The organism is Devosia limi DSM 17137 (assembly GCF_900128975.1).
In the GTDB taxonomy this organism is placed as follows: domain Bacteria; phylum Pseudomonadota; class Alphaproteobacteria; order Rhizobiales; family Devosiaceae; genus Devosia; species Devosia limi.
This window is the reverse complement of record NZ_FQVC01000009.1, coordinates 111,548-153,789: the sequence shown is the minus strand read 5'-3', so window position 1 is coordinate 153,789 and position 42,242 is coordinate 111,548. Positions and strand designations below refer to the sequence as shown.

The window sequence follows — 42,242 nt, the reverse complement described above, 5'->3', positions numbered from 1 at the left end:
TCTTGACCGCAAGCGCACCCAGATCGATATCGACCTTGGCGGCGCCGTCGACGCTCTTGACCGCCCGTTCGACGGTAGCCACGCAATGGGCACAGGTCATGTCGCTGACTTGAAAATTGTAAATCTCATCGTCCTTCTTCGTTGGGATGCATCCAATCTGGACCTTCCAACAGTGGGAAGGTCAAGGACATTCAGAAATTTCGGGCCCGTCAATCCGGTGACCCGAGCGCGTCGATCGTCAATGCCACCAACCGGGCGACGGTGGCATCGGATTGGCTATCGCGAGCTCCCGACATCGCGGCGAGGCAGAACGTCGCCAATTCCTGCGGCGGCACATCGCTACGCACCGTGCCGGCCCGCGCGCCTTCGGCGATCAGTGCGGATACAAACGCGGTGAGGTGACCGCGGGCGTGGACGGCGTGGCCCCCCGAGTGCAGCACCTCGGCTAGCTCGCCGTCATGCCGACCATGCGCCATGCCGGCGTAAGCCCGCAGCACCATGCCCAGGCGCTCGATGGGCGGTTCTCCGCCATGGGCAATCGACGCCAGGGCTGCCAGGTGCCGACCGATCTGACGTTCGTGCCAAGCCTCAAGAAGGGACTGAACCTCGGGGAAGTACTTATAGAGCGTCGCGCGGCCGATGCCGGTCTCTTGGGCGATCTCGGACATCGTCACAGAGGACAGACCCCGGCGCATGACCAGGGACGCAGCCGCGTCGAGCGCCGCGTCTCTGACGGTCTGCTTGTGGGCCTCGATCGTGTCGGTCCAGAGTTTCGGCATACACCTTCTAATACTAGGCGATGCGCCGCGCGTCCATACACCGTGCATTTGACATAGACACTGTGTATCGATAAAATTCGAACGTCGCATCGGGAGGTTGGCATGGCACGATCCGTGAACAAGTCGGGAGCCGAGGTCTACGGCACGCCGACCTGGGTCAAGATCATCGGTGCCATTGCTCTGCTAGTAGTGGTGCTGGTCGCTATCGTTATGGCCGCCGGACTGGGTGGCACTCATGGCCCGGGTCGCCATGTCTCCCAAGAGACGGTTGAGCTCGTCCCGCAATGACGGCCGGGGCCTCTCTGCGCAGACTGCTGCTGACGCTCCATATCACCAGTTCGGTCGGTCTATTGGGCGCTGTCGCCGCATTTCTGTTGCTCGCCGCCGTCGGTGTTGCGGCCGAGGAGCCCGGCATCTATTTGGCCATGAACCTCATCACGGTTTACCTGATCGTCCCGCTGGCCTGGGCGAGCCTGTTAATCGGCACGCTGCAGTCGCTGGTAACGCCTTGGGGGCTGATCCGGCATTATTGGGTCGTGATAAAGCTCGGGCTCACGGCATTGGCGCTGGTGGTCCTGCTCCTGCAGACCGAAACCATTAGGTTGCTTTCCGACCTTCCGGCCGCCACGTTGGCCTCCCCCGCCTGGACACCGGCCCGTTCGTCCATGGTCCTTCACGCGGGCGGCGGCCTTTTGGTCTTGCTCTTGGCCACCGTTCTTTCGGTCTATAAGCCACGAGGCCTCACGCCCTATGGATGGAACCGACGCAGCGCTTGAGCCAGACCGCTGCGGGCTTTTGAGCGGCCTCTGATCAATTAGAAGATCGGCGTCTCCAGGACCTGAGCGCAGAATCTGCGATACCGCTTGACCTTACAGTCGTTGGAAGGACTATTTATATCGGCAGTTAGATGAAGGACTGCAGAATGCGCTCTGAAACGGCTCAGATCGAGCCAGTCGCGCCCGGAACGGACACCGCTTTCACCATCGACTTTGCCGTCGAAGGAATGACTTGTGCCTCGTGCGTCGCGCGGGTGGAAAAGTCCATCCGCGCCGTCCCGGGCGTCATATCCGCAGACGTCAACCTGGCAACGGAAAAAGCGACCGTTGCATTCTCGGGTAAGCCGAACCCGCAGGGGAAGCCAGAACGCGGGCTTTTGCCCGAACGTTGATGGCCGAAGGCTATCACGGCCTGCTGGTCCCAAGCTTTGCGACGGGCGCAACCAGCGAGGACCTCAATCTCGTGCTTTGGACGTGGGGTAATGCGGCGCCGGTCCGAGTCACACTCATCGATGATGAAAGTCGGCTATCGCGATGAATATCGCCTTTGGCCGAGCGCGCATCCACAAGGAGCGAAGCCATTATGAGCAAGGCGGCAAACCGGTTCCGACCTTTGCCACGGAGGCCGAGGGCGGCTTCGGTATCGACGACATTGAGCACGCGCTTTTCGCTGTCGCCGTCCTTGATCGTGTCGAATAGGCGGGTCTGGAATAAGAGCGGGGAACGGTGCCCTGCCCTGGGAGCCAGGTCACAGGCAGAGTAGCGTTCTCCCCAGAGCCACATCTGTAATCTTGCGTGTGAACCGGCCTTGGGGTTCAACTCCGATCGGCGGAGGTGTCACGATCATGAGGCCAGCAATTCCAAAGTCTTGGACGACTGCGAACGTCGCCTGGGGGGCAAACTTGGATCAGTATTCACCGATCCTGTTCTAGTCAGCAGCATGAACTGAGGATCCAAATCCAGGCTGCATCCACGCGACGTGGCAACCTTCTCGCCAAGCGGGCCGCATCGGTCGGGCCTGTATTCGAGTTTGCTTAAGGTGTCGCTAGCTCCATAAATCCATCCGACTCCCAATGTTCACTCGATCCTGGCGCTCCGCAGTCGCAGTGAATTTGCGATGACGCTGACCGAGGACAATGCCATGGCAGCAGCGGCGATGGCGGGGGATAGGGTCAATCCGAAGAACGGATACAGCACCCCTGCGGCGACCGGAACACCGGCAGCATTGTAAGCAAAAGCGAAGAACAGGTTCTGGCGGATGTTGCCCATCGTCGCCCGCGACAGGGTCCGCGCCCGGACAATGCCCATCAGATCCCCGCCTAGCAAAGTCACACCGGCGCTCTCGATCGCGACGTCCGTCCCGGTCCCCATGGCAATCCCGACATCGGCGGCGGCCAGCGCGGGCGCGTCATTGACGCCATCGCCGGCCATGGCCACGATCCCGCCGCCGGCCCGCAAGCGGCTGACCACCTCGCTTTTGCGCTCGGGCAGCACGTCGGCCTCGACCGACTGGATGCCCAGCGTACGCGCTACCGCGTCTGCCGTGACCTTGTTGTCGCCAGTCATCATTACGACCTTGATATCGAGTTCGGCCAGGGCCTTCAGCGCGGCCGGCGTTGTCTTGCGAATCGGATCGGAGATACCGATGACGCCGGCTATCCGCTGCGCCACACCCACCAGAACCGCGGTGGCGCCGTCGGCCCGGAGCTTGTCGGCGCGAGCAGTCCAATCAGCGGCATCAATTCCCACCGAGGCGAGATATTTCGTGCTGCCGATATATACAGTCTCTCCATCGACGGTGCCGGTAAGGCCCTTGCCGACCGGCGAATCCACGTCAGCCGGGTCGGACAATGTCAGTCCCCGATCCGTGGCTGCGGTGACGATAGCCAGACCCAGCGGATGTTCGCTAGCCCGCTCGAGGCTCGCTGCCAGGCGCAGCAACCGCTCCTCGTCGAAGTCGTCGGCCGGAACAATGGCTGTGACGGCCGGCTTGCCTTCGGTAAGGGTGCCGGTCTTGTCCACAACCAGGGTATCGATCTTTTCAAGGCGCTCCAGTGCCTCGGCATTCTTGATCAACAGGCCAAGGCTCGCACCCTTGCCGACCCCCACCATGATCGACATAGGTGTTGCCAGCCCCAGCGCGCAGGGACAGGCGATGATGAGCACTGAGACGGCCGCCACCAGGCCATAAGCAAAACGAGGCTCGGGTCCCCAGATGCCCCAAGCGGCAAAAGCCAGGATGGCGATGCCGATCACTAGCGGGACGAACCACCCGGACACCTGATCGGCAAGTTTCTGGATCGGCGCGCGTGACCGCTGCGCCGCCGCAACCATCTGCACGATGCGCGCCAGCATGGTGTCGTGGCCGATCTGGGTTGCTTCCATCACCAGACCACCCGATTGGTTGATGGTGCCGCCAATCAGCCGAGCACCGGCCTCCTTGGTGACGGGCATGGATTCACCGGTGACCATGGATTCATCCAATGCACTCCGCCCCTCGATGACCGTTCCGTCGACGGGGACCTTTTCGCCGGGCCGGACGCGCAGCCTGTCGCCGACGACGATCTGATCGACGTTCACCTCTTCATCAGAACCATCAGCGTGGATGCGCCGCGCCGTCTTGGGCGTCAGGTCGAGAAGCGCCCTGATAGCGCCCGACGTGCTTTCCCGGGCCCGCAACTCCAGTACCTGCCCGAGCAACGCCAACGCGGTGATGACCGCCGCCGCTTCGAAATAGACCGGAACGGCGCCGCCCATGCCTCGCATGTCAGCAGGAAAAATTCCCGGCAATACCGTGGCAACGACCGAATAGAGCCATGCCACCCCGATCCCCATGGCGATCAGGGTGAACATGTTGAGGCTACGATTGGTGATGGAAGCGACGCCGCGCGTGAAGAATGGCCATCCGGCCCACAGCACCACCGGCGTGGCCAGAACGAGCTGGATCCAGTTCAGGTTTTGTGGCGCCACAATGGCGTGAAAATCAAAGAGGTGGCTGCCCATTTCGATCAGGAATACGGGCAGCGCTAGCGCGGTTCCGATCCAGAAGCGGCGGGTCATATCGACAAGTTCGGCACTGGGCCCCGTCTCGGCAGTCGGCATCTCCGGCTCCAGGCTCATGCCGCAGATCGGGCAATTGCCGGGATGATCCTGCCGGATCTGGGGGTGCATGGGACAGGTATAGATAGTTCCGGCAGCGACCGGTGCCGCTGGAACCAGCGCCTTGGTGAGATAGGAAGAGGGGCTCGCGACGAACTTGTCGTGGCATTTTGCAGAGCAGAAGTAGTAGGTCTGCCCTTCGTAATTTTCCTGGTACTTGGCGGTCGCCGGGTCGACCGTCATCCCACAAACCGGGTCTTTGACCGAGTGCGCATCTGCAGCCCCGCTATGGACGTGATGCTGATGGTGGTGATCCGTCGCCGTTCCGCTCATGGCACTGTCCTCAACTTTGGATTCGAAGAATGTGCACCTTCCCACCGTAGCAAGGTCAAGCCCAAATGCAGGAAGGCTAGCTAAATAGATTGGCGGCGCGTGCGCCACCAATCGATGTGGGTTCAGGGGCTAACGGCTTGCCGCCCGCACTCGCATGGCAGGTGTTGCAACACGCCCTCGCCGCCAGACCAAAAAAACGGCCGACCACCGCAGCATCTGCACGCACACAACCAGCGCGGCCATAGGCAGCTGCACAGGATTGGGCGGCGTGGGCAACCGATGGAAATGCTCGAAATGCATGAACAGAAAATAGGCCGCGTGGACGACGGCAAAGAGCCAGGCGATACCTGCTGCCTGTTGCAGATGCTTCCAAGTGCGCGCGCCGAACAACCGCATCGACCAGTTGTTGGACAAGGCGGCGAGCCAGAGGGCGACCACCATGGCAACGAAGCCGAGCCAGTTTCCCAAGCCCAGGCCGTGTTCTGCAAGGACCTGCCGCTGCAATTGGGGATGGAACGCGAACCCCATCAACTGCCAAATGCTCAAATTGACCCAGCCGACAAAAACGACCCCAGCATGGGCGGTGGCAAGCACGGCCGCGGCAATGCCGAGCTCGCGCCGATACGCTAGGACTCTGGTCAGCCTGGGGAAGAATACGACCAGCGGGCCAAGTGCCATGGCTGCCGCAAGGGCCACAAAGGATGCGTCAGCTAAGGCACGGTTCCACAGGTGCATCGGATCCCATTGGAACCGCAGCCACGCGAAATAGGCTACCGCCACGGCGGAAAGCAGCCAGACCAAGAGGTGTCGTTTCAAGGTGGCCATGGGCTAAACGACCACGACTGGCGTGTTGATCGGCACCCGAGTATAGAGGTCGATGACGTCCTGATTGAGTAATCGAACACATCCACTGGAGACCGCCATGCCGATCGAGCTTGCATCGGCGGTGCCATGGATGCGGTACAACGTGTCCCGCCCGCCCTCGAACAGATAGAGGGCCCGAGCGCCCAGCGGATTGTCCAGCCCAGGCGCCATCCCGTTCCGGTAGGGTTCGAGTTCCGGCTGGCGTGCAATCATTTCGCTCGGAGGCGTCCAGGTCGGCCATTCGCGCTTCATTTTGATCAGTGCGCGCCCTGACCAGGAAAACCCGTCGCGGCCAATCCCAACGCCATACCGAACCGCCATACCCTCTTCTCCTACCAGGTAGAGAATGCGGTTTTGCGTATCAACAATGATGGTGCCGGGCTGCTCGGAGGTGGGATGGCGAACGACCTGCCGCTGATATTCCGGCGGAAGCAATGAAGTGTCGACTGCCGGTATGTCGAACTGTTCGCCGTGGATACCGGCATATCGCTGCGCGGCCGTCCCGACCGGCCCGGGAGGCATTTCCTGAGCCAGGAGGAGGCTCGGTGCGAACGGTGTCAGCAGACCAATCGTCAAAAATGCGCGTCGTTTCATCACAATTTTGCTCCAGATATCTCGATTGTTCATGGGACACTGACGGGGAGCTTGAGCTGCTCGCCTTTGGCCTCGACAGTGACGATCCACTCCCCCGGCATACTGCCGGTGAGGTCCGCGCGAAACGCGGTGGCGCCATCGGGGGCCGTTGGGGCCGAAATCGTCATGTTGTGGCTGACCATCGCAGCGCTGACCTGGGGCCGTGGCGGTTGCTCATTACCGGCGACATCGGTGCCGATAAAATCGACCAGTACCGTTATGCGACCAGCGGCGCCGGCCGCGGCCGAAGCCACCATTTGCCAGCCACCAACGGTGAGGGATGCCTGCTGGAACGATGCGCTGACGTTGGGCGATAGCATCCTTACGACCGGGGCGGCCCCTAGCCCCAACAGGATCAAGACAAAAATGGCCAGAGGCAGCCAGCGCAGCCGCAAAGCTGCCTGTGAGCTGGCGCCCGACGTTTTGTTCCGCGTCATGGCAAACCTCCTCCATCGTGACGAGGAGAAGCATGAACATGCGCAATCGGCACGTGCGGCAGCGGGCAGCCGCGAGGGTGCAGGGTGAAAGTCATGGAAGGGAAAGACCTTTGAATTGAGAATGCGTGTAAAGCGCTCAAAGGCGTCGCAAGCGACGCTGTCTCACAAAGGTCTAGGTGGTTGCTCGGGGCGCGAGGGGCCGACGCTTCCATAGGCGGGGGACGGCAGGAGCGACCAGATCGGTCTGTTCCGGGGCGTCGGAACCCAACTTGCCAAGCGGACGATTGGCAGTTCGTGCGCATGGTCGGCCGACTTGTGGTGACCGGTACTGTGGGCGGAGGGTGGTGCTAGCTGGTCATGTACGCCGGCGGGATCGGCCTGTTCGGCGGCAATAGCGATGGAGAGGCCGGTTTGCGCATGCCCAATCGCCTGCCAGATGGGCACCAGCACGATGGCCAGAACCGCCAACGTGGCGAGCCAATTTTTTAACGAACGCACGTCCATCGCAAAACAGATTTCAACCTTAGTTCCGCCAACCAATCTGGCGCTAAATCCAGCAAGCGTCCATTGGCAAGCCTGTCGCTAACCCATTTTGCGGCTTTGGCGCGATCACGATCGTGACATCGGACGCCCATGGACCAGATGAACAGCGACATGATGACCGCCGCCATGGCTGAGGATATCGACGTCGCCTTTGTCTGCGGCATGATCCCTCACCACCAGGGTACCATCGCCATGGCCAAGGCTGAACTCCTGTATGGCGACAACGAAATGGGCCAAGGAGATGGCGCAAGGTCATCGACGCGCAGGAGCAGGAAACCGCTGAGATGCTGACTTGGCTGGAAGAACAGGCCCATAATAAAACAAGGGGCGCCGATGGCGCCCCCTTCACTTCTTTGCACCAGCGCTACGTCGTGTAGATCAACTCGGACATCATGCCTGTCGCCATGTGGTAAAGGTTGTGGCAGTGATAGAGCCAGCGCCCCGGATTGTCGGCGTCAAAGGCGATGGTCACCGTGCCCATGGACGGGACCAGAATGGTGTCCCGCATCGCCCCCGCAAATCGTTTGCCGTTGAGCGCCACCACCTGGAAATGGTGTCCGTGCAGGTGCATCGGATGGGCCATCATGGTGTGGTTCATGAACTCGATTTCCACGCGTTGGCCGAGAGAAACCTCCGGCGTCCGCCGGTTCGACCAAGGGCGATCATCGAGTGACCAGGCATAAGGCGACATTGAACCAGTCAACATGACCGCATGCTGTATGTCTGTCGCTCTTTCACTTAGCCCTGAAACCGCGCGCAGCAGCGTCTCTAGAGACATGTCCACCGGACCGATCGCCGTATCCGCGAGCGAGGCAAACTTTTCGATTTGCGCGCCGGGCGCGGCCAGGATTACGCCGGTGCGCGCCCGGTCTCCTTCGCGCTGGGCAAATACGGGCACAACACCGCCCGCGGGAACATCGATCATCAAATCGATGCGCTGCGCCTGCGCCAGCGGAAACCGGGAGGCCGTAATCGGCTGCACCGGATTGCCGTCCACCGCCACCACGGTGGCTACGGCACTGCCCAGATCCAGCCAGAAAGCCGTCGATGCACCACCATTGATGATGCGGAGTCGCACCCGTCCCTGACGTTCCGTGCGAACGACCATTGGGTCGTCCAGAGTCCGATCATTGGCGAGATAGGCATCAAACTCTACATCGTTGAGATCCATGGTTCCCATGGAGTCCATCGACATCATCGAGTGGTCCATCGGGCTGGCCATAGCACCCTGGCCCGATGACATGCTGCCATGATCCATGCCAGCGCCGTCGGTCAGCTCGGCGAGAATCTCGTCCGGATCGCGGAAGGTAAAGTCGTGCAGCAAAACGACGACTTCCTGCACGTCGGCTGCCACGTCTTCCGCGTCATGCACGATCAAGGGCGCCGCCAGCAGGCGCTGCTCCTGCAACCCATGGTGGGAATGCATCCAGTGCGTCCCCGATCGCGGGGCAAAGTCGAACGCTCGATCCGTGCCATCGGCAATCTCGGTGACGTAGCCGGTCTCCGACACGCCATCGAGCTCTGGAGCGGGAACCTGCCCGTGCCAATGGATGCTGGTTGCGGCCCCCGACCGGTTCTCGAGCACCAGATCAAAGCGCTCGTTTGGCGCCAGTATCAGCCCGGAATTGCCGGCCGAATTCGTCAGCCCATAGACGGTCGCGGCGCGGCCATTGACTTCAATGGTGCGTGTTGCGGCGACAAGACGCTGTTGAGGCTGGGCAGCGCGAGCCCAATTGGGCAAGAGGAAGCCGCTCGCGCCAAGCGCGGCAGCCGCCCCCAAAAAGGTACGGCGGGATACTGATTTTTGCATTTTATCTCTCTGTCTTGCGGTGGCGCGTTGCGCCGGGGTTCAGCTCGCAAAGAGGGAGAGGATGGGAGGTCGATGATCCGGTGAGCGTGACAGGCCCGCCAAAGCGGGCATCGCTATGGATTTGACACTATCGTCCGTGGGGGCCGAACGATCGGGTGCGGCCGATACCGCCAGGGAACTGCAGATCGGACAGACGACGCACCCCTGATGGCCGCCTCCGGTCATGCCGTGGACGAGACCCGTGGCGCACATGCTCTCGCAATGCGCATCTGCGGCGATCGCTTGATGGTGCGTGGACACCTTGACGGTCGGCTCCGAGGCGAAAGTGGGCGTCATCATGAAAAGGGTTGACCAAGCCACAATCAACGCCAGCATAATCCGCCACGTCGCAACTTTGGCAGCTTTGATCAGTCGTGGCAGCTCCAAGCTCAACATAGGCTGCAGTTTCCCGGCTTAGTCATTGCGGTCCCCGTCGGTCCGAGCCTGTTGATAGGCCCGCTCGCGCTCGGGCCAAGTGCTTTTGATGTAGTCGATGATTGCGGCGATTTCAGCGTCGACCAGGGTTTCGCCGAAGGCTGGCATGTCGGTCTGATAGCCTGGAACGATCGCTGCCAGACCATCTCGGGTGATGCGCAGCAATTGTGCGTCTGAATGGTGCCAAGTGTGGCCAGTTGCGTCATGCGGTGGCGCTGGCAGGCGACCGCTCGGCAGCTGGTTCATCCAGTCTGGCTGGCCCTCTAGATTTGCTCCGTGGCACGCGGCGCAGTTCTCCACATAGAGCGTTCTCCCGTCTGCGGCAGTTTCCTGCCCCACGACCGAAAAAGTGCCCGCTCCCATGATCACCAAGATCATGGCCAGCGACGGGCGTCGGTAAACACGCAGCTTTGGTGAAGCAACAGCCTGGAACATCTATCTCACAATCGAACGCCATTCGGACTGGGGGCGCGCCAACCCTGGCACGATCATACCCTACGTCTCTACTAGGATTAACGCGCTTTGCTGCGACTAAATTGCGTCTGCCTATCTCAATGTGACAGGCGGGCGACGGCGCCGGGGCGCCCCCTGACCGACAGATCTTCGTCCTCCGGATCGCTCTCGAGGCTTTGCAGGATCGGGCAATGGGGGCGATGATCCCCCTGGCAGGCATTGACCAGAGTGGTGAGCGCGTGGGCCATGTCCTGCAAGCCTTTGATCTTCTGTTCCAGCGCATCGATATGGCCCCGCGCCAAACGCTTGACCTCGGCGCTCTGCCGGGTCTCATCGCGCCACAGGCCGAGAAGATCGCTGATCTCGGCAACTGCGAAGCCGAGATCGCGCGCCCGGCGAATGAAGCGCAGCATGTGCACGTCGGTATCGGAATAGTCGCGGTATCCGGACGCCGTCCGGTCGGCAGCCGGAATGAGGCCGGTCTGCTCGTAGTAGCGGATCATCTTGGCCGAAACACCCGATGCTTTAGATGCCTGTCCAATGTTCATCGACATTCTCCTAGTTGGCGCAGAGCCGACCCAGATATGGGGCCGACTGCTGCGTTTTGTCAGTTCGCGACCTTGAACGTGCGCAGGCGCAGCGCATTGCCGAGCACGAAAACACTGGACAGGGCCATGGCGCCGGCGGCAAAGACGGGCGACAGCAAGATGCCGTAAGCTGGATAGAGCAGGCCAGCAGCGACCGGGATCAGCGCCGTGTTATAGGCAAAGGCCCAGAACAGGTTCTGCCGGATATTGCCGATTGTCGCCTTTGACAGGGCGATCGCGTTCGATACGCCCTGTAGGCTCCCCGACATCAACACAACGTCCGCCGCTTCGATCGCGATGTCCGTACCGGTGCCGATGGCGAGCCCCACATCCGCCTCGGCCAATGCCGGGGCGTCGTTGATGCCGTCACCGACAAAGGCGACCTTGCCGTATTGAGCCCGCAGGCGACGCACTGCTTCGACCTTGCCGTCTGGCAGCACTTCGGCCACCACTTCATCGATCCCCAGCCGGGCCGCGATGGCTTTGGCCGTACGGGCATTGTCGCCGGTGATCATCGCGACCTTGAGGCCCAGATTGTGCAGGGCCTTGATCGCCGCAGGCGTGGTGGCCTTGATTGGGTCGGCCACGGCGATGATCGCCGCAAGTTGGCCGTCGATCGCGGCATAGAGCGGCGACTTGCCCTCGTCGCCCAGACGCTCGGCAACCTTGGAGAAGGCCGCCACGTCATGGCCGAGTTCGACCATATAGCGGTCGGCGCCGATCTCGATGCGCTTGCCGTTGGCCCTAGCCTTGACGCCAAAGCCCGTCACCGATTCAAAGTCCGACACGGCGGGCAGGACGATGCCTTCCCCGGCAGCGGCTTCCACGATTGCGCTGGCAATCGGGTGTTCCGATTTGACTTCGACCGCGGCAACCAGAGCCAGAACGGTCGACCGGTCGAAACCCGCTGCCAGTTCCAGATCGGTCAGGGCCGGCTTGCCTTCGGTCAGCGTACCGGTCTTGTCGAGCGCCACGACCTTAGCGTCCTTTAGCAATTGGAGCGCTTCACCCTTGCGGAACAGCACGCCGAGTTCGGCGCCGCGGCCAGTGCCCACCATGATGGAGGTCGGCGTCGCTAGACCCATGGCGCATGGGCAAGCGATGATCAGCACGGCGACGGCATTGACCAGCGCAAAGGTGAGCGCGGGCGACGGGCCGAAAGTGAGCCAGGCGGCAAAGGTCAGCGCCGCCACGGCGAACACCGCTGGCACGAACCACATGGTCACCTTGTCGACCAGTGCCTGGATGGGCAGCTTGGAGCCCTGGGCCTCTTCGACCATGCGGATGATCTGCGACAGCACGGTGTTGCCGCCAACCGCCGTGGCGCGGAACGCGAACGCGCCCTTCTGGTTGACCGTGCCGCCGACAATCTCGCTGCCTACCGACTTGGCAACCGGGATCGGCTCGCCGGTGATCATTGACTCGTCGACATAGCTGGTGCCTTCGACCACTTCGCCATCGACGGGTAGGCGTTCGCCGGGACGCACCTCGACGATATCGCCTGATACCACCGAGCCAATCGGCAGATCGAGCGTCGTGCCATCCCTGCGGACGCGCGCCGTCTTGGCTTGCAGGCCGGCCAGGCGCTTGATCGCTTCGGAGGTCCGACCCTTGGCACGAGCCTCGAGCAGGCGACCGAGCAGGATGAGCGTCACGATAACCGCGGCGGCTTCGTAGTAGACGTTGATCGTTCCGGGCGGCAGGAAGCCGGGCGCGAAGGTGGCGACTAGCGAATAGCCATAGGCGGCAAGCGAGCCGACGGCCACCAGCGAGTTCATGTCGGGGGCCAGACGCCAAAGCGCCGGCAGGCCCTTGTCATAAAAGCGAATGCCCGGAATGAAGAGCACCAGCGTGGTCAGCGCGAACTGGATGTACCAGCTCATCTGCATGCCAATCGTCGCTTCGATGAGGGCGTGCGCGCCCGGAATGAGGTGCGATCCCATTTCCATGAGAAAGACCGGCGCGGTCAGCACCGCCGCGATGGTGAAATCACGGGTCAGTTCGCGGCGCTCCACGTCCTTCTTTTCGGCGCGCTCTGTGTTCTCGTCGCCTTCATTGCTGGCGGTCGCGCCGATCAGCTTTGCGTCGTAACCAGCGTCCGCGATTGCTGCAATCAGGGTCGCCGCATCGGCGCTGCCCTGAATGGTAGCGCGCTCGGTCACCAGATTGACGACCGCCTCGCTCACGCCCGGCACCGCCTTTAGCGCCCGCTCCACGCGGCCGACGCAGGATGCACAGGTCATGCCTTCAACCGATAGCTGGGTGGGTCCGCCGGCGGACTGCTCCGGCACAGAATAACCGGAGTGCTCGATGGTCTCGACCAGCGTTGCGCGGGCAACCACCGATTTGGTCGTGATGCTCGCGCGTTCCGTTGCCAGGTTGACCGACACGGTTTGGACACCAGGAATGGCCTTCAGGGCTCTTTCGATACGACCGACGCAGGACGCACAGGTCATTCCCTCGATGGGGAGCGATATCGTTCCTGACAGGTCTGTTGCTCGAACGCGGGCATTCATAGCCGCCTCCTTTTTGTTCCGAATTTCAAGTTCGAACAGAAGATGGGGCTTCCAACCATGGTAAGGTCAAGACCCAATTTTCCTTTTTCGTAGCCCTTGACCTTACCATGGTTGGAAGCCCTACTTTGGGCGTCATGAGACCCAACCAAGGAGATTCCTCATGCAACTCAAGATCGAGAATATGACCTGCGGCGGTTGCGCCAAGTCCGTCACCAGGGCGATCCAGTCGGTCGATCCCACTGCCAGGATCGAGACCAATCCCGGCGCACGCAGCGTCAAGCTTGAGACGACAGCGACGTCGGCGGCCCTGCAAAAGGCTCTTGAAGCAGCCGGCTATCCCGCCGTCGTGAGCTGAACTGGCGCAATTCCACGAACAAGCTCACCCCGATCTTCACCGCCGGGGCGCTCGCCGTCTGCGCGGGTTTGGTGATCGCACAGAACCAAACGGGCGTTGATGCTCCCATGCCGGGGCACAACATGGCCCGAATGGAAATGTCTGTCTCCGACAGCCCCTCTACGAAGGCTTACATAGCCGCCAACGACCACATGCATAGCGACATGATGGTCGAGTTCACCGGCGATGCCGACATCCACTTCATGCGCGGCATGATCCCGCTTCATCAGGGTGCGATCGGTATGGCCAACATGTCCGTCGTCAGATCATTTGGCTCAGTTTTGGTGTCGGATTAGCGGAGTCTCGGCCTCGTCGTTGGGTTGATGTTATGCGGCGAGCTTGCGGTGCTGCAAGCGCCGATGCTGGATGGTCTGTCGCTTGATCCTTTCGCGTTGTTTGATGATCGCTGCGGCCCTGCCGAAGTAGGCGTCTGCCGGTGTCACGTTGTCCAGGCTCTCATGGTAGCGCCGGTGGTTGTAGTGCTCGACGAAGGCGCTGATCTGGGCTTCGAGATCGCCGGGCAGGAAGTAGTTCTCCAGCAGGATGCGGTTCTTCATAGTCTGGTGCCAGCGCTCGATCTTGCCCTGCGTCTGGGGATGCATCGGCGCACCCCGAATATGGCTCATGCGATTGGTCTGGATATAGTCTGCAAGTTCGCTGGCGATGTAGCACGGGCCATTGTCGCTGAGCAGGCGGGGCTTGTGATGCACATGGGCCTGGTCGCAGCCTGAGGTAGCGAGCGCCATGTCCAGTGTGTCGGTGACGTCCTCGGCCCGCATGGTGCTGCACAGCTTCCAGGCGATGATGTAGCGCGAGAAGTCGTCGAGCACGGTGGACAGATACATCCAGCCCCAACCGATGATCTTGAAGTAGGTGAAGTCGGTCTGCCACATCTGGTTGGGCCGTACCGTTTTGGTGTGGAACTCGTTTTCCGCCTTGATCACCACATAGGCCGGGCTGGTGATCAGATCGTGGGCCTTGAGAAGCCGGTAAACACTGGCCTCGGAGACGAAGTAACCCTTCTCATCGGTGAACCGCACCGCCAGTTCGCGCGGCGACAGTTCGGACTGCTCCAGCGCCAGCTCGATGATCTGGTCATGGATGGCAGGCGGGATCCGGTTCCACACCCGACTGGGTGCTGAGGACCGATCTTCCAGCGCCTCGGGACCGCCACCGAGGTAGCGATCATACCAGCGATAGAAGGTTCGGCGTGGGATCCCCAGTCGGTCCAGGGTGCGTTTCGCCGGCAGGTGCGACTGCTCGACCAGTCTGATGATCTCGAGCTTTTCGGGTGCGGGATACCTCATTCTGACGCGTCCCCATCCGCGATCATGCTTTTTTTGAGCAGACGGTTTTCCAGCGTCAGATCGGCCACGCATTCCTTCAGCGCGCTGGCCTCACGGCGCAGATCCTTGACCTCATCACCGGTGGCGGCGCGCGCCGTATCGCCCGCCAGGCGGCGCTTGCCGGCTTCCATGAACTCCTTCGACCAGGTGTAATACAGGCTCTGCGCGATCCCTTCCTTGCGGCACAGCTCGGCAATGCTGTCTTCGCCGCGCAAGCCATCCAGCACGATCCGGATCTTGTCTTCAGCTGAAAAGTGCCGGCGGGTCGCCCGGCGAATGTCCTTCACCACCTGCGCGGCAGGCTTTTTCGTGTTCGAGGATTTGGTCGTCATCTTGGTTCCTTCGTCATGCGACGAGACCAAAACACTCCTTAATTCTCAACCCTAATTCTGGGACATATGTGCTGACGGCGGACACGAGGAAGTGTTCAAGCTATTTGCTCAGATGGCGGATGTTGGTCAGGTCATTTACCTCACGCATCACCGACATCTATGCGATATCGCCAAGGCCGTCGTACCGGGTGTCACGATCCACGAACTGACTTGAGGTAACCGCAGGGATCGCCAGCTTCTCCTGTCGATATTTAGCGCCGACCAGTCGCATCGCTTCGGTGCGATAGCCAGCAGATGCCATTTTTCCCGACGCCGGCATGTCTTAGCCGCTTCCGCCGCAAAGCCGCAGCATTGCACGGCATGCTATCCCCCTTAAGGCCGCTGGTCGACCAACACCGGCACGTTTCAGATAGGTCAGGGGCACCACCACTCGTCGCCGTCCGGCCAGGATCGGGCTAGCCCTTCGGAAATCAGGATATCCCCAACATCGCGACCATCGATCCGGATGGTGCCGAGCAGGCGCTTTCCGGTGCCGTCTATTCCGAAGGTCTCAACGGTCCAGCTTTTGCTGTTCAGGAGTTCCAGCAGGCGGTTACTGGCAAGGTAGGCTAGTTCGACCTCCGCCTCGCCGCCGCAGATCTCGGTCGCCGGCTCAGGGGTGTCGAAGCCCTTGAGCCTGATGTTGCTGCCGTGAATCCAGATCGTGTCGCCATCAACGAGGCAGTGTTTCTCGGGTCCGTTCCTCTCGCCGGCATGGCACATGCGCATGGTCTCCGACGCTCCAGCGGAATTCGAAAAAGACGTCAGAAGCATGGCCGCGATCGCAACCCACCGGGAATGCCGGCCTGTTGGGAAGGTGGAAGTCATCTGCCGAACAGCCTTGCGAGGATCGACCAGATGCTGAAGCGAGTCTTGGAGTATGTGCGGTTGTAGAGGGCCCGTTTCGGATCCGTAAGCCAGCCCCATCCGCGAGGTGCCTTCAATCCCAGATTGTGCCGTACCACCCGTTTTACCGAAGTCCTCGCCGCGATGGACTTTCGCAAGCTGGGCTTCCTAATGCCGAATGCGCCAAGTCCTTTGCGTGCCATGCTGGCCCCCTATATTGCCCCGCCAGTATTGTATGCTTGGTCACCATAGGCGATACAAGATTGCATTGAGTGGGGAAAATACGCGATGTCAGACTTCGATCAGATTCCATTCGGCGCAGCCGATTTTGCGGACAATCCCGAACCGCGTTGTCCATGCCTCCTACTGTTGGATACCTCGCACTCTATGCAAGGCTCACCGATCGCTGCCCTCAACCAAGGGCTTGTAGCTTTCAAGGACGAGCTAGCAGCCGATGCCCTTGCCATGAAGCGGGTGGAAATCGCGGTCGTCACGTTCGGCCCGGTGAGCGTCGTCACCGACTTTGTCACGCCTGACAACTTCTATCCACCCAACCTTCCGACGACCGGGGACACCCCGATGGGTGCGGCCATCGAGCAAGGGCTCGAGATGTTGCGCCAACGCAAGGATGCCTACCGGGCCAACGGCATCTCCTACTACCGCCCGTGGATTTTCCTCATCACCGACGGCGCGCCCACCGACAGCATCGTCCGGGCGGCGCAGTTGGTCAGGGAAGGCGAGACCACTAAGTCCCACTCGTTCTTCGCTGTAGGTGTCAAAGGCGCCCAGATGGATGTCCTTGCACAGCTCTCGACCCGCCAGCCGCTTTCCCTGGACGGCCTTAAGTTCAGGGAGATGTTCGCCTGGCTGTCATCCTCGTTGAGCGGCGTCTCGCGTTCGCAGGTCGGGGACAGCGTGCCCCTGACCAATCCAACTGCCCCGGACGGATGGGCGAGCGTCTAATCCGATGACGCCGAAATGGCGGTTGGCGGCAGCATCAGCTGTTGGCACTTCACACATCGCAACCGGGCTGCCCTGCCAGGACAGCCTCGCGCACGCTGTCATTGAGACCCTAGACGATACGGTGCTCGTGGCGGTGGTATCCGACGGTGCGGGCAGCGCAGCCCATTCCGACGTGGGATCATGGCTCGCGGCCAAAACCTTCATCGAATGCATAGAGGTCTTCCTCGGTGACGGCGGCGAGCTAGCCGCGTTGAATAGGTCTGTGGTGGCAGGGTGGATTGCGGAAGTCCGAGCCGCATTGGAGGCGACGGCCAAGGACAGCGGACATGTGGCGCGCGACTATGCATGCACCCTCCTAGCCGCATTAGCGGGAAGCACCATGACCGCCTTCGTACAGGTGGGAGACGGGGCGATCGTGGTGTCGCACGGCGAGGAGGACGGGTGGTCCTACGTCTTCTGGCCCCAACACGGGGAATACGCCAACACGACCAATTTCGTCGTCGCGCCGAACGTCGAGGACGTGATGGACTTCGAGCTTGCACCGCGGCGGATAGACGAGTTCGCCATCTTCTCGGACGGGATAGAGAAGCTCGTCCTGCATGATGCCACCCGGACGGTCCACGAGTCCTTCTTCCGCAAAATGTTCCCGCCGGTGAGGAAGCTGGGTGCCCCGGGTCTAGACGCAGAGCTGTCGGAAGGCCTTGAGCGCTATCTGTCCTCGCCCGTGATCTGCGAGCGCACCGACGACGACAAGACGCTCGTGCTCGCCAGCCGCAGACCCCCATCGGAACCGGCATGACCCGTCGGCCGACCGACATTCTCAACGAGGCAGGCCAGTCCCTTACCCTCGGATCCCGACTGGGAGGTGGCGGTGAGGGAGACGTATGGGACATTCCCGCCAAACCGGACCTGGTGGCAAAGATTTACCACAGCCCGCTGACGGCAGACCGCGCGGCCAAGATACAGGCCATGAGCTCGTTCCGGACCGACGCGCTCGTGAAGCTTACGGCTTGGCCGGCTGGACTGCTGCGCCACCGTATCCAGGGCCCCATTGGCCTGCTCATGCCGAAGGTATCGGGACGCAAGGATATCCATCACCTCTACAGCCCCAAGAGCCGTCGCGCCGATTTCCAGAGCGCTGATTGGCGGTTCCTGATGAGGACTGCCGCCAATGCCGCCCGCGCCTTCGCGGCGGTGCACGATGCGGGCGGCGTCATCGGGGATGTCAACCACGGGAGCATCCTGGTGGCGCAGGACGCCACGGTGAAATTGATCGACTGCGATTCTTTCCAGGTCTCCCTCGGAGGGCGGCGCTACTTCTGCGAGGTCGGGGTCGAGACCTTCACGCCACCCGAGCTACAGGGAAAATCGTTCAAGGGCGTCACACGCACACCCAACCACGACAATTTCGGTCTCGCAGTCATGACCTTCCTCCTGCTCTTCATGGGGAGGCATCCGTTCGCGGGGCGGTATAGCGGCGCCGGCGACATGCCGATCTCCAAGGCGATCGAGGAGGTCAGATTTCCCTATGGAAGCCGCCATACCGCGGTGGGAATGCTGCAGCCTCCGGGAACCCCGCCCCTTTCGATCGTGGGTCCGGACGCGGAATTCTTCTTCGAGCGCGCTTTCGCGAGGGAAATGATCCCCGGGGGCCGTCCGTCCGCCGTCGAATGGATAGAGGTGCTCAGCACGACCGAGCGCGAACTGAAACAATGCGCGAGTAACCCAGCCCACTGGCATCACAGGAGCACTTCATGCCCTTGGTGCCCCATGGAAGGGGCCACCGGCGTTCCGCTGTTCGGGATGGCCCACGTTCAAGGCGCGCAGGGCTTTGCCTTCGACATTGTCGGGCTTTGGCGGCAAATCGAAGCGATCGGCGACCCCGGTCCCGTGCCTGGCCTGCCGACAACATCGAAGACTGCAAGCTCGGCTGCCAAGGCCGTGGCTGCCAAAAAGAACCTGCGTGGCGTTCTCGCTGCGGGCGCAGCGATCGCGGCCTTTGCCGGTGCTATCTCCTACATGCCCGGAATCTGGTGGCTTGCACCGCCGTTGGCTGCTTTCCTCATCTGGAAGCTGATGGAGGACGACGACCGCAGCAAGAGCGTGCGCGTGGCTGCGGACCAGGCGATCCAGAACTGGGTTACCCTCAATCACCAGTGGAACCAGCGTGCGGGCAACGAGGCATTCCTCAAGAGGCGAGCCGAATTGACCCAGTTGAAGTCGCGGTGGGAGGGCATGCCTAACGAACGCCTTCGCCGGCTCGACCAGCTGAAGCGCAACCACCGCCAGCTACAGCTGGAGGCCTATCTGGACCGCTTTGAGCTCGCTACGGCGAAGATAGAGAGCGTCGGCGCTGGGAGGAAGCAGACCCTAGAATCCTACGGTATCGAGACCGCCCTCGACGTCACGCAGGCCGCGCTGTTCTCCGTGCCCGGGTTTGGGCCGAAGACCAATCAAAAACTTCTTCGCTGGCGCGCGGGCATCGAAGCCAAGTTCGTCTTCAACCCGAGCCTTCCGGTGGACCCGCGCGAAATCCAGAAGGTCGAGGCGTCAGTGCTCAGGGATCGATCGGAGCTGGAAGGAAAACTGCGACAAGGGCTGCTCGAGCTCCGGCAGATCGCGGCGCAGGTGCTGTCCGTGAGACAGCATATGCGGGACCAAGTGGCGAAGGCATTCGATACCAAACTGCAAGCCGATGCGGACCTTGCCGCCATCGGTAGATAATCTCAAACTGGTTCACTCCCGGCGGTGGACACCGATCAGCCGTTGGCGTAGCGCGGGAGGCTCCAGGACAGGGCTCCGGGTATTCGCCCTCCGCCCCAGCAGAGCTTCTTGCCGATGATGATCACCCATTCTGACGTCTGAGAAAGAGCGAATGCGTGATAACTCGCCGCGAGCCTGACCCGGGCCGGGGGCTCCCAAAAGCCGCGCGTGAGAGTTATCGCGGGGGAGCGTCCGGGCGCCATATCGTGGTAGAGAGTGGTGAACCCGTCCGAGGCCAAGTCGGCGCCCCGCATACAGCGAACTGGATTGGCAGCGCATCAAAAAACGCGGCAAATCGTGATCCCGTATACAAGCAAAATAGCTTGGAAAGCTGATGTCTGGTATAGTCATTCGTAGTAGGACATGCACTGATTTGCAGAGCAGTTCGTCAAACATGGGGTCGGGAGGCGCAGATGTCAGCGAAACAATTCATTGCACTCCTGAACTCCCATGTAGCAGGCGACGAAGATCAGTTCCTGGCGATCGCCCTCCAGGTTGCGGCCCAGGAAGCCCGCGGCGGGAACGCTATCGAAGCGGAGAAGCTAAAGCGTCTCGTTCAACAACTGCGAAACCGTGGTGACGCACCGAAGGCTCAGTCCGTCATTCCGATGGCGCGACCGCGCGGCGAGCTGCTGGAACTCGTTCAAAGCTCCTACCCCAAGATAGGGCTCGACAGCATGGTGCTGGGCGAAGGAGTGCGGAAGCGGCTCGAACGCTTGGTGCGGCAGCAGTCGGAACGCGCTACGTTGCGTGATCACGGCCAGGTGCCCGCATCCCATATTCTGCTTGTCGGGCCACCCGGTACCGGCAAAACAATGACGGCCTCCGCTCTCGCAGGGGAGCTTCACCTGCCCCTCTTCACAGTTCGCCTGGATTCACTGTTCAGCCGGTACTTCGGAGAAACCGCGAGCAAGCTTCGATTGCTGTTCGACCAGGTTGCAAAGACGCGCGGCGTGTATTTGCTCGACGAGTTTGATGCTGTCGGTTCCCATCGTGGCGACACAAATGACGTCGGTGAAATCCGCCGCGTCCTGAATTCGATTTTGACGTTTATGGAAGAGCCGAACGCGACCGACAGTATCGTCATCGCCGCGACGAACCATCCTGAAATCCTTGATCGCGCCTTGGCCCGCCGTTTCGACGAGATCGTCGAGTACGACGTTCCGAACGGGGAGGCGGCGAGGGCGATACTATCGCGCCGCTTGGGAAGGCTGAAGCTAACGGCCAAAGTGTGGGCGGATATAGAAGAGGCCACAAAGGGCCTTAGCCAAGCCGAGCTCGTTCGCGCGGCTGACACGGTCGTCAAGGATGCCATTTTAGAAGGGTCGAAGGCACTGTCGGCCCTGGCGCTACGTGCGGCGCTCGAGGATCGTCAGGTCTTCAAGGGCCGATTGCACGCGCAGCGTTGATGATTTGAGGGATTGATGGCGGGTGGCGACGATTTTTCAGCGCATGACTTAGCGCATATCCGGTTCGATCCAGTTCGTGTCGAAGCGCAATACGAATTCCCCAATCGACCGCAAGACCGCAAGCCTCGCCGAGACGACTATCATGCACATGCGCAGTCGCTCACTCAGCAGCTGGCGGCGGCGCTTGGCGCTGTGCCGGCCGCGGCAGACGACACTCGCCTGACGATCGCGGATCAGAAGCGAGGAACGATCGTCGAGATCGAGACTATGGTGCCAACCAGCGAGAGGCAGGGGGCGAACAAAACTCCGGCGCTGGACTATCCGACACAGGAAATAGTGGTTCTTCGATCGGAGCGTCAGGAGGATCGGACGGAGAAGGCGGTTCTGTTCATCCCCGATGATGCCCGAAATTATCTTGTCGCCCGGCTCAATGCCTATGGCGCTGAGAACATCGGCAACCGAAAGCGACCTGACGTTCCGAAGTTCGAACCGATCGAAGTTATTCGTGCGGCGCAAGCGCGCGCCCTGTTCTCCGGCGATGTCGATTTTGACGCGCCTGAAAACCGGTGGTGGGAACTTTGGGTCCGGGAACCAGCCGAGCAAAAACCAGGTGCCAGGACAAACGCTGTGAGTGCTGCGGCCACGGCCGCCGGTTTTGACGTTCACACAGAACGACTTTCTTTTCCTGATGCCGAGGTTCTGTTCGTACATGCCGCAGCAGCACCATTGGCGGCCTTTCTCGCTCGTGCTCTCGGAGCAGTGTGGGAGGTACGCAGAGCGGAAGGCAGCATCGAGCCTTTCCTCGAACTCGATGGCGCCGGTTTGGGGCAGCATGACTGGGTCACGGATTTAGCAGGTAGGATTCTTGCCCCGCCAGAGGGTGCTCCTGCCGTTTGCGTGATCGATTCTGGCGTAGCTGCCGCACATCCACTCATCGCGCCGGGTATCGCAGGGGCGTGGTCGGTGGATGATCAATGGGGGACCGACGATCACCATCATCATGGCGGTCACGGCACCCCAATGGCCGGCATGGTGCTGCACGGCGACCTGTTCTGGCGCATGAACGACAATCAGCCGGTCGCTCTTACCCATCACGTCGAGTCAGTGAAGTTTCTTCCACCCCATGGGTTCCCGCCGAACCGCCCATCTGCGTACGGTGTCGTAACGCAGTCAGCGATCTCCATCGTGGAAATAGAGCGGCCCAACGTGTCGCGGAGTTTCTGCGTAGCGTCGTCCACCAGCCTTTTTGCGCCCGATGCGCCATCGTCCTGGAGTGGGGCCCTCGATCAAATCAGTTCAGGCTCGATGCTGGGAGAACACGACAAGGATATCTTAGCCAAAGACCACCCGAAACGCCTGCTCATGGTCGCGAGTGGCAATGTCATTGGGGGGCAGCGCGACGTGGTTGAACAGCATCATACGATCGAGGATCCCGCCCAAAGCTGGAACGCGCTCACAATTGGCGGCTTTACCTCGAAGTCTGAACTCGTGGCCAACTTAGCGCCTTTGGCTGCGGCCAACGACAAGAGCCCGTTCAGCACCGGCTCACAGAACATGCTGGGAGATCTGACGCCCATCAAACCTGAGGTCTTGTTCGAAGCCGGGAACATGATGATCGACCAGGCTGGCTATTGTGACTGGCATCCTTCCGTGTCGCTACTGGGGACGGGTTCGGACGTGGCTGGCGAGCCCCTGGTTCCGTTTTGGGCGACGAGCGCTGCCACTGGCATGGCCGGCAACTTTGTCGGCCGCCTCAAAGCCGCCCTGCCCGATCTTTGGCCGGAGACCTACCGAGCACTTGTGGTGCAATCGGCTGAGTGGCCAACGCCCATACGAAAGAAACTGATTGGAAGAGGTGCCCACTGGAAGACGGGAAATAAGGGGGAAAAGCAGCGGCTGCTCCGTGACGTAGGCTTTGGCGTGCCAAACATATCGCGCGCAATAGCGTCGGCGCGGAATGACGCGTTCCTCCTTGCGCAAGCGGAGATTCAGCCATTCGCTATCGGACAGGGCGGAACGTCAGTATTCAACGAAATGCACTTCTACGACCTGCCTTGGCCTCGCGCTGCTCTGCAGGCTCTAGAGAACTCCATCGTGGTCATGAAGGTGACACTCTCATACTTCGTGGAGCCTAATCTGTCCGGGCGGGCCTCGACGCGGCCCGATACATATCGATCATTCGGTCTTCGTTTCGAGCTCAAGAAACGCTTGGAAACCGACGAGGAATTCCGCACGCGATTGAGCCGTCCGGAGGAGCCGGCGCAAGTCGGAGAGCATCTCAACCAGGACGCAGGTCAAGACCAGGAAAAGCAGGTGCCAGAGGCAAGCCACTGGCTCTTGGGACCCAAGGCTATGCAAGCGGGCTCCCTGCATTGCGACCTCTGGAGGGGGTATGCGGTCGACCTAGCCAGCCACGATCACATCGCCGTCTTTCCAGTAACTGGCTGGTGGAAGTCTCACACCGGCCAGAAGCGGATGAAGGACAAAGCCCGGTATGCTTTGACGATCTCTATCACGGCCGAGGGGCAAGAGGTCGATCTGTATTCTGAGATTGCCACGGAGCTTGAGGCGTACGTGGCAGCGCAAGGAGTGGGTGTAGAAGCCGCGCCCTAGTCTCGCAGATCCGGTTCAGCAGCGTCGTAGTCGCGCTCGGAAGCGCCACACTCGAGGCACACGTCGCCGCCGTGATTCTCACTGTAGGTCCAGCCGCAAGCCCAACCGCAGCTAGGGCAGAATTCATAGCAGTCGAAGTCGCCCCACAGCCATGGGCTGGCAAATTCAGGGATCGCATCCCTGTCGTAGGAGATGATCTCGAAGGCGTCGTTTCCGACCGCGATGAAGGCGGTTGAGGAAAAAAGTTTGAGCGCCGAGACGACGTCGTCAGGCGACAACGAAAACCATTCTCCTGTGTCGAGTTTATGCTCAAACACGGAGTGGAGTCGTTGTTCGATGGCGCGATCTTCGGAAACCGAGGCGGTTCGAATTTGTCCCATCAGGGCGACCTTGCGGCGGTTCCCGGTCTGCAGATTGGAAATCCGGCGCTCAAGTGCACGTGAGCGGCCGATCTTCACATGGAATTTGCCCGCTAGGCTGTTGTCGAGCTCAGTAACAAAATAGACGACCATCATAACCACCTGGTGGCGCTGCCATCACAATATCCTGTGCTGGCTCGAAGTAATCAATAAGGGCTCTCCCGCTTGTGCCGGAACCGGCAGATACACTACGGGGACTTACCTCTTTCGACGAGAATGGAATGACAAATTCAAAGGCATCCGCTGGCGCAGCTTTCCTTTCGGAAGATGAGCTGTTCGAGGCCCTCTCCAAGAGCGCCTTCGAATTCCTTACACGCGCGATCGACGAATTCGCAGAGTCAGCAAAATTCTCGACCGTTCATTTCGCCATAGCCATCGAGCTGTTCCTCAAGGCGCGGTTGATGCGCGAACACTGGTCGTTGCTCCTCGATAAGCCGGACCAGGCGGACAAAGCAGCCTTTTTCAGGGGTGACGCCAAAACCGTGACGCCTGAGCAGACGATGGAACGGCTCCGACGGATTGCGCTGGTAACCATTCCACAGTCGTCCCGCGAGATCTTCGGTCTGATCGCGACCCATCGCAACAAGATGGTCCATTTCGCCCATGCCGGGGAAAACGATACGGACGGTCCGAACGGTGTTCAAAGGATAGCCGAAGAGCAATGCGCGGGCTGGTTGGCTCTAAGAACCCTTCTCGCCGAATGGCCGGAGTTCGAAGATTTTCAGACAGACATCTGGCAGATCAGCGTGCGGATGGAGGGACACAGAACATATCTTGAAACGGCCTTCGCTGCTAAAGCCGCAGAGCTGCAAAGCCATCGCGATGCCGGCGGTCGCGTCATCCACTGCCCGAGTTGCCGATTTGAATCAGTGAAGGTTGAGGATCATATCGATGCCGTCGCCGAAGCGAACTGCGTGGTGTGCCGCTTCTTCCGAGGTTCCGAGATTGCCATAGATTGCCCCAATGAGGACTGCGGTGCTCCTATCCGGTTCACTTCTTATGACGGGCCGCCCTCCGAATGTCCTACCTGCAACGAGGCTCTGTCGAAGGACGAGGTTGCGGCCGCTCTCGACACCGGCGACGCCATCACAAAAGACAACTACTTCGACCATGTTCCAATCAATTGCCCCCATTGCGGCGGCTACCACACTGTGATCGAGCACCATGATCGCTATGTGTGCTCGGAATGCTTTGCGGTGGACGATACTTATGGGATTTGCGGATATTGCTCTGAGGGCCAACTTGGTGGTGTGCCTGAGCATAGTTCACTCGTCGGTTGCGAGTTCTGCGAAGGAAACGCCGGTCGATATTCAGACGACTAGTGACCGATCCTCACACATCTCGATCGCGTAGCTCAACATTCTCCAGCTCATCATGTGCGATTGGGAGGGTCATCGTAGTGGACCCGGCGGCTTTCAGTAATCCTGCATCCTCAAGCTCCTCGAGCCCTGGCAAATCACGCAACGTGTCGAGCCCGAAATGCTCCAAAAACACCTTGGTCGTCACATAGGTGAACGGTGCCCCCGCCGTCGGACTACGCGGCCCGGCGGTGATCATGTTCTTGTCTCGCAGCGCCCCGATGACGTCGCGCGACACCTCCCGACCCAGGATCTCGGACACCCCTGCCCGCGTCACCGGCTGATGATAGGCAATCGACACCAGCACCATGGCCTCGTTCTGGGTTAGATCAACCCCACGGTCCGGCACCGCAGCAGACGCGGCAATCGCGTCAGCATAGGCAGTTCGGGTGCGGAACGCCCAGCCCCCAGCAACACCGACCACGTCATAGGGTTTGCCCCGCAGCGCTTCGCGGATGTCGTCGATCAGCAGGTCGATGCTGGCGTCGCGGCCGATCACGCGCGCCAGGACCTCACGCTCCACCGGCTTTGGCGCCGCGAACAGCACGGCCTCGATGCGGTTCATCCACTCGCGCCAGCGCAGGTCAGTCGGCATATCGGCCAGTTCGGCATCGAAGATCGGGGGTTCGGCATCTGTCCGTTTGCGCCTGGCCATTGTTTTGCCCTGCCTCACAAGCCGTAAAGCCGAAACGTCGACCGGCCGCTGAGCTCGCGTACCGCCCTTAACTCCCCCAAGCGATCGAATAGGCGCCGCGTCCCGCGCGCCGACAGCTTTGGGCTCGACCAGGAGCCCGGCACCGCGTCATCGGACAGCAGCAGCTTGATGACGTCGCCAGACCCCTTGGCGCGCAACTTCGGCACCACCGCAGTCAGTGTTGCCGCGCGCTGTGCCAGCTCTATACCGAGATCACAAGCCTCCGCTGCGGCGGTCGCGTAGGCCAAAAGCACCGCCCTGCCCCACCCTTCGCCTCCCGGCCGGATGCGCTTGCGGTGCTCGCCCGATTTGAAGGCCAGCGAGGACACCTGGCCCATCAGCAGCGGAACGGGCACCGGCCATCTGAATTTCTGGGCGAGCAGCATGTCGGCAAGCCAGATACCCAAAAGTTCGGCATCGGGCCGGGCCCGATAGACAGCGGCGGCAATCTCGGCCGCCAGCACCGGCGCCGGCCGTGACGACACCATCATGTCTGCCCCATTGGCCAGCACCTCGGTGAGACTGTCATCCCAATGCAGAGCAAAATGCTGTTCGGCGACCGGTCGCACCATTTCCTCGTCACACCTGGTCGTGCGACTGGCCATTCGGCGCCAAGCCATCAACAGGTGACCGGACGGGCCAGGATCGGCGCCGGGGTCGCGCAGAAAATGGGTGTCGCGCAGCGCGGATTCGTCCTCGCGTCGGCCGCTCAGATTTACCGCCGCGGCAGCGTTCCGCAGCGCCAGACGCTGCCGCCAGGCGCCGGCCCAGGAAAAATCCTGACGCACTAGATTGTCCAAGGAATTCAAGGCCGAACCAGCCGCGTATGCCGCATCGGCATCGTGCAAAACCACACCACGCGCTCGCGCCCAAGCCGGCACTTTGGGCACAGGCGGAGGATCGATAACCAGCAAATCAGCGCGCGAGTTCATGTCGGCAGGATACCACGGGGCGGCGCTTCATACCACCATATTACCCATTATCCGCCCTGCTTGTCGGCACACAATAACGACTGATAATGTTCAATTATCGGAACCAGTGTGCTACAGCTCAGTTCATGGTCCATGTCACTCGTTCTTCATCAGCGGACAGGCTGTCAGCAGACCGGTATTCGTGAGACTCGCCCGCGAGAGGACGGTTCCGAGTCGGAGATTTGAGACTGGTAGCGCCGCATCCATCCGTTCGTCGGTGGTTAAGATATTGATCGATCGGTGGTTCTTATCCCGCACCGTGAACCGCGCGGCTGCAAGGTGAATGTGGGGTAGTCTCATGATTTCCGCTCCGGATCGTGTCTCGGTCTCACTAATTCCGATTCAGTCTCACAATTGTGAATCACGTAAGCCATTGAAAACAAACAACCTAGAGTCTCATGAATTCCGATACTCCGACAAACGCCACGTTTGCCCCTCAGTTGCCGGTGGTTCCAGACACGGCGGCGCCGCCGGCGCATCTCGGCCGCCTGGCGGACGCGGCTAAAGAGTTTGCCAAACACGCCAGCGCGGCCAATACCCAGACCGCCTACGCCCAGGACTGGCGGCATTTTACCGGCTGGTGCCGCCGGCGTGGCCTCGAGCCCCTGCCCCCGACCCCACAGGTGTTGGGACTCTATATCACCGATTGTGCTGCGCCTGAGGCCAAGGGCGCCCGGGCGCTCGCTGTGGCGACTATCGAGCGCAAGCTGTCCGGGCTGATGTGGAATTTTCGCCAGCGCGGCTTTGTCCTCGATCGCAGCGATCGCCACATCGCCAGCGTGCTGGCCGGCATCCGCCGGAAACACGGCAAACCACCGGTGCAGAAGGAAGCCATTCTGCCCGACGACATCGTCGCCATGGTGGAGAGCCTGGGCCACGACCTGCGCGGGCTGCGCGATCGCGCCATACTGTTGCTGGGCTTTGCCGGCGGCTTGCGGCGTTCGGAAATCGTTGGGCTCAATGTAAGCCGTGCTGACATTGAAGTTGAGGGTTGTGGCTGGATTGCCATCGAGCCCGGCGGGGTGCTGCTGACGCTACGCGGCAAAACCGGCTGGCGCGAAGTGGAAATCGCCCGCGGCTCAGCGGAGCGCACGTGTCCGGTGGCGGCGCTCGAGGCCTGGCTGAAATTTGGCAAGATCGAGCGCGGGCCCATCTTCCGGCCAATCCTCAAGGACAACAAGACCGTCGATGTCGAGCGGCTCTCGGACAAACACGTCGCCAATCTGGTCAAGCGCACGGCGCTGGCCGCCGGGCTGCGTGGGGAGCTGCCGGAGGCCGAACGGGCGCTGCAGTTTGCCGGCCACTCGCTACGCGCCGGTCTGGCCAGTAGCGCCGAGGTGGATGAGCGCTATGTGCAAAAGCAGCTCGGCCACGCCTCGGCCGAGATGACCCGGCGCTATCAACGGCGGCGCGATCGGTTTCGCATCAATCTGACCAAGGCGGCCGGGCTGTAGGTCCCTGCCCTACGCGGACTATGCCTCGTACCAATACTCGCTGCATCTGTGCGTTCTGCCGTTGGGCAACAACCGGTCGGCGATGCCACGCTGATCGAACACCTCGATGGTGCGTGCGCGCAGTCCCCCGGCGCGCGAGCCTGCCAACTGGTCATTGACCTGGAGTAGCTATCGGGAATGCCAGGGAACCCCGCCAGTTACGAAAGGCCGTCGGCTGGCGGGTTGGGGCACTACTAGATCATGCGGCCATTGGGCTACGGCGTGCCAAGCATGTCTTCTGGGCGCTAGCTCCACTGACAACTTCGTACATGCCCCGAACTGGCCTAGCCAATCCCCTAGTTTCTTGCCGAACTTAGCGGCCGCTGGACCTGCTTGACAACACAGTAACCGTGCCCACTGTCCGACTATTGAGCCAAATGCACCGAGACTGCCAACAGTCGCAGCCGGAGCTTTGACGAAAGCGATCTGGCGCATCGCCGCTCCGGAAAAATTCTCGGGTCATAATTGATCTTGCCGCCAACCAAATACAACAGTATTGTTGTAACCATGATTCCAGCACTCGTACCTTTGAATGGCTCTCCTTGGTCCGTTTTGCCGCCTGGTGCACACACGGCAAATTTGGAGGAAGTGGCATCCGCATTCGCCACGAATGCGTGGCGGCGTGAATTGTTTGGGGGGCTTATCCTTGCTTCGAGTAAACTGAAAGAGGCTGGATGCACAAAGATCTTTCTCGATGGCAGCTACGTCTCCGGCAAGCCCATACCTGGTGACTTTGATGCATGCTGGGACCCGGCTGGGGTGGATCCAGTCACCCTTGACCCAGTGTTTTTGGATTTTTCCAACGGTCGAGCCGCGCAAAAATCGGCATTCAGAGGGGAGTTCTTTCTATCGTCGATGACGTGCGTCGATGTCGGAAAGTCATTCGTAGATTTTTTTCAGATCGACAGATTCACAGGACAAGCCAAGGGGATCATTGCCATTCAGCTTTCGACCGACCCGCTTCTCTTCGCGAAGGTGCAGTCATGATTTACAGCGAAAAACAGCAAAGCGTATCCAGCGCGCAACTGAAAAAGTTGCGAGACGCCCTTAATGTAGCCACTGCGCGCGTGTCGGATCAAGCGTGGCTCAAGCAGGCGGAAATCAATGCACTCAAGAGCCAGATTGCCGATATCGAAGCTGAAATTCTCGAATACGATCTGCTGAAATCCGGCCAAGTCTCTTTCTCGAAAACCTACTCGCTAGAAGAGCTGCCACGCGTCTTGGTGCAAGCGAGAATCGCCTCAGGTATGAGCCAGACTGACTTGGCCGAGAAACTTGGAATGAAGCCGCAACAAATACAGCGTTATGAGGCAACAGACTATAGCGGTGCGAATCTTGGCCGGCTGGTTGAGGTTTCGAAAGCACTTGGTGTCAAGGCATCGGGGAGTTTTGAGGGTGCGGGCTCTGCCAGTGGCTCTCTCTTCACCTGGAGCGACGCTGACGATGTCGCCTGGGGCCAGTTTCCTTACAAAGAAATGATCAAGCGCAGATGGTTTGACTTACCGCGTGGTTCGAACCCAATCGGACTTGTAAAGGACTACTTCCTGCAGGCCGCCGGCCCTCGATTTGCAACCGCGTTTCATCGCAAGAAGATGCACAGCGGTAACGTGCCAAACGAATATGCCTTGCTCGCTTGGCAAGCACGTATTCTGGAGCGCGCCCATAGCAAAATTCAAGCTGGCGAAGTTGGAAGCTTCCAATTGGATGACCGATGGCTATCAGAGTTGGTTCACCTCACCAATTTCGATGACGGCCCACGGCGTGCTCGAGACCTGCTGGCCGAAAAAGGTATTGTACTAGTCGTCGAGCGTCACCTCCCGGGGTCATATCTCGACGGCGCTGCTATGCTCGTTGGCGACACCCCAGTCGTTGGGCTGACGCTCCGCTATGATCGACTGGACAACTTCTGGTTTGTGCTGATGCATGAGCTCGGGCATGTCTTCCTCCACCTGTTCGACGGCCTGCGTTTTGATTTCTTCGATGAGGAAGGCGGCAACGGCTTCGACGCAATCGAAGCGCAAGCTGACAAATTTGCGCTCGATGCCTTGATACCCGAAGACTTGTGGGACCAATGCCTCTCGCGTTTCGCTCTCTCGAAAGAAGCTGTGCAGATAGATGCTGAGACAATCGGCATAGATCCGAGCATCATTGCCGGTCGCATTAGAAAAGAGCGCGGAAACTACACCATCTTGAATGACCTGGTCGGCCAAAATCAGGTTCGTTCGCAACTTGAAGAGGCGAGCGATGAACTTGACTGAGGACATGTATGTGCCAGCGCTAAGATGGCGCATGGCAGAGTACCAGGCGCTTCTTCGTTTGACCGATGGTGCCAAGAAACGGGTCGTTCCCTACCTTACCATTCCAGAGCGCGAATTCGACTTCGACTCCTGGCAGCCGAAAAAAACGATCCACGAGCATGTGCATCCTTTTGTGGATCGATACGGAAAGAAGTGGGGTGCCAGACCCGCGTGGATAGGTGTGCATGCAACTGTCGCAGACGGCATCATGAACGACGGTCGCGACATTTTGACATACGTATTCGACGGCCTACGCAAGCTCGGTGCCAAGGCCGTGCCCTCTATCCGGCTGGACGCCACCACTAAGCTCCAAAGCTCGGTTGCGGGGATCGTCAAGCAAGACGGGCGGGGAGTTGCTATCTCTGTTCGACTGGAGGATTTGATGAAGAAGGACGCGTTCGCGCGCGTCGTGGCAGTGTTTCGCTCGCTGGAGGTCAATGAGAATGAAGTCGATCTCATTCTCGACCTCGGTCAGCCCAACTTTGAGCCCTACAATGCATTCGCCTTGGCGTTGATCGCCTCGTTGCGCCGATTAGGGGATCTCAATCGATTCCGCAATCTTGTGCTCATAAGCACTGCTATTCCCGAGACCTTCAAGGACGTTTCCAAAGGCGTGGGCGAGTTACCGCGCCATGATTGGTTGTTTTTCCAAGCTCTGCTTTCCGCGCTGCCTTCTGGGATGCGAAGGCCGAGCTACGGCGACTATACCATCGTCCATCCCGAATTCACGCCGCAAGACATGCGCAAAATAAAGTCGTCAGGGAAGATCGTATATGCGACCGGGAAGTCCTGGTGGGTGCGCAAGGGCAGCGCCTTCCGCGGGAATGAAGAGCAAATGCACGAACATTGCGCTGTCCTGGTCGGATCTGGCTTTTTCAAAGGCAACCATTACAGCTACGGAGACGACTACATCGGCAAATGCGCTGTGAAGAAAGCGCCAACGAGCAATCTTACACGCTGGAAAGATGTAGCGATAAATCATCATATGATGCAGGTGCTTGACGACCTCTCCAATCCCGTCGCCGGATCATGAAAGTGCGTATGGAGGAGGTGATCTCTGAAAGAGAAAGGGTTTCACATAGCATCCGGTAGAGATGCTGCCTTGGCTGGCGGAGGTCCCTTGGTAAATAGCCTGCATTGCTCAGCAGTTCGATAACTTCGTCTCGCCAGAGTAAATGCGCCATCATAATCGCATCAACTTCGGGATTGCGAACGGCCTTTCGCACCGTGTGGAATTCTATGCCGCCCCTTGGCCCCTGCTCAGCAGCGATTACGCCACACCATTGGGGAGCCGCATTCACGATGCCTTCAACGTGTTTCGGCGCTGTCACGAATGTCAGCTTTTGCAGAGTCTGACGATAGATGCCGATCTGCATCGCCATCCGGTCTAGATTGTCTTTGGCACTCTTAATCTCATAGCCATGAATGCAGCCGTTAATGACCGCTATGTCGATACGGCCTCGAGCATGCGCAAGACCAAGTTCATCGATCACCAGCGTGTCTGGGTGGGATCTGGCGTGCCTCAATCGCTTGGCATGAAGCGCTGAGCGGATATCGGAGTCTGTTGTGGCCGGCTTTTTCATGGTCTGCTGCGTTTTTCCCGCGCACTTTTGGCCTAAATTTAGCGCCGCGTGAAGGCGGCATTCTGACCAAGCCTACATTCCTTTCAGAAAGAAGCGAACTGCGCGTAGTTAGTCTGCATCCGCAGTGGATGGCAGCATAGCTGTTATCCATCTAGCTCCAGGATAACTGATCGCGGGGGAGTCGGCCGCTGGGATCAAACACCTCCACCTTATGGGGCAGTTTCGAGTCCCAGTTCCACAGGACCAAATTGCAATCCTGGGCCTCAGCGCCGGGTGCAAAACTGGGCACCAGAATTCCAGCCGTGCCGTCCGCGACGAGCCGATCATAGATCGACCAGGAAACTGGCCGCTCCCCCTGTGCCAGCGCCGATGCCCAAGCACAGGCCATCTCGTCAACTGTCACGGATACCTCTCCCCTGCCCTGCTCCGACGTGAGGTCGACGATATCGTCGCAATCGACATCGTAAGAACACAGCACTGTTGGATCGAGGCGATGGGCAAAGCCTTGGCTGATCTCCTTAATCGCCGTCATGACACTGAGGCCAAGATAGAGCGCAGGCACCCCTTTGGGATTGAAACGGGCGCCCCGTATCCCTGCCCCCTCCCCAGAAAGCGGCTTAAAAGCCCAGCGTGGATCATGGGCTCGATAACACGTCCCGACGAACCTCACGCAAAGCCGCCCAGTGCCAAGTGGTCCAGATAATCCCGTACGGCACCAGCCTGGCCGTTCTTGACCAGAGCTTCAGCAGTCCGGCCACCGAAAGCCGGCAGCGGTTGGGCCCGGTACCAGGCCATTGCCTGCTCCTTGCCACCAGCCCATTCCGAAACCCGGCTGATTATTTCGAGCATTTCTCGTAACCGCCCCTGCGCCTTGGGCGCCCCGATCCGTTCGGATCGATAGAGCGTTTCCCGCGCCAGCCCAGTCGTTTCCGCGAGTTGGGACTTCGACATTCCAAACCCATTCGCCACCCGCTCGGCGGCGATCCGCCCTGCCGGGTCCATGTAGGACAGGATCAGCGGCCCTGCCTGCGCTGTCATTTTCTGTATCTGGGTCACTTGTGACCTCCTCTACAACCATTATGCCATACTCTTTGTACGCAATATACGGTATTGAAACTGGCAATTCAATGATCGCCGTTATTTATCTCTGTCCCATTTTCCCATCGTTTGGCGCAGCGCATCGCTGATTTCCAATCGCTTCTCGGTTCGCATCACCCGCTCGGCGGTCGCAACGGTCTCTTCCGCGGCCCCAGATGCCTTTGTGGCATCCAGTTTGGCCCGCACCAGGGCCATAACCATCGGCCAGACGGAGAATTTAGCCGCCTTGGCCCGATCCGTCAGGCTGCGCAGATAGCCACCAGGACTTTTGATCTGATCCTGCCGCTGATAGATCGCTCCGATGGTAATCGCCGCCTCTCGTTCACCCATCGCCGCTTTCGCGTCATCCCAGGCGCTGGGGCTGATGCCCAAAACGGGCCGGACCAGTTCTGCGGCCGCCAGATAGTCGCGCCAGGTGCGGATTTCACCACTTTTGACCACCCACACCACATTCGAGCAGGCATCGAGCACGATGGATAGGGGCAATTCTCGCCGCGGCAGGCTCTGCACGTTGGATGCTTCCCCGGCGCTGCCGCTCGCTTCTTCTTTTATTCCTAAGCGGCTTTCAGAATCTATTTTAGAGTCTGGTTTTGAATTCTGTATGTGGCGCTCAGATTGAGACTCATTGGCGCTCATATTTGTAGATTTGACGAAGGATTCCAACACGTCGCGGATCTGGGACCAGAGGTCTTCCAACTCGGCGACAATCGTCTCCAGTACCTGGCGTGGGGCTGTGCGGGGGAGCCGGGCAACGATGGTTTGATAGGACTGCAGCACCCTGCCCCAGTTGCCTGGCACACTCTCCTCAATCCCAGCGTCGATCATCTTGATGATGTCGCGACGGCAGATGGTTAACCGCTCCTTAACGCGGCGGTAGGCCTTCTTTTCGGCCTTGAGCGCCTCAGCCAAGTCCTTGAACTCGGCCGCTCGGGCAACGATAGGTGACAGGTCAAAGCCATAAGCCTCTTCAACCTCGCCGCCCTGCCCCTTGCGGGCAAAGCGCTTGCCGTTGGGGCTGTCACGCCGAATGACCAGACCGCAGTCAACCAGGTTCGCCAGATGGCGCCGGAGCGTCGCCGGCGACATGCCGTTGGCACGGTTGATCAGTTGTTCGTTAGATGGCCAAACGATTAAGGCACTGTCGCCGTAGAAAGCCGTTTCCGGATGGAACGACAGCAAAGCGTTGAGGATCGCCAGAGCACGATCGGTTGCCCCCAGCGCGATACGCACCTCCTTGATGTCAGCAAACACCTGCCACTTATGGACTGTTGCATCTGCCGGCGCTGTCTTGGCCGTTACCTGGCTTGAAATCATGCCAAGCGTCAGCGATCGCCGCCCAAAGGGCGTCGTTGAAATATGCGTCTGCATTGTCTTTCACCTTGCGTAAGGCAAAAGAATTCCGGCCGCCATAAGCGGTGTGCCCTTGGAGGGCCTTGACTACGAATCAGGGAAGTGCGATTCTCGTGTTACCACACTACGAGAAGGGCTTCCGGAATTCGCTTTCGGGGGCCTTTTTTCTTTTGCGGCTAAAAACAGGCCTTCTGGCTTATGCCATCGACCGACTATTTCTATTGGCTATCTCCTTGCTCGTTAGAAAATTCGGCATAGAGCTCGTCGAGCCGGCCCGCCACAAACACAGCAAAATCCGGCACGCGCTTTTCATCAAACGTGATCGCGGTCTGAGTTCCGCGCCGCTCCACTCGGGCAGCCCGACGCCCTTCTGGGGTGCTCCAAGCCTCACCTTTTGCTGCTCGGTCCGCGACAGGCAACAGTGTTTTCAGCACCATGGCGAGACGCGTGTCACTATTTGCGGCGCGAAACGCTTCTGAAGCTACGATATCCTTGAGCCTAGACGTAAAGCCCGGCGTCGCAAGACCTTCGGCAAGAGTGCTCCAACGCGAGCGGCCGGCCTTCGCTGCCGGACCTATCTGCCTTGCCAGCTCTTCAGGAATGCGCCTGGCAATCGCGATATATCGACTAAGGTCAGATTTATCAGTCGATAGCGCGGCCATTATCACTGCGCGATCATATCCCGCATCCTCCAGCCTCTTAGCAAAGAGCGCCTTTTCGATGAAGGACAGATCAGCTCGATCAAGATTCTCTCGCCCCTGGGCGACGACAAGTTCATCGTCCGAAAGCGGCCGTACAATCGCCTTTACCGGCAAGCCAAGCTGGGCCAGTGCACGAAGACGTCGCCTTCCGTAGGCGACTTGGTAGCGTCCCTCCACGGCTGGATTTGGTCTAACGAGGATAGGCACCTGCTGGCCATCCTGCTCCAGACTGGCGACCAGTTGATCAAACCCAGGATCAACGTCGGCCAGAAGCCGATCTGCAATTGGGGACGGATCGATGGCCCCGGGGTCGAGCGCAATCACATGATCCCCAGTGAGGAGCTGCTCATGGAGTTTTGCCGCCGCTCTGGCCCCTTGGGTCAACTCTTCAAGAGAGGAGCCCATCGCAGCGATTGCTCCACTGCGGACCCGCTCTGGCCGTTTTGCTACGGCCGCTGGATCAGCTGAGACTGATGCCGGCTTCTGCAGGAACATCGAATTTATGGCATCCTTCCGACTCATCGGTTGCCTCCTGCATCATGGGCGAGTTGGGAGCTCCCAACTGAGCGCGCTACGGAAAAGTTGGGAGCTCCCAACTTTCTGATTCCAAGGTCGCTGAGGATGGTGCTCATCATCGCCCCCAAGCTGACTTGACCAATTGCTCGATCTCAATATTGACGGCGTCCAATGACTCCATCGCGCGATCATAGGTTGAGCGTGTCAGGTTTTCGCGGCCGATCTCATAGAGCGTTTGCTTGGTCAACCCAGCATCTGAGACGGCCGCAGACTTCACCATTGGGTTGGTCATCACATGGTCGCCGAAGAGGTTTCTTAGAAGTGCCGCAACCTTCGTTTGTGGCGCATCTTGCGGCTCAAACCGCGTTAAAAGGTAACGAATGAAGTCGTATTTTAGCCGCCCGCCAGCTTCTCTAACGACACCGAGAAGATCTCTAGTCATTAAAAGAAACTGACTCATTGAAGCAACATCCAGCATCTGAGGATGAACAGTGACGACCATCGAGGTAGCTGCACAAAGCCCTGACAGCGTGAGAAATCCGAGCTGAGGGGGACAATCGATAACGACGACGTCATAATCCTGGGACACCTGATCGATCGCGGATGCAACACGCGTAAAGAAAATTCCCTGCGACTTCTGTCGTTGATCTGCGAGCGCCTTTGGCGTGGTGTGCTCGAACTCCATCAGTTCGAGATTTCCGGGCACCAAATCCAAACCGTCAAAATAGGTTGGCCGAATAACGTCTTTTAGCGGACGTTGAAGATCATCATATCGAATGGCCGCATAAAGCGTTTCATTGGCACCGACATCGGTTTCCGGCAGCACTCCGAGTAGGGCTGATAGACTTGCCTGTGGATCCAGGTCCACGGCCAGAACGCGATAACCTTGCAGCGCAAGATACTGTGCCAAGTGTGCAGCAGTCGTCGTCTTGCCACTGCCACCCTTAAAGTTTGTGATAGCAAGAACCTGCAGATGCTCTCCATCTCCCCGATGCGGTACGAAGTCACTGGAATCCCGCCCCCGCGTGCCATTGGCAAGAAGACGACGGATTTCATTGATCTGTGAGAGCGTATAGAGCCGACGTCCATTCCCTGCTATTTTGGGCTGTGGTCCCTCACCAGCAATGGTCATCTTACGAAGGGTCGAGTCGGAGATGTGCATCAATCGTGCGGCCTCACCCGACGTGAAAAGTCGGAGAGTTTTCTTTGAGGTCGGCGGAAACATCGCCTCACTCATGGCCTGCAGCTGAGAACTAAGGAGCTCGGCGTGCGCGCCGATGGTCTCATCCGCCGCAATACCCTCGTCAATGGGATAAACCACGCTGTCAGTCACGGGCTTTGTCTTTCATCACGGCATAAGCGCACGACGCGCAAATTTGCCGTGACGATACCGAACTTGCGTGATCTTGCAAGGATTTAGTGGTTAACGACCCCTTAACGAGACCGACAGAACCCGTTGAACGGGCTCCATGAAAAGCCTATTTATTCCTTTAATTCAGTAACTTGCGTCTTTGGCCTTTCCCCTACACCCCCCGGCATAAATGCCGGGTCTGAAAAGCATCGAAACGCGCGTTTTTCTGATCCAGAACGCATTCTAGCTAGAATCGCTGATCACCGTTTCCCAGACCCGGCATTTATGCCGGGCTGACCCAGCTGTCGCATTGTTGTTGATGCCCCTCACGTTTCGAGGAGCGGGCACCGCACATGCATCAGAACCATCAAACACCAAACCGCTCAGCCACCAACGCATTTGCGCATCAAGATCACGGCCGATGATAGCTTCGCGCTCGCATCACCGGCTTGTCCGCAAGCTGCAGGATGCCCTCGGCGAAACCGTCTGCTCGGCGCTGGACGATCCCTCCGTCGTGGAGATCATGCTCAACCCGGACGGACGACTGTTCGTGGAGCGGCTGGGGCAGGGGATCGACAGCATGGGCCAGCTACAGCCCGGCGCTGCCGAGATCATCATTGGCAGTGTTGCCCACGCGCTGCAAACCGAGGCCGATGAAGACCAACCGATCATCTCCGGTGAGCTGCCGATCGGTGGTCACCGATTTGAGGGACTGTTGCCGCCGGTCGTCCGGGCGCCCAGCTTCACTATTCGTAAGCGCGCCTCGCGCCTGATCCCTCTCGATGACTACGTCCGTAGTGCGATTATGACATCGGAACAGTCACATTTGATCCGCAAGGCAATCGAGGCCCGGCTCAATATCGTCATTTCGGGCGGCACCGGCTCCGGCAAAACAACACTGGCCAATGCCGTCATTGCCGAGATGGTCCGCAGTTCGCCGGAGCATCGCCTGGTGATCCTGGAAGATACCGCCGAAATTCAATGCGCGGCCGAGAATGCCGTTTCGCTGCACACGACCGATACGGTCGACATGGCCCGTCTCCTGAAAAGCACCATGCGCCTGCGCCCCGATCGCATCATCGTCGGCGAGGTCAGGGACGGTGCGGCACTGACGCTGCTCAAAGCCTGGAATACCGGGCATCCCGGCGGCATCACCACAATCCACGCCAACAACGCGTTGTCGGCGCTTCGTCGCCTCGAGCAACTCACCGCTGAAGCCAGCCAGCAACCGATGCACGAAGTGATTGGGGAGGCCGTGGATCTCGTGGTTTCCATCGAACGCGCGCCGCAGGGGCGGCGGGTGCGCGAGGTCATCCACGTCGAAGCCTTCCGAGACGGCAACTACCAGATTGAGACCTATTCAGGAGAAAGACGTTTCGATGACGCATGACAAGCGCTCCCTATTGGCAGGGTTCCTACTGGCCTTCGCGGTATTGACGGTTGAACCCGCTCTGGCCTCCAGCGGCGGCGGCCTCCCTTGGGAAGGCCCCCTGCAGCAGATCCAGCAATCGATCACCGGGCCAGTCGCTGGCTTCATTGCCTTGGCCGCGGTCGCAGTGGCCGGTGGCATGCTGATCTTCGGCGGTGAGCTGAACGATTTTGCCCGCCGGCTGATGTATGTCGTGCTGGTCGCCGGCATCCTGCTGGGCGCCACGCAGATCGTTGGGCTGTTCGGCGCCTCAGGCGCATCCATCGGCGAGGTCGGAGCGACCGCCTGGTCCGGGGCAGGGGAGGGGGCTCATGGCTGAAGCCAGCGCTCCCCTTGCGCGCTCACGCATCCATCGCGCGCTCTCGCGCCCCAGTCATCTGATGGGCGCCGATCGCGAACTGGTCCTGCTGACCGGGCTGGCGACGGTAATTTTGATCTTTGTGGTGCTGACCTGGTTTTCCGCTCTGCTAGGGATTGCTATCTGGATCGGCGTTGTTGGCGCGTTGCGGATGATGGCCAAGGCCGATCCGATGATGCGGCAGGTGTATCTGCGCCACATCACCTATCGCCAGACATACCGCCCGACGTCTTCCCCCTGGCGTCGGTACTGAGACGCTGATGGTTGCCCTTCGCCAGTTTCGCAACACGCGCCCGTCCTTCTCGGACCTCGTCCCCTATGCCGGGCTGGTCAGCGATGGCGTGCTCCTGCTCAAGGATGGGAGCCTGATGGCGGGGTGGTATTTTGCCGGCCCGGATTCAGAGAGCTCGACCAATCTCGAACGCAACGAGGTGTCACGCCAGATCAACAGCATCCTGTCCCGATTGGGCTCTGGCTGGATGATCCAGGTCGAAGCGGTGCGGGTGCCCACAATTGCATACCCCGCTAGCGACGACTGTCATTTTCCTGATCCCGTGACGCAGGCCATCGACAATGAGCGGCGCGCTCATTTTGAAGCCGAGCGCGGGCACTACGAAAGCCAGCATGCGCTGATCCTGACCTATCGGCCGCCGGAGCCGCGCAAGTCGGCCATGACCCGCTATGTGTATTCGGATGTCGAGAGCCGCTCCGAAACCTATGCCGACACGGTGCTAGAGAGCTTCCGCTCGTCCATCCGCGAGGTTGAGCAATATCTCGGCAATGTGCTGTCGATCCGACGCATGGTCACGCGAACGCTGGTCGATCCCGAGACCGGGCGCGCGGCGCGGTATGATGAGCTGTTCCAGTTTATTCGCTTCTGCATCGTCGGCGAAAATCATCCCGTCCGGCTGCCGGAGATCCCGATGTATCTCGACTGGCTGGCTACAGCCGAGTTCCATCACGGGCTCTCGCCCATGGTGGATGGACGCTATCTAGCCGTCGTCGCCATTGATGGCTTTCCGGCCGAGAGCTGGCCTGGCATCCTGAACCTGCTTGATCTGATGCCGCTCACCTATCGTTGGTCGAGCCGGTTTGTCTTTCTGGATGAGCAAGAGGCCCGGCAAAGGCTCGAGCGCACCCGCAAGAAATGGCAGCAGAAGGTGCGGCCCTTCTTTGACCAGCTGTTTCAGACCCAGAGCCGCTCCGTCGACCAGGACGCCATGCTGATGGTAGCTGAAGCCGAGGACGCCATCGCCGAGGCATCCTCGCAACTGGTGGCCTATGGCTACTACACCCCCGTCATAGTGATGTTCGACACCGATAATGCTCGGTTGCGCGAACAGGCTGAGGCGGTGCGCCGCCTGATTCAAGCCGAGGGCTTTGGCGCGCGGATCGAGACCTTGAACGCCACCGAGGCCTATCTCGGAAGCCTGCCGGGCAATTGGTACGCCAATATCCGCGAGCCGCTCATCAACACCCGCAACCTGGCCGACCTGATCCCGGTCAATTCAGTATGGTCGGGCAGCAGCATGGCACCATGCCCGTTCTATCCATCCGGTTCGCCGCCGCTGATGCAGGTCGCCAGCGGCTCCAGTCCGTTCCGGCTGAACCTGCATGTCGACGACGTTGGCCACACGCTGGTCTTCGGACCAACCGGATCGGGGAAATCGACCTTGCTGGCGCTGATCGCCGCCCAGTTCCGACGCTACGCCGGCGCGCAAATCTTTGCCTTTGACAAGGGCAAGTCGCTGTTGCCGCTGACCCTCGGCGCCGGTGGCGATCATTATGAGATCGGGGCAGGGGAGGGCGGTGCAGCACTGGCCTTCTGCCCACTGTCCGAACTCGACACCGACGGCGACCGCGCTTGGGCCGCCGAGTGGATCGAAACTCTCGTCGCCATGCAGGGCGTCAGCGTGACGCCGGATCATCGCAATGCCATTTCGCGGCAGCTTGGCCTCATGGCCTCAGCGCCCGGCCGCTCGCTGTCAGACTTTGTCAGCGGGGTGCAGCTGCGCGACATCAAGGATGCGCTGCACCACTATACGGTTGATGGACCGATGGGCCAGCTGCTCGACGCCGAAGAAGATGGACTGACCCTTGGCGCATTTCAGTGCTTTGAGGTCGAAGAGCTCATGAATATGGGCGAGCGCAATCTCGTGCCAGTGCTGCTCTATCTGTTTCGGCGGATCGAAAAGCGCCTCACCGGGGCGCCGAGCCTGATCATCCTCGACGAGGCCTGGCTGATGCTGGGTCATCCGACCTTCCGCGACAAGATCCGGGAATGGCTGAAAGTGCTGCGCAAGGCCAATTGTGCGGTGCTGCTCGCCACCCAGTCAATTTCCGATGCAGAACGCTCCGGCATCATCGACGTGCTGAAAGAAAGCTGCCCGACCAAGATCTGTCTGCCGAATGGCGCGGCGCGCGAGCCGGGCACGCGCGAGTTTTACGAGCGGATCGGCTTTAATGAACGCCAGATCGAGATCGTCGCCACGGCCACACCCAAGCGCGAATACTACGTCGCCTCGCCCGAAGGCCGGCGACTGTTCGACATGGCGCTCGGACCTGTGGCGCTCGCCTTTGTCGGCGCCTCCGGCAAGGACGACCTCAAACGCATC

42 protein-coding genes and 2 pseudogenes (1 of these 44 cut by a window edge) are annotated in these 42,242 nt (G+C 60.0%); 22 read left to right on the top strand and 22 right to left on the bottom strand.

Annotation, left to right across the window (positions count from 1 at the left end; translation table 11 throughout):
- Positions 1-124 (bottom strand): heavy-metal-associated domain-containing protein (locus BUA69_RS15105; RefSeq protein ID WP_143154541.1); only part of this gene is annotated, 124 nt, incomplete at its 3' end.
- A gap of 85 nt (positions 125-209) precedes the next feature.
- Positions 210-779 (bottom strand): TetR/AcrR family transcriptional regulator, encoded by a 570-nt coding sequence (locus BUA69_RS15100; protein WP_046135163.1) that lies wholly within the window; start codon positions 777-779, stop codon positions 210-212.
- A gap of 102 nt (positions 780-881) precedes the next feature.
- Between BUA69_RS15100 and BUA69_RS15095 the strand changes: the two genes are divergently transcribed.
- From BUA69_RS15095 to BUA69_RS21050, 5 genes and pseudogenes are all read left to right on the top strand, one after another.
- Entirely contained in the window at positions 882-1,067 is a 186-nt protein-coding gene (locus BUA69_RS15095) for a hypothetical protein (protein WP_046135164.1), read from the top strand.
- On the top strand, positions 1,064-1,555 hold the full coding sequence (locus BUA69_RS15090; RefSeq protein ID WP_046135165.1) for a hypothetical protein: 492 nt from the start codon (positions 1,064-1,066) through the stop codon (positions 1,553-1,555). The genes BUA69_RS15095 and BUA69_RS15090 overlap by 4 nt, the downstream gene beginning before the upstream one ends.
- Positions 1,556-1,701: 146 nt before the next feature.
- Positions 1,702-1,905 (top strand): annotated as a pseudogene (locus BUA69_RS21570) (cation transporter); the annotation flags it as partial.
- Positions 1,906-1,946: 41 nt separating this feature from the next.
- On the top strand, positions 1,947-2,093 hold the full coding sequence (locus BUA69_RS15080) for a hypothetical protein (RefSeq protein ID WP_082093810.1): 147 nt from the start codon (positions 1,947-1,949) through the stop codon (positions 2,091-2,093).
- Positions 2,090-2,254, top strand: a complete 165-nt coding sequence (locus BUA69_RS21050) for a hypothetical protein (protein ID WP_160300128.1) — start codon at positions 2,090-2,092, stop codon at positions 2,252-2,254. The genes BUA69_RS15080 and BUA69_RS21050 overlap by 4 nt, the downstream gene beginning before the upstream one ends.
- Positions 2,255-2,632: 378 nt before the next feature.
- Here BUA69_RS21050 and BUA69_RS15075 read toward each other — a convergent pair whose 3' ends face one another.
- From BUA69_RS15075 to BUA69_RS15060, 4 genes are all read right to left on the bottom strand, one after another.
- Positions 2,633-4,987, bottom strand: a complete 2,355-nt coding sequence (locus tag BUA69_RS15075; RefSeq protein WP_046135167.1) for a heavy metal translocating P-type ATPase — start codon at positions 4,985-4,987, stop codon at positions 2,633-2,635.
- Between the two features lie 129 nt (positions 4,988-5,116).
- The gene (locus tag BUA69_RS15070) at positions 5,117-5,812 is read right to left on the bottom strand and encodes a ferric reductase-like transmembrane domain-containing protein (RefSeq protein ID WP_143154535.1); all 696 of its coding nucleotides are present in this window, start codon (positions 5,810-5,812) and stop codon (positions 5,117-5,119) included.
- Positions 5,813-5,815: 3 nt separating this feature from the next.
- Positions 5,816-6,478 (bottom strand): L,D-transpeptidase, encoded by a 663-nt coding sequence (locus tag BUA69_RS15065; protein WP_244468739.1) that lies wholly within the window; start codon positions 6,476-6,478, stop codon positions 5,816-5,818.
- Positions 6,475-6,921 carry a hypothetical protein gene (locus tag BUA69_RS15060; RefSeq protein ID WP_046135169.1) on the bottom strand — a complete coding sequence of 149 codons (447 nt, stop codon included), beginning with the start codon at positions 6,919-6,921 and terminating at the stop codon, positions 6,475-6,477. The genes BUA69_RS15065 and BUA69_RS15060 overlap by 4 nt, the downstream gene beginning before the upstream one ends.
- 633 nt (positions 6,922-7,554) lie before the next feature.
- Here BUA69_RS15060 and BUA69_RS15055 point away from each other — a divergent pair.
- A complete protein-coding gene (locus BUA69_RS15055) occupies positions 7,555-7,755 on the top strand; it encodes a DUF305 domain-containing protein (protein ID WP_052950529.1) in 201 nt (66 codons plus the stop codon).
- Positions 7,756-7,828: 73 nt separating this feature from the next.
- Here BUA69_RS15055 and BUA69_RS15050 read toward each other — a convergent pair whose 3' ends face one another.
- The 4 genes from BUA69_RS15050 to BUA69_RS15030 all read right to left on the bottom strand — a co-directional run bounded on the left by BUA69_RS15050 (position 7,829) and on the right by BUA69_RS15030 (position 13,304).
- A complete protein-coding gene (locus BUA69_RS15050; RefSeq protein ID WP_046135170.1) occupies positions 7,829-9,274 on the bottom strand; it encodes a multicopper oxidase family protein in 1,446 nt (481 codons plus the stop codon).
- Between the two features lie 453 nt (positions 9,275-9,727).
- Positions 9,728-10,183, bottom strand: coding sequence for a c-type cytochrome (locus BUA69_RS15040; protein WP_082093811.1), 456 nt, complete (start codon positions 10,181-10,183; stop codon positions 9,728-9,730).
- A 116-nt stretch (positions 10,184-10,299) separates the two neighbouring features.
- Positions 10,300-10,749 carry a Cu(I)-responsive transcriptional regulator gene (gene cueR / locus BUA69_RS15035; RefSeq protein ID WP_046135172.1) on the bottom strand — a complete coding sequence of 150 codons (450 nt, stop codon included), beginning with the start codon at positions 10,747-10,749 and terminating at the stop codon, positions 10,300-10,302.
- A gap of 59 nt (positions 10,750-10,808) precedes the next feature.
- Positions 10,809-13,304: a heavy metal translocating P-type ATPase gene (locus BUA69_RS15030; RefSeq protein WP_046135173.1), complete on the bottom strand. Its 2,496-nt coding sequence runs from the start codon at positions 13,302-13,304 to the stop codon at positions 10,809-10,811.
- Between the two features lie 160 nt (positions 13,305-13,464).
- Here BUA69_RS15030 and BUA69_RS15025 point away from each other — a divergent pair, with 160 nt between their 5' ends.
- Both BUA69_RS15025 and BUA69_RS21305 read left to right on the top strand, forming a co-directional pair.
- The gene (locus BUA69_RS15025) at positions 13,465-13,659 is read left to right on the top strand and encodes a heavy-metal-associated domain-containing protein (RefSeq protein WP_046135174.1); all 195 of its coding nucleotides are present in this window, start codon (positions 13,465-13,467) and stop codon (positions 13,657-13,659) included.
- Between the two features lie 122 nt (positions 13,660-13,781).
- Positions 13,782-13,994 (top strand): DUF305 domain-containing protein, encoded by a 213-nt coding sequence (locus tag BUA69_RS21305; protein WP_244547465.1) that lies wholly within the window; start codon positions 13,782-13,784, stop codon positions 13,992-13,994.
- Positions 13,995-14,024: 30 nt separating this feature from the next.
- On the opposite strand, the gene BUA69_RS15015 is transcribed toward BUA69_RS21305, so the two are convergent.
- Both BUA69_RS15015 and BUA69_RS15005 read right to left on the bottom strand, forming a co-directional pair.
- A protein-coding gene (locus BUA69_RS15015; RefSeq protein ID WP_425283941.1) for an IS3 family transposase occupies positions 14,025-15,376 on the bottom strand; the annotation gives its coding sequence in 2 pieces (ribosomal slippage) (positions 14,025-15,038 and positions 15,041-15,376; 1,350 coding nt in all).
- 414 nt (positions 15,377-15,790) lie between these two features.
- Positions 15,791-16,189 carry a thermonuclease family protein gene (locus BUA69_RS15005; RefSeq protein ID WP_244468741.1) on the bottom strand — a complete coding sequence of 133 codons (399 nt, stop codon included), beginning with the start codon at positions 16,187-16,189 and terminating at the stop codon, positions 15,791-15,793.
- Between the two features lie 360 nt (positions 16,190-16,549).
- Between BUA69_RS15005 and BUA69_RS14995 the strand changes: the two genes are divergently transcribed.
- The 5 genes from BUA69_RS14995 (at position 16,550) to BUA69_RS14970 (ending at position 24,009) form a co-directional block, all read left to right on the top strand.
- Positions 16,550-17,224 (top strand): vWA domain-containing protein, encoded by a 675-nt coding sequence (locus BUA69_RS14995; RefSeq protein WP_046135178.1) that lies wholly within the window; start codon positions 16,550-16,552, stop codon positions 17,222-17,224.
- A 4-nt stretch (positions 17,225-17,228) separates the two neighbouring features.
- Positions 17,229-18,023 (top strand): PP2C family serine/threonine-protein phosphatase, encoded by a 795-nt coding sequence (locus BUA69_RS14990; RefSeq protein ID WP_046135179.1) that lies wholly within the window; start codon positions 17,229-17,231, stop codon positions 18,021-18,023.
- Positions 18,020-19,948 (top strand): helix-hairpin-helix domain-containing protein, encoded by a 1,929-nt coding sequence (locus BUA69_RS14985; RefSeq protein ID WP_052950532.1) that lies wholly within the window; start codon positions 18,020-18,022, stop codon positions 19,946-19,948. The genes BUA69_RS14990 and BUA69_RS14985 overlap by 4 nt, the downstream gene beginning before the upstream one ends.
- A gap of 452 nt (positions 19,949-20,400) precedes the next feature.
- Positions 20,401-21,396, top strand: a complete 996-nt coding sequence (locus tag BUA69_RS14975; protein WP_046135181.1) for an AAA family ATPase — start codon at positions 20,401-20,403, stop codon at positions 21,394-21,396.
- 15 nt (positions 21,397-21,411) lie between these two features.
- The gene (locus BUA69_RS14970) at positions 21,412-24,009 is read left to right on the top strand and encodes a S8 family peptidase (protein ID WP_046135182.1); all 2,598 of its coding nucleotides are present in this window, start codon (positions 21,412-21,414) and stop codon (positions 24,007-24,009) included.
- On the opposite strand, the gene BUA69_RS14965 is transcribed toward BUA69_RS14970, so the two are convergent.
- Positions 24,006-24,521, bottom strand: coding sequence for a GIY-YIG nuclease family protein (locus BUA69_RS14965; RefSeq protein ID WP_046135214.1), 516 nt, complete (start codon positions 24,519-24,521; stop codon positions 24,006-24,008). The genes BUA69_RS14970 and BUA69_RS14965 overlap by 4 nt on opposite strands.
- Before the next feature lie 128 nt (positions 24,522-24,649).
- Here BUA69_RS14965 and BUA69_RS14960 point away from each other — a divergent pair, with 128 nt between their 5' ends.
- Positions 24,650-25,750 (top strand): hypothetical protein, encoded by a 1,101-nt coding sequence (locus tag BUA69_RS14960; protein ID WP_046135183.1) that lies wholly within the window; start codon positions 24,650-24,652, stop codon positions 25,748-25,750.
- Between the two features lie 10 nt (positions 25,751-25,760).
- Here BUA69_RS14960 and scpB read toward each other — a convergent pair whose 3' ends face one another.
- Both scpB and BUA69_RS14950 read right to left on the bottom strand, forming a co-directional pair.
- On the bottom strand, positions 25,761-26,441 hold the full coding sequence (gene scpB, locus BUA69_RS14955) for an SMC-Scp complex subunit ScpB (RefSeq protein WP_052950534.1): 681 nt from the start codon (positions 26,439-26,441) through the stop codon (positions 25,761-25,763).
- A gap of 14 nt (positions 26,442-26,455) precedes the next feature.
- A complete protein-coding gene (locus BUA69_RS14950) occupies positions 26,456-27,412 on the bottom strand; it encodes a DUF1403 family protein (protein ID WP_046135184.1) in 957 nt (318 codons plus the stop codon).
- 437 nt (positions 27,413-27,849) lie between these two features.
- Between BUA69_RS14950 and BUA69_RS14945 the strand changes: the two genes are divergently transcribed.
- Positions 27,850-28,905: a tyrosine-type recombinase/integrase gene (locus BUA69_RS14945; RefSeq protein WP_046135185.1), complete on the top strand. Its 1,056-nt coding sequence runs from the start codon at positions 27,850-27,852 to the stop codon at positions 28,903-28,905.
- A 51-nt stretch (positions 28,906-28,956) separates the two neighbouring features.
- On the opposite strand, the pseudogene BUA69_RS20810 reads toward BUA69_RS14945, so the two are convergent.
- Positions 28,957-29,049 (bottom strand): annotated as a pseudogene (locus BUA69_RS20810) (hypothetical protein); the annotation flags it as partial.
- Positions 29,050-29,409: 360 nt separating this feature from the next.
- Here BUA69_RS20810 and BUA69_RS14940 point away from each other — a divergent pair.
- From BUA69_RS14940 to BUA69_RS14930, 3 genes are read left to right on the top strand one after another with little or no spacing between them, the layout of a single operon-like run.
- Entirely contained in the window at positions 29,410-29,931 is a 522-nt protein-coding gene (locus BUA69_RS14940) for a DUF6932 family protein (RefSeq protein WP_244468742.1), read from the top strand.
- Positions 29,928-31,202, top strand: a complete 1,275-nt coding sequence (locus tag BUA69_RS14935) for an XRE family transcriptional regulator (protein WP_046135186.1) — start codon at positions 29,928-29,930, stop codon at positions 31,200-31,202. The genes BUA69_RS14940 and BUA69_RS14935 overlap by 4 nt, the downstream gene beginning before the upstream one ends.
- Before the next feature lie 31 nt (positions 31,203-31,233).
- Positions 31,234-32,274 (top strand): beta family protein, encoded by a 1,041-nt coding sequence (locus BUA69_RS14930; protein ID WP_244547464.1) that lies wholly within the window; start codon positions 31,234-31,236, stop codon positions 32,272-32,274.
- Here BUA69_RS14930 and BUA69_RS14925 read toward each other — a convergent pair.
- The 6 genes from BUA69_RS14925 to repA form a co-directional block, all read right to left on the bottom strand.
- On the bottom strand, positions 32,192-32,824 hold the full coding sequence (locus BUA69_RS14925) for a sce7726 family protein (protein WP_072866575.1): 633 nt from the start codon (positions 32,822-32,824) through the stop codon (positions 32,192-32,194). The two genes, BUA69_RS14930 and BUA69_RS14925, sit on opposite strands and share 83 nt — an antisense overlap.
- 151 nt (positions 32,825-32,975) lie before the next feature.
- Positions 32,976-33,494, bottom strand: a complete 519-nt coding sequence (locus BUA69_RS14920; RefSeq protein ID WP_046135068.1) for an RES family NAD+ phosphorylase — start codon at positions 33,492-33,494, stop codon at positions 32,976-32,978.
- The gene (locus tag BUA69_RS14915; protein ID WP_425283942.1) at positions 33,491-33,862 is read right to left on the bottom strand and encodes an antitoxin Xre/MbcA/ParS toxin-binding domain-containing protein; all 372 of its coding nucleotides are present in this window, start codon (positions 33,860-33,862) and stop codon (positions 33,491-33,493) included. Before BUA69_RS14915 ends, BUA69_RS14920 begins: the two co-directional genes overlap by 4 nt.
- A gap of 99 nt (positions 33,863-33,961) precedes the next feature.
- Positions 33,962-35,290 carry a plasmid replication protein RepC gene (gene repC, locus BUA69_RS14910; protein WP_046135069.1) on the bottom strand — a complete coding sequence of 443 codons (1,329 nt, stop codon included), beginning with the start codon at positions 35,288-35,290 and terminating at the stop codon, positions 33,962-33,964.
- Positions 35,291-35,490: 200 nt separating this feature from the next.
- On the bottom strand, positions 35,491-36,495 hold the full coding sequence (gene repB / locus BUA69_RS14905) for a plasmid partitioning protein RepB (protein WP_046135070.1): 1,005 nt from the start codon (positions 36,493-36,495) through the stop codon (positions 35,491-35,493).
- Positions 36,496-36,604: 109 nt separating this feature from the next.
- Entirely contained in the window at positions 36,605-37,822 is a 1,218-nt protein-coding gene (gene repA / locus BUA69_RS14900; RefSeq protein WP_046135071.1) for a plasmid partitioning protein RepA, read from the bottom strand.
- A 439-nt stretch (positions 37,823-38,261) separates the two neighbouring features.
- Between repA and trbB the strand changes: the two genes are divergently transcribed.
- The 4 genes in view from trbB to BUA69_RS14880 are tightly spaced (at most 7 nt apart) and all read left to right on the top strand, a layout consistent with a single transcriptional unit that may run on beyond the window.
- The gene (gene trbB, locus BUA69_RS14895) at positions 38,262-39,230 is read left to right on the top strand and encodes a P-type conjugative transfer ATPase TrbB (RefSeq protein ID WP_046135072.1); all 969 of its coding nucleotides are present in this window, start codon (positions 38,262-38,264) and stop codon (positions 39,228-39,230) included.
- Positions 39,220-39,588, top strand: coding sequence for a TrbC/VirB2 family protein (locus tag BUA69_RS14890; RefSeq protein WP_046135073.1), 369 nt, complete (start codon positions 39,220-39,222; stop codon positions 39,586-39,588). Before trbB ends, BUA69_RS14890 begins: the two co-directional genes overlap by 11 nt.
- On the top strand, positions 39,581-39,880 hold the full coding sequence (locus BUA69_RS14885) for a conjugal transfer protein TrbD (RefSeq protein ID WP_046135074.1): 300 nt from the start codon (positions 39,581-39,583) through the stop codon (positions 39,878-39,880). Before BUA69_RS14890 ends, BUA69_RS14885 begins: the two co-directional genes overlap by 8 nt.
- Positions 39,881-39,887: 7 nt before the next feature.
- A protein-coding gene (locus BUA69_RS14880) for a conjugal transfer protein TrbE (protein ID WP_046135075.1) crosses the window boundary here: on the top strand, positions 39,888-42,242 show its 5' portion. The gene runs 96 nt beyond the window's last position; 2,355 of the gene's 2,451 nt are visible here — the first part of the coding sequence; its start codon is at positions 39,888-39,890; the stop codon falls past the right edge of the window.

Bases quoted from the DNA above. Each gene is read 5' to 3' on its own strand.
- BUA69_RS15100 (WP_046135163.1), bottom strand. From the start codon at position 779: ATGCCGAAACTCTGGACCGACACGATCGAGGCCCACAAGCAGACCGTC.
- BUA69_RS15095 (WP_046135164.1), top strand. From the start codon at position 882: ATGGCACGATCCGTGAACAAGTCGGGAGCCGAGGTCTACGGCACGCCG.
- BUA69_RS15090 (WP_046135165.1), top strand. From the start codon at position 1,064: ATGACGGCCGGGGCCTCTCTGCGCAGACTGCTGCTGACGCTCCATATC.
- BUA69_RS15080 (WP_082093810.1), top strand. From the start codon at position 1,947: ATGGCCGAAGGCTATCACGGCCTGCTGGTCCCAAGCTTTGCGACGGGC.
- BUA69_RS21050 (WP_160300128.1), top strand. From the start codon at position 2,090: ATGAATATCGCCTTTGGCCGAGCGCGCATCCACAAGGAGCGAAGCCAT.
- BUA69_RS15075 (WP_046135167.1), bottom strand. From the start codon at position 4,987: ATGAGCGGAACGGCGACGGATCACCACCATCAGCATCACGTCCATAGC.
- BUA69_RS15070 (WP_143154535.1), bottom strand. From the start codon at position 5,812: ATGGCCACCTTGAAACGACACCTCTTGGTCTGGCTGCTTTCCGCCGTG.
- BUA69_RS15065 (WP_244468739.1), bottom strand. From the start codon at position 6,478: ATGAACAATCGAGATATCTGGAGCAAAATTGTGATGAAACGACGCGCA.
- BUA69_RS15060 (WP_046135169.1), bottom strand. From the start codon at position 6,921: ATGACGCGGAACAAAACGTCGGGCGCCAGCTCACAGGCAGCTTTGCGG.
- BUA69_RS15055 (WP_052950529.1), top strand. From the start codon at position 7,555: ATGGACCAGATGAACAGCGACATGATGACCGCCGCCATGGCTGAGGAT.
- BUA69_RS15050 (WP_046135170.1), bottom strand. From the start codon at position 9,274: ATGCAAAAATCAGTATCCCGCCGTACCTTTTTGGGGGCGGCTGCCGCG.
- BUA69_RS15040 (WP_082093811.1), bottom strand. From the start codon at position 10,183: ATGTTCCAGGCTGTTGCTTCACCAAAGCTGCGTGTTTACCGACGCCCG.
- cueR (WP_046135172.1), bottom strand. From the start codon at position 10,749: ATGAACATTGGACAGGCATCTAAAGCATCGGGTGTTTCGGCCAAGATG.
- BUA69_RS15030 (WP_046135173.1), bottom strand. From the start codon at position 13,304: ATGAATGCCCGCGTTCGAGCAACAGACCTGTCAGGAACGATATCGCTC.
- BUA69_RS15025 (WP_046135174.1), top strand. From the start codon at position 13,465: ATGCAACTCAAGATCGAGAATATGACCTGCGGCGGTTGCGCCAAGTCC.
- BUA69_RS21305 (WP_244547465.1), top strand. From the start codon at position 13,782: ATGGCCCGAATGGAAATGTCTGTCTCCGACAGCCCCTCTACGAAGGCT.
- BUA69_RS15005 (WP_244468741.1), bottom strand. From the start codon at position 16,189: ATGCTTCTGACGTCTTTTTCGAATTCCGCTGGAGCGTCGGAGACCATG.
- BUA69_RS14995 (WP_046135178.1), top strand. From the start codon at position 16,550: ATGTCAGACTTCGATCAGATTCCATTCGGCGCAGCCGATTTTGCGGAC.
- BUA69_RS14990 (WP_046135179.1), top strand. From the start codon at position 17,229: ATGACGCCGAAATGGCGGTTGGCGGCAGCATCAGCTGTTGGCACTTCA.
- BUA69_RS14985 (WP_052950532.1), top strand. From the start codon at position 18,020: ATGACCCGTCGGCCGACCGACATTCTCAACGAGGCAGGCCAGTCCCTT.
- BUA69_RS14975 (WP_046135181.1), top strand. From the start codon at position 20,401: ATGTCAGCGAAACAATTCATTGCACTCCTGAACTCCCATGTAGCAGGC.
- BUA69_RS14970 (WP_046135182.1), top strand. From the start codon at position 21,412: ATGGCGGGTGGCGACGATTTTTCAGCGCATGACTTAGCGCATATCCGG.
- BUA69_RS14965 (WP_046135214.1), bottom strand. From the start codon at position 24,521: ATGGTCGTCTATTTTGTTACTGAGCTCGACAACAGCCTAGCGGGCAAA.
- BUA69_RS14960 (WP_046135183.1), top strand. From the start codon at position 24,650: ATGACAAATTCAAAGGCATCCGCTGGCGCAGCTTTCCTTTCGGAAGAT.
- scpB (WP_052950534.1), bottom strand. From the start codon at position 26,441: ATGGCCAGGCGCAAACGGACAGATGCCGAACCCCCGATCTTCGATGCC.
- BUA69_RS14950 (WP_046135184.1), bottom strand. From the start codon at position 27,412: ATGAACTCGCGCGCTGATTTGCTGGTTATCGATCCTCCGCCTGTGCCC.
- BUA69_RS14945 (WP_046135185.1), top strand. From the start codon at position 27,850: ATGAATTCCGATACTCCGACAAACGCCACGTTTGCCCCTCAGTTGCCG.
- BUA69_RS14935 (WP_046135186.1), top strand. From the start codon at position 29,928: ATGATTTACAGCGAAAAACAGCAAAGCGTATCCAGCGCGCAACTGAAA.
- BUA69_RS14930 (WP_244547464.1), top strand. From the start codon at position 31,234: ATGGCAGAGTACCAGGCGCTTCTTCGTTTGACCGATGGTGCCAAGAAA.
- BUA69_RS14925 (WP_072866575.1), bottom strand. From the start codon at position 32,824: ATGAAAAAGCCGGCCACAACAGACTCCGATATCCGCTCAGCGCTTCAT.
- BUA69_RS14915 (WP_425283942.1), bottom strand. From the start codon at position 33,862: ATGACAGCGCAGGCAGGGCCGCTGATCCTGTCCTACATGGACCCGGCA.
- repC (WP_046135069.1), bottom strand. From the start codon at position 35,290: ATGCAGACGCATATTTCAACGACGCCCTTTGGGCGGCGATCGCTGACG.
- repB (WP_046135070.1), bottom strand. From the start codon at position 36,495: ATGAGTCGGAAGGATGCCATAAATTCGATGTTCCTGCAGAAGCCGGCA.
- trbB (WP_046135072.1), top strand. From the start codon at position 38,262: ATGATAGCTTCGCGCTCGCATCACCGGCTTGTCCGCAAGCTGCAGGAT.
- BUA69_RS14890 (WP_046135073.1), top strand. From the start codon at position 39,220: ATGACGCATGACAAGCGCTCCCTATTGGCAGGGTTCCTACTGGCCTTC.
- BUA69_RS14885 (WP_046135074.1), top strand. From the start codon at position 39,581: ATGGCTGAAGCCAGCGCTCCCCTTGCGCGCTCACGCATCCATCGCGCG.